The following is a 57671-nucleotide window of genomic DNA, read 5'->3' on the forward strand; positions in this document are numbered from 1 at the left end:
GACATGGAAGGGTAAGTTACCAGAGATAATGCGGACATCCATCGTAGCCATAATTTAACAAAAGAGCATAGTTCTCTTTAGGTCACCTATCTATGCCCATATAAATACAATGCTTCAATATATACCAAGGGGGTTTCTTTTTTAAATAATGAAATTCTGAGAATGAGCGAGATATCGAGAGTAATTTATAATATAGAGAGGAAGGAAAAATAATGAATGTTTTCACTTTTGGAATAAATGATGGGCATACAATTAAAGGTTTTGGAACAGGAGCAGTAGGCATAATTAATGAAAGTGAACAGACTAGGTTAGTTGGTGCAGAAGTAAGGAAGCTTTTAAAAGAAGCTGGCCACAATGCTATAAATTGTACTATAGATTATGCAAACAGTGTAAATGAAAGTTTATCTTTAATAATGGATCAAGCAAATAGACAAGACTTAGATTGGTTTATCTCAATACATTTTAATGCTGGTGGTGGTCAAGGTGTAGAAGCTTACACTTATGCGGGCAGGCAATATAAAGATGCAATAGACGTATGCGCTAATATAGCTAAATTAGGCTTTAAAAACAGGGGTGTAAAAGATGGTAAGGGCCTTTATGTTATTAGACGTACTGTTGCTAAATCTATGCTCATTGAAGTTTGCTTTGTAGATACTTCAGATGCTGAGCAATACTTGAAAGTGGGATATAAGGCTATTGCTAAAGCTATCGTAGCAGGATTGTTAGGGGAAGAAATTAAACCGATAATTAAACCAATAGAAAAGATAAAAGTTAATTACTGCTTAGAGTTTCAGCTCTGGTATAACAAAACAACTCAAACAACTACACCTTTAACACAGGATGGTATTTGGGGACCAGCTACAGATGCTGCATATAAACTTTTAGACAAATTAATAAGGGGTGAATATTAATGTTTGAATTATTAATTAGATATAGATTTGTTATTTTAGTTATCTTGGCCACTATTCTTTATGCGCATTGGAGTGGCAAAAATTTAAAACTCAAGCATATGCTCTTATGCTTCAGGCAAAACGATTGGCCAAAGATGAAGTTTTAAAAAATGGAGAACAACAAGTTGAGTGGATCATAAAACGAAGTTATCAATTCTTACCTAAAAAATTAACTATTTTTATATCTGAAGAACGCATGAGAAATATTATAAGATATTTGTATGAAAAATTAAAAGATGTTATAGATGATGGACAAGTAAATAATAGTTTATAACGGGTACAGCCGACTAATGTATTAGTATTAACTAGGTACGAAAAAATATTATTAGGTTTTTTAAGACAAGTTATATTGATAAATGGAAGGCTACCCTAAACTAAACACCTTAAACAAAATAATGTTAAACAATTAAAACTGATATTATTCCTTTATTATAAAGTTACTTATGAAAAATAAAGCATTGATTTATATGTATTTTTTTATATTTAAAAAGAAAAAACCATTTGGAACCCCAAATGGTTTTATTCTTTTAGTTCACTATAACCTTTTTATATTAAATAGTTATTTTCTATTCTAATAATTCTCCTCACAATAATAGTTAAATTCAATTATAGGATTTAAAGAATAGCTTGTGTATGGAGCAAAAAAACCAGATACGGAATGCTTAAACGACCAATTTTGTTTTAACATTATTGGTTGAGAAGGATTTAATACATTCTTTGTAAAAATTGCAGGTCCTGTTAGATCAAACCATGAATATTGTGAAATTGGCTTGATTGATCGTATTTTGTCATCAACATAATATTTATTAGTTTCAGTTCCCATAATATTTATTTCACGAACTATAGCAGTAGCTGGAATTGAAGTATCAGTACTTAAATCAAAACTTACATTACTTGATACTTTCTTAGTTGGTGTTACAACCATATTGGTATTAAGTGATTTTGTATATGAAGCAAGTCGATACTCTGGTGCTCCTATTAATATTGAATAACTACTTGTTGTGCTGAAACTTTCATTAGAATATACCTTTATATAGTAAGTTCCTGAAGTAGTAATTGTAAATCTTTCTTGCCTTTTAGTTGATGGCCCATGTATGCTTTTAGAAACAAGAGTACCATCTTCTGAAATAACCTCTGCAATTTTGTCATTATCGTATGATTTAAGAGTCAATGTTTGATTTCCAGAATAAAGAAATACTTTATACCAATCAGCGTCATTTGAGTCACTTAAAGTACCCGATAAAGGTATAGCCAGATATGATAATGAGTCTTGGATAGTATTTGCTTTAAGTTGGTATGCTGTGTCTTTAGTATCATTTACAATTGCAGTTGGAGTTCCATAGTTAATATGGGCAAAGACCATGCCAGTCATACCAGTTAAAGTAATACTTAATGTAAATAAAAACACTAAAAGTTTTTTTTGTAAAATTTTCATAATTACCCCCTATAAATTAAAATGATGCAATACTAGTTTATAATATCATTATTTCTATTTAAATACAAGTAATTCTGATTTGTTATAACCTTATTTGTATGTTAATATAAAATAAAGCTAAATTATACTTATGTATTGCCGATACTTATATATCTAAACTAAATATTAGGAGGAATTTAACTTGTATAATAGAGTATCTTCACTTACGTATTATAGAAATAACTATAATTCAAAATCTATAGGTAGTAACATATTAAATACTAATAAAGAAACAAGTAGTATCAATAATATTAATAGAATAACTAAGAAATATATTTCTGGTAATCTTGATGAACTTAAATTTAATAATAACGTTTTGAATGTGAAAAAAGGAACAAATTATAAAATTAAGACTTTAATGCATGGATATGCAGATATAGCTGTAAAAGAAAATAATAATGTAAAGTTACTTTTTTGTGATATGTATCCTGATAAAGATGTTTCAGAAGCATTTTCTGAAGGCGAATTTAACGATATGGCTCAATCAACTAAATTAGTTAACATTATAGGTGGCGATTATCCTTTAGATGAAAAGTTAAATTTATTAAGAATTTTTTTCCCGAATTGTCAAGAAGTAAAGGCTAGACTGGAAAGTTTGGGTGCTGAGACTGGAAAAATGATTCAATTTGATGATAAATCTGAAAAAGTGCTTCTTGAACCAAATGGTTGGTTATATACTCAAGAGGATCTTACAAATCTTAGAAGTGGTTATATGAATAATAATCTTTCACAATTCGGATATACTGAAAATTCTAAAATCATAATTGATGGTAAGGAATTTAAATTAGATAGTAATGGACATTTAAACATTCCTGAAGGTACTATATGTACACCAGATAGAGTTAAACTTATAAAATAGATTTGGGGTAGATGGAGCATGCCTGTAACCAAGGTTAAAGTGACATAGAACTGTTACTTTTGACTGTTTTTAATGTTGGCTCCACCCCATAATGTCATGAGACTGATATTTAACGCCATTACTTAAAAAATTGCTCAAGTGCAGATCTTATTACTTCACTTGCATTCCAGTAGCTCAGAAACTCTCTAAAGATTTATTTATTTACCACAAAAATACTTTTCTTGTGTACATTTATTTTTAATAATAAAAGATACCTTGCTTCCTTGCTGATTTTTGAATTTTAATTGGAATATAGATTTGATATTTTGTTTGTATTGGGAACTATTCTTTCGCTGTACTAGAGTGGCAGAAGTTTAAAACAGAAGCTTATACTTTAATGCTTCAAACAATGTATATGGCTAAAGATAGCATAATTAAGAGTGGGTAATCAAAAAAGCTTATCAATTTTTACCTGCAAAAACAACTATATTTTTAAGCGAACAGCGCATGAGAAGGATAGTACATTATTTATATGAAAAGCTAAAGACAAAGCAGATGATGGAGAAATAAATAACAGGATATAGTAAATATTTAAAAGCCAGAGGTTAGTTTAAATACTAATTCTCAGGCTTTTTTTATTTAAGAATAAAATTGGCAATAAGTGGACATGACTAACATATATATATAAATATGCTTCTAATAAATGCAATTTTATGGAAGTATTAGATATATTGTGTAAAATGTCGTTATTTGAGCTAATTTGTAATAAATCTATCATATTAAAAGCTTGTACCATTTAGTATACAGAACTATAATGTAGTTAAGAAGAGTATTATGGTTCTGTATCACGCTAGGAGGTGTGATTATGGGAGAAGTAATAAACTTATTTAAACGAATGGGGGGAAAACAGATGCCAAGTATATATGATGTAGCGAATTATTTTGTTACTAAAGGGAACTGCGAGGCAGAAGATCCAATTACTCCTTTAAAATTGCAAAAGTTATGCTATTATGCACAAGCGTGGAGTATGGTTTGGGATGGACAAGAATTATTCAAAGAAGATTTTCAAGCATGGGTGCATGGTCCAGCTAATTATAAATTATATAAAAAGTACAATGATGTCTCTATGAATTCTACAATTTGTACGGTTGACGAGGATTTCAATATAAATATATTCCGTGAGATGCAAATAGAAACATTGGATTCAGTTTGGGAGGCGTATGGGAAATTTGTTGGAAGCTATTTAGAACAATTAACTCATCAAGAAAGACCATGGAAACAGACAAGAGGAAACTTGCCACCAGGTATGGGCTGTGACAAAGTTATTCCAAAATCTTTAATGCGTGATTTTTATTCAGAGTTAAATGGGTAAAAAAGTTAACAATAAGGCATTGGAACTAAAAAAGCAGACATCTAGAGATATATCAACAGAATTAAAAGATGTTGATTATAACTTAAGAAAAGGTAAGCTAGCGTTTGAAAATGTTGTTCATAGTGGGTGCTCCATTACAGATTGGCAAGGTAGTGAATTAAAGCTATTAATTGATGCATTTCAGAAGTTAGAAACGTTAACATGGAATCAAATTATGGTAGACACTGGATTGAATTATGAAAGAAATAAATTTATTGCAATAAAACTTCCAAGTGAAGTTCCAACTGATGCCAAACTATGTTCTTTTAGAGTTAATCAAAAAAAACGGGTTTATGGATACAGAGCACAAGAATTCTTTTATATGATATGGTTTGATAAAAATCATATTGTATGTCCTATGAATAAAACAAAGAAATTTCCCGCATAAATAGAAGGTAAACATATGCCTCTGGCTTCGGCCAGGGCTATTTTTTTGCTATTTATTGCTTTATAATAGAACGCATGTTCACTATAATTAAAACAATAAAGGAAGTGGAGTAAATGATTACTAAAAAGCAAAAACAAGTTATTAAAGTAATTAATGACTTTATTATAGATAATAAGTACTCACCAAGCGTAAGAGAATTAGCATCAATTTAAAATTTAAAATCATCATCATCAGTACAAAGGTATTTAGTTAAGTTACAAGAAGAAGGGTATATTGAAAGAAATGAGAAAATGTCACGAACTTTACATATTTTAAACTATCAGGAGGATTAAAGCATGAAAGTTGTAGCAAAGCCCATTCAAGTAGTTTCTTGGACTGATGAAAAGGGTAATATAAATCCAATAAGGTTTAAGATAACAAAGCATTTCTGTAGTTAAAATAGATAGAGTGATTACTATAGTTAAAGAGAAACTAGCAGGTAACCTTATGCTTGTGTTTAAGTGCCAAAGTGTAGTAAATGGAGCTGATAAGTTATATGAGATTAAATATGAGCTAAGCACGTGTAAGTGGGTCTTATTTAAAATTTAAGAACAGTTACTAAGATTAATGAGGAGCGACTTTGAACTTTATTTTTGTTCATTTAGAAAATGGTTAAATCTGTAATTATATGTTGCAAATGGATTTAATATGTATTATTATTGACCTTGTGAGTTTTTAGGAAAAGGGTGAGGATTATGGGTGAAAAAATAGAATTGCTTAGAAATAAATTAGAAAAGTTAATATCAGTTGCTGATAGCCTTGTTGATAGTGAAGTTGTTTCTTTAAGCCAGGAATTAGACAAGCTTATTTTTCAATATTATTTATGCGAAGTTGAAATATAAATAAAGTTAATATTTTCTTCGGTATAATTCCAGAGATTTTTTTATTTTTTGTATGTTTATTTCTCTTTTTTTTATAAAATTTCTCTATTTTTCCCTTTCTTTTTTTATTTTCCAAAGGCAAAAAATATTAAGCCATACTTTTTCGTGGCCATGTTTTGTGAGAGGTAAATTTCTTTAGTCGAGTGCCTAAATGAAAAAGTCCGTATACTTTTATCTTTAGCGCACGCCTTATTTTATTTTGAGTACTTTTCTTGATTGGACAAAGCTGATCCAAGGCTACTAAATATATTGTGTTATTTGGCTTTTCTAGCAAATACAGTGGCTATTCATTTTTAAGTTACCTACATACTTTCATTTTTACGAGTTAGGTCACAAATACAGTGTATTTTTATTTCATTTTACGTATACATTTTAGTACTTTAAAAAATCAAAATACAGAGTCCTTTCATTTATGTCGATACTTGTAACACGAAAAATAGAGGTATATGAGATGTGGTGGGGGAATAGATAAAGTATTACATATTAATGAAGAGGGGGGTAATGGCATGGGATTAAAGGTTAGAAAGAGTTTTGGGCCTAAAGGATTTAAAGTTAATGTAGGGAAGAACGGCTTTTCATCTACAAGCTTAAAAATTGCACCAGGAGTAACGATTAATTCAAAACGCGGGTTAACTGTTGGCATACCAGGAACAGGTATAAGTTACAATGCTGGTGGTAAAAAAAGAAAGAGTAGTTCCCAAAAAATACCAATATTTCGGCGGCTAATGTGGCTGAAAGGAATTTAAAGATTGAAAGACAAAAGGATTACAATCAGAAATTTAAAGAATTTACTGGTGGGTACAATAAAAAAGCAATTATCGCTATTATTGTTTCATTTGCTTTATGTGCAACCCCTTTGGGCCCAGTAGGGCTACTGTTAGTAATTCCTTCATTAGTTTGGTTTATATTTGATACAATTTTAAAAGTAATTAAGTTCAATAAGCATATAAAGAATAATGTACTAGAATAAATAAAAGCAGCTGGAGTTTATACCCTAGCTGCTTTTATTTATTCTTTATTAATTTGCTTGGATGCACCCCCAAGACATTACTTATCTTTATTAGTAGATCTAATTTTATATCCCACTTCCCATTCTCGAGCTCACTTAAATAATTTCTACTTATTCCTATCTTTTCAGCTAGGATCTGTTGTGTCATTTTCTTAGCCTGTCTAATTTCTTTTATCTTTAGTATGTACATGTCCATATTTTAATTATATAAGTCAGCAATATCAATGTACACAGGTAAGTAATGTAAGGTATTGTTACGTAGCAAGTCTTGTTTGCACCTTACGTTCTTTATATAATTTATCTGGGGTGATGATATGCTAATACACAGGGTTAGGTTTGGTAGTTCTTTAATCAAGGAACTTGATGAAAAATTGAGGGAACTATCAAAACAAACAAGAATCCCAATATCAAGGCTAGTAGATGAAGCCATAGAAGACCTTTTAAAGAAACATTCTGCTGAAAAGTAGGGTGTTTTGTTCTTTTTTGTAAGAATTTAGTGCTAAATTGTCGGAAGTGTCGAGGTGCTCGACGTTATTTGGCCTTATAATAGATAAGGAAAGTAAACAAATAAAAATAAAATTATAAAAATAAATTTTAAAACATACTGTTTTTTTAGAGATATTTACTTATTTATATATACATAGGGAATTTCCAAATATAGAAGTCACTCCTATGTGATAGAAAGGAGAAAAGCAAATATTAAAAAATATTGGTTGAGGTATATAAAACTTCAATACCAATTGTACTATTCATGTATAACTTCAAAAATGAGGGATAAATATCAAAATATTAACTGGAGCGAAATACGAACTTATGTTCTTTGCATGAGAAAGGCAAAATGTTATCATTGAAATATTACTAATGCAACGGTGCATAACAAATAATCGACAAAGGGGGAATGTTGAAATGAAAAGCACAGACAAAATCAACATAGAAAAGGCATGGGACTCAAAAGCGGAGGCACATAATAATATATTTGATTTCCTAGAAGCAAAGGGATTGAACAATGGAGAATTGTTAGAGTTTAAAGAGCTACTTAAAGAATGTTCATGCAGAGAAATTGAACTAAATTTATTATATGGAGAAATACAATAAAAGTTTTGTGCACTTTTCGTGCACTTTTCTTGATTTTTGAGCATAAAAAAAGACTTTCAAGAAAACCTTGAAAGTCTTATGGTGCCGGAGGCGGGAATCGAACCCGCACGGTTGTTACACCTTCGGATTTTGAGTCCGACGCGTCTGCCAGTTCCACCACTTCGGCATGTCTGACAAAAACTAGTTTAACATATATTTATAAATAATGCAATAGGTATTGTTTACTTTACTAATGATTTTTTTATAGATAAAGAATTTACACTAAATATTAACCTTTAGGATAAGTTAAATTTAGAAATGCTACATTTGGTATTTATTTTATGTGAACAATAAGAATAGTTAATCTTTCTATAAAGAATTGAAAACACCATACAAAGTATAGTATTATATGAAGTACAAAGAAAAATGTTAATTTTAGAAAATAATATATAGTTACAACAGTGTTAAGTTGCTATAGTGAGGAGAACAACATGAAGATAATATTAGATACTATCATTGATAAAAATAGGTGCTGGACGTCGGAGGGCAAGGTTGCATCTTATATACCAGAACTTTTCAAAGCAGATGCCCAGGCGCTTGGTGTGTGCATAAGCACTCTTGAAGGGGAAGAATTTTTTGCAGGAGATTATGAGATGAAATTCACAATACAAAGCATATCCAAAGTAATCACACTTATGCTGGCTATAATTGACAATGGCGTAGATTATGTATTTTCTAAAATAGGAATGGAGCCAACAGAGGCTGCGTTTAATTCAATAATAAGTTTAGAAAGCAATAATAACCAAAAACCCTTAAATCCAATGATAAATTCAGGAGCGATTGCAACAGTTTCTCTAGTTTTAGGAGATACTGCAGATGAAAAATTTAATAGGATATTAGACTTTACAAGAAAGATTACAGGTAATCCTGGTATTAATATTAATGAAAGTGTTTACGCCTCTGAAAAGGCTACAGGGGATAGAAATAGATCATTAGCATATTTTATGAAGGGTACAGGGATTATAGAGGGTGATGTGGAAGAGGTCCTAGATGTATACTTTAGACAGTGTTCCATGGAGGTTAATTGTAGGGATATCTCAAGAATAGGAGCAATGCTTGCTAATTCGGGTGTTATAGTATCTAACAATGAAAGGGTCATATCAAGGGAAGCAGCTAGAATAATTAAAACTATAATGGTTACTTGTGGTATGTATGACGGTTCAGGTGATTTTGCAGTGCACATAGGAGTACCTGCAAAAAGTGGCGTGGGCGGAGGCATAATGGCAGCGGTTCCTAGAAGAATGGGTATTGGAGTAGTTGGACCGTCCTTAGATGAAAAGGGCAATAGCATTGCTGGAATAAAGGTTTTAGAGGAATTATCTAAGGAGCTAGATTTAAGCATATTTTAAAATAAAACATAGTAGAAAGAAGGGGTCACCATGTCTAAGGAAAGATTATTAATTTTAGATGGGCATAGCCTTATGTATAGAGCGTTTTATGCATTGCCAGCCCTAACAAATTCAGATGGAATATATACTAATGCGGTTTACGGCTTTACAAGTATGCTTTTAAAGATGAAAGAGGAGTTTGCACCAGATTATATTGTTACTACCTTTGACAGGAAGGCACCTACTTTTCGTCATGAAGATTACAAAGATTACAAAGCAGGTAGAAAAAAGATGCCTGATGAACTTATAGGGCAGTTTTCTCTAGTTAGAGAACTGTTAGAGAAGATGGCTATAGATATTTTTGAATTAGATGGCTTTGAAGCAGATGACTTAATAGGGACACTATCTGTATTTGCAGAAAATCAAGGCATAGAAGTTTTTATAGTAACAGGCGATAGAGATGCACTTCAACTTGCCACGGATAATGTTAAAGTTGTAATAAACAAAAAAGGAATGTCAGAAAAGGAAATATATGATAGGAATCGAATAATAGAAGAAATGGGAGTAACGCCTACTGAATTTATAGATGTAAAAGGCTTAATGGGGGACGCCTCAGATAATATCCCCGGTGTGCCAGGTATTGGTGAAAAAACTGCTTATAAGCTTATTAAAGAGTATAAGAGTATAGAAAATCTTCTTATGAATATCGATAAGGTTAGCGGTAAAAAACTTGTTGAGAACTTAATGACTTACAGTGAACAGGCTATTTTTAGTAAAAAATTAGCTACAATTATTACCAGCGTACCTATGGAAATAGATTTAAATTCAATTAAATCAAAAGAAAAGTACGATGTACGTGCTGTAAAGGATTTATTCTATAGATTACAATTTAAATCTTTAATAAGCAAAATACCAGATGAAAAGGAAGCTATTGAGGAAGTGTTTTCTGCTGAGTTTACAGTAATAGATAACCTACTAGCATTACAGGAAATAATTGTTGAAATAAAAGACACTATTTATATTATTTTTGATATTGCAAATGCAAGTATATTTTCTAAAATCACTTTGAATAACATATACCTTAACTATATGGGAAAAAATTATTTAATTAAGGTTGCTGAGTTATTTACTGAAGATAAAGAAAAAACTATAAATTACTTAAAAACACTGCTGGAAAATAACAACATTAAAAAGGTAAGCCACTCTATAAAGAATGCTTATACTGCTCTTAGTAAGTATGGTATTAAGCTACAAGGGGTTAAATTTGACATAGAGCTTGCGGCCTATTTGCTTGATTCAGCTCAAAATGAGTACAGTCTGCAAACACTTATAGAGACTAATCTTAGAACTAGTATCTCTGGTGATGATAATGAAAAGGAAATTAATAAAGTATCGTTATTAAAAGAGCTTTATGAAAACCTAGAAAAGAAGATTGAAGAGTATAACATGGGGGAACTTTTATATAAGGTGGAGCAGCCCTTAACAGAGGCTATATCATATATGGAGGCGGAAGGATTTAACATAGACAAGGATATGTTAACTGAACTTTCTAAGAAATTTGCTCTCGAAATAAGTGAAATGGAAAGTACTATTTATGCTTTATCCGGAGAAGAATTTAATATAAAATCACCAAAGCAATTAGGTAAAATATTATTTGAAAAGTTAGATTTACCTGTTATAAAGAAAACAAAGACAGGATATTCAACTAATGCAGAGGTTTTAGAGGCGCTAAATGATAAACACCCTATTATCACTGAAATTACACGATATAGACAGCTAACAAAGATATTTTCTACCTACATTGAAGGACTTAAGGCAGTTATTGATACTGATGGTAGAATACATTCTAGTTTTACTCAAACAGTTACAACTACAGGAAGATTATCAAGTACAGAGCCTAACTTGCAGAACATTCCCATAAAATATGAAATGGGTAGAGCTATAAGAAAAGTATTTATTCCACACAATGAAGAGTGTGTTATTTTATCTGCGGATTATTCACAAATAGAACTTAGAGTACTCGCTCATATATCACAAGATGAAAATCTAATTGATGCTTTTATTAAACATAGTGATATTCATACAAGAACCGCATCAGAGGTATTTAATGTGCCTATTGAAGAAGTTACGAAGCTTATGAGAAGTAACGCCAAGGCTGTAAATTTTGGTATAGTATATGGTATTGGAGAATTTAGTTTAGCAAAGGATATAAATGTATCTAGAAGTGAAGCTAAAACATATATAGAAGCTTATTTTGCAAGATACCCAAAGGTTAAAAAATACATGGAAGATATAGTGGTGGAAGCTGAAAAAAATAGTAGTGTTACTACAATATTAAATAGAAGAAGATTTATTCACGAAATAAACTCTTCAAATAAAATTGTGCAGTCCTTTGGAAAGCGCTTAGCCATGAATACACCTATCCAAGGAAGTGCGGCTGATATTATTAAACTAGCTATGGTGAACGTGTTTGATAAATTAAAAGAAAAGGGATTAAAAAGTACATTAATACTTCAAGTTCATGATGAACTAATATTAAATGTATATAAAGATGAGATTGATGCAGTTCAGAATTTAGTTAAAGACCAGATGGAAAATGTTATTAAGCTTTTAGTTCCTTTAGAAGTGGAAATAAGCATTGGTGAAACTTGGTATGAGGCTAAGTAATGAAAATGCTAAAGGTTGGTATAACAGGTGGTATAGGTAGTGGAAAGAGCACTGTAACTAATATGCTAAGGGGTAAAAAGTTTCCCATTGTTGATGCAGATATTGTAGCTAGAGAGATATTTGTAATATACCCTGAGGTTCTTCGTCAAATTAAAGAGGAATTCGGAAATGAATTTTTTGACGAACAAGGTAATATAAAAAGGAAAGAACTTGGAAAATATATTTTTAGGAATGATTTGAGCAGAAAGAAGCTTGAAGATATTACAGTGCCTTTTATAATAAAAGAAATAAACAGCAAAATAAAAACATATGAAGAAGCTAATTGCAAGTTATGCTTTGTAGATGCACCTACTTTAATAGAGAATAATCTACATACTAGTATGGATGCAGTTATATTAGTTTGGGTAGACAGTGACACTCAAGTTCAAAGAGTTATGCTTCGTGATTCCATGAATTTAGATGAAACCATGGATAGAATAAGAGCTCAAATGCCTCTTCTGGAAAAGAAAAGATTTGCAGATTTTATTATTGATAATGGAGGAAGCATTGAAGATACTAAGTTGCAGTTAGATTCAATTATTACGGAGCTAGAAAGGTTAAAAGTGGAGAAATGAAAATTAAAAAAATAATAAAATTTATAATTTTTACTTTCTTGATTATCATATTGATTAATTTAAAAAGTATTTTTAAAAGCTTTTATCCAATAAAATATGAAAATCAAATAGTTAAGTATTCGCAGAGATATAACGTAGACCCGTTTTTAGTTGCAGCTGTGATTAGAACAGAAAGTAATTTTAATGAAAGGGCTATTTCCCATAGGGGTGCCTATGGGCTTATGCAGATAATGCCTGATACAGCATTGTGGATTGCTGAAAATATGCAATTACCGAATTTTAAAATGGAAGCATTATATAATACTGAAGTTAATATTGCTATGGGATGTTGGTATATAGATAATTTAAATAGTGAATTTAACGGAGATGTAGATTTGGTACTGGCAGCTTATAATGGTGGTCGTGGAAATGTTCAAAAGTGGCTTAAAAATAAAGAATACTCTAGTGATGGTAAAAGCTTATATGCAATACCCTTTGAAGAAACAGATAAGTATGTAAAAAAGGTAAATACAAATTATAATATTTACTTTAAATTATATGGTGATGAACTAAATAATAGCAAATAAAAATTATTGACAATTTATATTAAGCTAATATATAATAAATCTTGTAGTCATAAGGGATAAACACCTATGTGACTATAAGATTATATCCCTTATAAAACAAAATTTTGCGATAGTGGCGGAATGGCAGACGCGCACGTTTAAGGGGCGTGTGGGAGACCGTACGGGTTCAAGTCCCGTCTGTCGCACCAAGAAAATGAAGAAAGGCAAAATGTCTTTCTTTTTTTTATTAACATTTATGAAAAACCTATATAATATTAATGCTAAATTATAGTTTAACAGGGGGAATAGATATGGAAAATAATAAATTATCAAAAGCAACTTTTGCAGGTGGATGTTTTTGGTGCATGGTTGATTGTTTTTATCTTCTTGAAGGAGTTATAGAAGTAAAGGTAGGCTATGCAGGTGGAAATACCGATAATCCCACTTATGAACAAGTTAAATCACAACTTACGGGCCATTATGAAGTAGCTCAGGTTATATATGATGAGGAAATAACAAAATATGAAGAGCTTCTTGAAATGTATTGGAGGCAGATAAACCCTACAGATGATCAAGGGCAGTTTCAAGACAAGGGAGATTCATATAGGACTGCAATCTTTTATGAAGATGAAAGACAAAGAAATCTTGCAGAAGTGTCTAAGAATGAATTAGAACAATCGGGAAAATATAAAAAGGCTATTGTTACAAAAATATTGCCACTTACAAATTTTTATTTAGCAGAGGAATATCATCAAGACTTTTCAACTAAAAATACTAAGGAGTATAAAGAAGATAGAGCAAAATCGGGAAGAGATGAATTTTTAAAAGAAATATGGAAAAACTAACATCTGAAAGAGGTGTTGTTTATGAAAGATAGAGAAAAAAATTTGGATATAAAACACAAGAAATCTTATGAAAAAGAAAGTAAAGAGAGTAATCCTGTTACTATTAATGGTGATAGTAACATGCGAAAACCTGTAAGAGGACTAAAGTAGATGAAAAATAAAGGGGTGTAATTATACCCCTTTATTTTTTTGCCAGTTATATTATTTTTTTATAACTACTAAAAGTTAGTATCAAAACACCTAGTCTAGCATAAATTGTTAATGTGTTAATAATATGGTAGATAGGAGGATAATTATGAAGCCAGATAATAGGAGCATTGAAGAAATAGACATGATTGAAGAAACAGACGCGCTTGAAGAATATGAAATGATTCCGCTAGATCCTAGGATGTATGGATATGAACAAAGAAATATGACTAAAGATTATGATTTTACCCCCGGCATAGAGAAAACAACAGGGTATATGAATAATGCAAACTTAGGTATGGAGATGTATCCAAGTATGGAGATGTACCCAAATATTAATAGGTGTCCATATATGGGTATAAATCAAAACATGGAAATGAACCGAGATATGCAGGTAAATCCAAGTATAGAAACTAGCCTAAATTTTGGAGCACCACCAAATATGGATACAGATATAGGAGAATTTAAAGATGAATATAATGATCCTAATAGAATTGATGAAACCTGCAATGATGTTGATTCTATTGTAAGAAAAATGGAAAGATATAACCCCTCAGTATTTAGACTTTTAAATAGATGTCGTATGCCTTACACAGAGGCAAATGATGTAGTAAGAAGAATTGTTAGATTAACACTTATGTATAGCGAGGAGTAAAGATAGTCTAAACTTAACATAAAATATAAAATTATTATTTTGCAACACTATAAAAGCTTATAGGGTTGCTTTTTTTATTGAGGATTACTAAACATTATGGAACATATATCTATTTAATATATACTTTTCTTGAAGGAAATTTAATAGTAACGTAGAATTTAATGATTTAGGTTATGAAGAATTAAATAGATATAAAAGAGGCATAGCAAAGGTGATAAGATGTAAAATTAAAGAGGTGTGAATATGTTTAATATAGATATTAAGTTTGATGATATAAACATCATAAATGTAGAAAAAGAAGATGTTATTAATATTGAAAATTGGATTAATGGCCAACAAGATTTTAATGTGAATGCCCTAAATAATTATGGTATCAAGGAATTCTATGAGAGATACTTGGAATATTACATCAGTGAAGGAGAGTACTTTCTTAAGGTATTATTCAGTGGTAAACTTATAGGTATTATAAAGGGGAGAATAGAATTTAAAAATCCCAATGAAGTGTGGATTATGTGTTATTTGATAGAATTTAGATTGTACAGTTGTGAAATTTCTACTAAAATTATTGATGAGTTTTTAAAACATTTATATAAAAATTATGGAATATGTAACTTTTATACTTTTGTTTCAACTAACAATCATGGGATGCTAGAGTTTTGGAAAAGTAATAACTTTGATATAAGTAGAATAACAAGTAATTTTTTAGAACTAAATAGTAAAGAAGAGGATATATTAATTTTAAAAAAAAGAATACAATGTGAATAAAAACAAAGTATGGTTACATATATTAATATAGATACGAGGATAGAAAGTAGTAAAATTTAAAATGTATTGACATTTCTTTGGAAAATCATTTATAATAAAAAAGCTGAGTCCTATTTATTTATAGGTACGGAGGAACCAAGAAAATTGGGGTTAATCTAGAGATAGTAATTATTCACTAGTAGGGAGCCTTCATCCCGAACCCGTCAGCTAACTTCGGAAGCTTTAGGAGGGTATTAAATATGAGTATTTTAAAGTTTAATTTGGTTAAGTTTGTAGTCTTTGTATTAGCAATAGGAGTTTGTACAAGTATAAAAACTCAAGTGGTAAAGGCAGATGTAGCAATTAAAGGTCAAACACAAGTTGTTCTTCGCTCTGCAACTTTTAAAACAGATAATGTTATAAAAGTCCCAGATAGAAGCGCAGAGAAAAAGCAAAAGGAAGCGGAGAAGAGATTGTCTAGAGGTGAAACTTCATCAAGCTCTTCAAATTCAGAAGGCAGAAATGATATAATCTCTTATGCATATGATTTTATTGGAAAACCTTATGTATGGGGAGCAGAGGGTCCAAAGTCTTTTGATTGTTCAGGTTTTACAAAGTATGTTTATAGGGCATTTGGGGTAAGTTTACCACATTATACAGGTTCTCAAATTGGTGAGGGAAGCTCGGTATCAAGAAAGAATTTAAAACAAGGCGATTTAGTTTTTTTCAATACAGATGGATCATCAGTTTCGCATGTTGGAATTTATGTTGGGGACGGGGAGTTTATACACGCATCCTCGGGAAGCCACAAAGTTACAGTTAGTAACTTAGGCCAGAGCTATTACAATGCGGCATATGTTGGTGCAAGAAGAATACTTGAATAAATATAATTATAGGTCTGACATTGATTGTCAGACTTTTTTATTGCGGTAAATATCTAATAACATTATATTTTTTTCTTTTTTTATTCTAAAATCATCTTCTAAGTAATAATATTCTAAATAAGGCAAATGAAAATAAATACACGAATATATTGATTTGTTATTTATTTAAAGGGGCCCAAAGATTTATTAAGTTGGGGGATGTTAATGTGAGGTATACTAGGTATAATTATAAACCACAAAGGAAAAACAATAATTTTATGATTGTCATTGTACTAACCTTAATAGCGGCAATTACCCTAGGTACGATTTTTTCCAGATTATTGCCTAAAAATAGTGAGCCTAATAACAGTAAACAAGGTAAAACTACTAACAGTGATTTAGGAAAAGATGGCGAAATAAATAAAGGGAATGTAGATGTTTCTAAGGTGATTTCTGAAAGCCAAACTAAAGATTATATAGCGATTCAATGCGGTGCATATACTAAGAAAGAAAACGCTTTAGTTTTGAAAAATAAGTTAATTAAGATTGGCACTCCATTTATTATTGAAGAAGATAACCTGAATAAAGTTTTGCTTGGTATTTACCCCATGGACAGTGTAGATGGTGTTATGAAGCAGCTTAATGAAGATAAAATAGATTATGTAAAAGTTAAACTCCAGCTGAATTCTAAGGATAAGGCTGATGCACAAACAAGTGAAATGATAAGTGCAGATATTAAAATATTAAATAAACTCTCGGAAAAAGACACTAAATCAGTTCAAACTATAGAATTTAAAAAATGGTTAAGTTCTTTAGAAACTTTGGTGGAGGATAATGTAGGATATAAGGATATGAATGAGATAAAGTTATATTTAAATGCTCTGCCGGAAGAATTGAAAAGGGAGAAAGCGGAGCAGGAGTATGTGTATGTTTATAAATTCATAAAAAAAATAATAAATGGATAATAATAGAATAAGTCTTTAAAATACAAATAGAGTATTTAAATCTATTTGTATTTTTTTAGTTGGATGTTATTAGAAATCATTGCTAATCAATGAGTTTCAATTATAAACTTTCCTTTAATAATCCTTTATGCACTTGTTTATGAATTTATTAAATGTTAAAATGTATAAGATACATAAGTAAAGTGGGGGATAAAATTTGAAAAATGCAGAAAAAAGAAATCAATATTTTATTTTTTTTATTCTGATAGGTGCTATTTCTGGAAGTTTCATAGGGGAATTATTGGGCAATAATATAAATGCACTTAAATTTTTAAGCAGTACATACACTATTGGCATGAGAAATCCTATGCTTATAGATTTAAAAGTATTAGCTGTAAATTTTGGCATAAATTTTAATATTAATATTATGTCTATGGTAGGCGTTGTTTTGGCAATAATATTATATAGAAAATATTAGGAGTGATCAAGTGAATATTATTTTAGCTTCTGCGTCTTTACGTAGGGCAGAACTTTTAAAAAAGGTAACTGATAATTTCAAGATAGTGGTAAGTAACTTTGAAGAAAGTGACATACCATTCAATGGTAATTGCGGGGACTATGTTATGGCACTGGCAAGAGGAAAGGCTATGGATATTTGTAGTGGTATCAAAAAACCATCTGTCATAATAGGATGTGATACTGTAGTATACCTTAATGGAAAGGTACTTGGCAAACCTAAAGATAGTATGGAGGCTTTCCAAATGCTTAGTGATTTAAGTGGAAATACACATGAGGTATATACAGGAATTGCAGTAATAAACACTGAAACTCAAGATATTATTACTGAATATGTTCGTACAGAAGTAAAATTTTCGAAGCTCACAGAGGAACAAATAAACAAGTACATTGAAACAGGAGAATCATTCGATAAAGCAGGAGCTTATGGAATACAAGGAGGGGCGTCTTTATTTGTGGAGGAAATAAAGGGGTGCTATTATAATGTTGTTGGGCTACCTGTAAATAAGTTATCATTTATGTTAAGGGAGATGGGGGTCAATCTATAAAGGAGTTGTTTTATGGGTATGACTTATAAAATTATGGATTTGCCTCAAAATGAAAGACCAAGGGAAAAATTGTTAAGATACGGTGCTGAAACTTTGTCTAACAATGAACTACTAGCTATTATACTTAGAACCGGATCAAAACAGGAGAATATTATAAATCTTTGTGGTAGAATAATTTCAGAATGTGGTGGACTAAATGGGCTTTTAAATTCCAGTGCAGAAGAATTTACGAAGATAAAGGGAATTGGAAGTGCTAAAGCAACACAACTTCTAGCTATTATAGAGATTTCAAAAAGGCTTAGAAGTTTTAAATCAGGAGAAGATTATAAAATTACTTCGCCAAAAGATATCGCGCAGTATCTTATGGAGGAAATGAGATACTTAAAAAAAGAATATCTTAAACTAATCATGCTAAACACAAAGAACGTCATTATAAGCATAAAAGATATCTCAATTGGAAACTTAAATAGTTCAATAGTTCATCCAAGAGAAGTTTTTTATGAAGCCATTAAAAAGTGTAGTGCTTCTGTAGTTATTTGTCACAATCATCCATCAGGAGATCCTACTCCAAGCAAGGAAGACATAAACATCACTACAAGGCTTAAAGAATGCGGTAAATTATTAGGCATAGAAGTGCTTGATCATGTAATTATTGGTAATGGAACTTATGTGAGTTTAAAAGAAAAGGGAATGCTTTAGATACGAAAGGAGAAATTATAATGGGAATATTTGGAATGTCTCGTGATATGGGAATAGATTTAGGAACAGCAAATACATTAGTTTACTTGAAGGGGAAAGGTATTGTACTGAGGGAGCCTTCTGTTGTAGCAGTAAATAGAAATACAAATAAGGTTTTAGCAGTTGGTAATGAAGCTAAAGAGATGATAGGTAGAACACCAGGTAACATTGTTGCTATTAGACCAATGAAAGATGGAGCAATTGCAGATTTTGATATTACGGAAAAAATGCTTAGGCACTTTATAAATAAAGTTACTTCCAAAGGATTTACAAGTCCAAGAGTTGTAGTTGGATTCCCATCTGGAGTAACTGAAGTTGAAAAGAGAGCAATAGAAGAAGCGACTAAGAGGGCAGGTGCAAGAGAAGCTTATTTAATGGAAGAACCAATGGCAGCAGCTATTGGAGCTGGACTTCCTGTAAATGAACCAACTGGTAGTATGATAGTAGATATTGGTGGAGGAACCACTGAGGTGGCTATAATCTCATTAGGTGGGATTGTAACAAGCAAGTCTTTAAGGGTTGCAGGAGATGAATTAGATCAATCTATAATAGCATTCATTAAGAAGCAGTATAATCTGATGATAGGAGAGAGAACTGCAGAAAACATTAAAATGGAGCTTGGGTCAGCATTTATATTAGAAGATGATGACATGAGCATGGAGATAAGAGGAAGAGATTTAATATCAGGATTACCAAAAATTATAGAAATAACACAAAAGGAAATAAGAGAAGCATTAAGTGAACCAATCCAATCAATAATAGAGGCAATTATAACAACCTTAGAGAAAACACCACCAGAGCTTGCATCCGATATAATGGACAAAGGAATCATGCTAACTGGCGGAGGAGCATTAATAAAAGGAATAGATGCACTTATAAATCGTGAAACACACATGCCTGTACACATAGCTGAAAACCCACTTGATTGTGTTGCTATAGGGGCAGGAAAAGCTCTCGACAATATAGATGTTATGAGTAAAAGAAGATAAAAATGAAATTTGTAAAAAATAAACTGGCAGTAGTTATTATAATACTGTCAGTTACGTTTTTATCTTTAATAGCCTATAGTGCAAATAGGGAAAAGATGTCTATAGTGGAGAATGGTGTGGGTGTAACGATAAATTCAGTACAGGGTGTATTTTATAAGGGGTTTTATAAAATAAGAGATTCTTTTAAATTTATAACAAATTTTTCAAACGTCAAAAAAGAAAATGAAGAACTTAGAAAAACTAACATTGAATTTCAAGGAAAGGCTTTAGAATATAATAATCTAGAGCAAGAAAATGAAAGATTAAGAGGTATGCTTAATTTTTCAAAAGAAAGAAACGAATACAACTATGTAGGTGCTGATATAATTGGAGTAAGCGGAAATAATTTTTTAGATGGCTTTATAATAAATAAGGGTGAAAATAAAGGCATAAAAAAAAGAATGATAGCTATGACTGGAGAAGGATTGGTAGGCCAAGTTACTTCTGTAGGGAATAATTGGGCAATAGTGCAATGCTTATCTAATGAAAATATCGCAGTAGCAGCGCTTGTTCAAAACACAAGTGAAAATAATGGTATTGTTAAGGGATATAAGGATGAGAATAATAAGTTGCTTGCAGAAATACAGAGGCTTTCTTTGGATTCGCTTATAAAAAAAGATAATGTAATAGTAACATCTGGACTTGGTGGAATATACCCTTCAGGAATTAGGATAGGTAAGGTTTTAAGTGTTCATGAGGATAAAGGTGAGGTAATGAAAAGTGCTATAATAGAACCATACGTTAACTTTTCCAAGATTGAAGAAGTATTTATTGTTGTGCCAAAAGAAAATAGAGAAATAAAATATTAGGGGTTGTATTATGAAAAGGATATTAACGGTAGTATTTTTATGTATTCTATTTCTAATATTAGATAACACTTTAATGCCTTTACTTAGTGTAAATGGCGCATGGCCGAGTCTAATATTTACATTTGCACTGTGCTATTCCATTGTTAGTTCTCCTAAAGATGCACTGATAATAGGAGTTTTTACTGGAGCGCTTCAGGATATATATTTTTTGAATGGATTGGGAACTAACATGTTTACAAATATGCTTATGTGTCTTGTAGCTGCAAAGATAGGTAAAAGCATATTCATTGAAAGATCATTCTTGCCAGTAATATCCTCTTTTGTGTTGAGCTTAACAAAAGGATTAATAGTGTTTTCTATATTGTTTTTGATGAAACAATATACACAAATGACTACAATATTATATCAGGCAATATATAATTTTGTAATTTCTATATTTATGTATAAATTTACATATTGGCTTTCTCAAAAGACATATATGATTAAGGAGTGGAAATTTTAGCATGATATATGTTAATATTGCAGCATCGCAGATGATGATTTAATAATTTTTAATAGGTTGGTGAAATAATGAGCAAAAAAAATAAAAACAAACATGAATTTTCTAGGTTTAATGTCTTGGTTATAATTATGTTAATAACTTTTTCTGCTATTATTTCAAGATTGGTGAATATACAGGTAGTCAATGGAGAGATATATAGAGAAACTGCAAATCAAAAAAATCACAAGATGATATCAACAACAGCTCCAAGAGGAGAGATAATTGATAGAAATGGTTCAATACTGGCTACGAGTCTTCAAAGTTATATATTAATATTTACTAAAACACAAGAGAGCGAAGAAAGTTTCTTCCCAACCATGGACAATGTGTTTAAGATTCTTGATAACAACAAGGAAGTTCAAGTAGATGAATTTTTGCTTAAAGTAAAAGATAGTAAAGATAAAAAAACTGCGGAGTATAGTTTTGATTTTAAAACCCAAGATAAGTCAACACAAGACTGGACTGAACTTAGATTTAAAAAAGATAGAGGCTTTGATGATATAGTTATTAGAAAGCTTTATCAAGGTAAAAAGAGGGATGATTTAAATGCTGAGCAACTTAAAAAAGTTGATGAAGAGCTTTTTAAAATTACTCCGGAGCAAGTGTTTAATGAGCTAATAAAGCAGTATGGGATGGAAAAGATTATAGGTTCTAAGAGTAAAGAAGAATTAAGACGGTATATGTTAGTTAAGGACACTTTAAAGATGCAGAGTTTTTCTGGGTATAAGCCGGTAGTTATAGCTAATAATTTAACTAAAGATACTTCATTTATTTTTGAACAAATGCAACCTGAGATTCCAGGTATTAGTGTTATAACTCAGCCTATTAGATACTACCCTAACAATGAGTTAGGTTCAGCTTTTTTAGGCTATATTTCAAAGATAAATCCTTGGGACACAGATAAGTATGAAGAAAAAGGATATGACATAAGTACAGATTATATAGGAGCATCAGGGCTTGAGGCTACGTTTGAGGATGTTTTAAGTGGAACTAAGGGACAAGAAAGTATTGCAGTTAATAAGCAAGGGCGTAAAATTAAAACACTAGGTGAGATTGAAACCTATCCTGGCCAAACTCTGCAACTTAATATTGATAAAAATATGCAATATGCTGCAGAACAGTCTTTAGATGCTGTTATGCTCAAGCTGCAAAAACAAGGAGTAAAAGAAGATGTAGATACCACAAATGCAAATAGAGGCGCAGTCGTGGTACTTGACGTTAATTCTGGTAAAGTATTAGCATTAGCTAGCAGACCTGGTTATGACCCTAACATGTTTGCTGTATCTGGGAGATTAACTAGTCAATTGAATGACTTATATTTGAATCCAGATATAGGGAAGATGGGACTAGAATTTATCCAAAAGAGAGGGCTTGCAGATATTAAAGGCATATTAACTGATAAGGATATGGCAGAAAAATCTAAAGAAGAAAGAACAAATATATTACTTAATTATATGTTCCCCATTGATAAAAGTATAGCAGGTAACTCTAAAACTAGGAAGGATAATAACGATATTTTCCCTAAGGCAACTTTCAATTATGCAACTAAATCATTAATACCTCCGGGTTCTACATTTAAGCCAGTTACGGCTATAGCAGGACTTGAAGAAGGTGTTATAGATGAGTTTACTACAGTAGATGATAATGGACCTTATAATAAGAGGTATTCTACATGGACTGGAGCCTGTTGGAAATATAATACACAAGGTTATGGACATGGGCTCGTAGATCTTAGAATGGCAATGAGAGAATCTTGTAATTATTACTTTTATGATGTAGCTGATAGACTTTTTGCAAATGCCGGTGAGAACAAAAACGGGTTAAATTTACTTGCAAAGTATGCATGGAAATTTGGACTTGGAATAGAACCTAATAGTAATAAAAATCCATCAACAGGTATAGAGATACCAGAAAATTTTGGTCAGGTATATAATTATGAATCTAGTAAGGAAATATTAGCTAATGTTCATATAAGCAATTTAGTAGAACTTTTACAACAAGGAAAAAATGATATAGGAGATAAATACAAACCTATTGATATTGTACTGCAAAAGGAAAATGGAACTAAAAGTGAAATTGAGGAAATTAAAAAAGTAAATGAAAAAAAACGTAAACTTCTTGATGTCATTAAGGCAGAAATAAAAAAAGAAGAGAAAAGTACTGATAGTTCAATTGTGGGAACTATGCAGCTTGTGATAAAGGAAATCATTGAATCATCGCAAGGCTTAAAAAATAATAACTATACAGCTAAAGATATCAGAGCCATGGCTGAAACTATAAATGCAACAATAACAAATGCTAGCACTGAAATTAAATCTGCTGCTAATGAATATAATGCATCTATAGGACAGGGGTTTAATGCTTTTACACCGTTGCAGCTTGCAAATTACGTATCTACCATGGTGAATGGTGGGAATAGATACGAACTCCATTTAGTTGATAAATTTTTGGACTTAGATGGAAATGTAATTAAAGAAACTAAGCCTGTAGTTTTAGAAAAGACTGGAATAAGTGCTAAAACTATTGATTTAATTAAAGAAGGTATGCTAGAAGTTACTAGTGATCCTAAAGGTACAGCATATTCTACTTTTGGAGGATTCCCTATAACAAATGGTGGAAAAACAGGTTCAGCTACTTATAATGACACTGTTCAATCTGCACTGGGAAGAACATCTTTTGGATATTATATTGGATTTGCACCCTATGATAAACCGGAAATAGCTGTTTGTGCAGTGGTTTTCGATGGAGGTCACGGAGGGTGGGTTGCACCAGTTGCAAAATCAGTTTATGAGCAGTATTTTAAAGCAGAATTACTAAAAATAAATCCTAATTATCAATTTATGGTTGATCCAGAAAAGAAAATTAGTAATATTGATTTAAGTAATACTACAAATGTAAGTGGTCACGATTAGTAAAAGGTTTAAGTAAACTCTGACAAATATATTTGTTAGAGTTTATTTTATTATTAGTATACTTTTACAATATAGAGCTACACCCTAAATTATAAAAGTATAAGTATAAAATAAAAAAATATATTTATATTGAAATTAAGCAGGAATTTACTGATAATATGTTGAAATAGTAGTTTAGGCATATTAATGTTTGTTTTTATGTGTCTTAGGTTCAATAATGGAGCAATAAGCAAAAATAACTAATAATTGCTTTTCAACCAGAGGAGAGCTAGGAGGTTAAAATCATGGTTACAGATAAAATAATAATTAAAGGCAACAAAGAAGGATTAAATGCAATTATAAATATGAATCATTTTAGTGATTTTGAAGATATGTTGGAGTCTTTAATTGATAAGCTTTCAAAAGGAAGAAAATTTTATAAAGGGAGTACTTTAAAAATTACTACTGAACTTAAATACATAAATGAAAAGGAAAGTAGAAAACTAAAGGATATATTATTCGATGAATTTTTAATTAGTGATTGTATTTTTCAAGATCAAGATGAAACTTCTGCTAAGGTATTTACTGGAATATATGAGGGGAAAACAAAATTTCTTAGAAAAACAATAAGAAGTGGACAAAGTATAAATTATCCTGGTAATATAGTCATAGTTGGAGATGTAAATCCAGGAGCTGAAATATATGCTGCTGGGAATATAATTGTGATTGGAACTTTAAGGGGGCTTGTACATGCGGGCACTAATGGTAATGAGAAAGCTATAATTGCAGCATTTAAGCTAGAACCTCAAATTTTGCAAATAGGAAGCATTGTCACAAGGTCGCCAGAGGGAGAAAGTAAGCCTCAGTATCCTGAGGTTGCAAAGATTAAAAATGGCAATATTATTGTAGAACCATACTTAGAGAATAAATATATTTAATGGGGGTAATGGACATGGGAGAAGCGATAGTTATAACTTCTGGTAAAGGAGGCGTAGGTAAAACCACAACTACAGCAAATATAGGAACAGCAATTGCAGCTATGGATAAAAAAGTGGTAGTTATTGACGGAGATACAGGTCTTCGAAATCTTGATGTTTTAATGGGGCTTGAGAATAGAGTAGTATTTACAATAATTGATGTTATTGAAAAGAGATGCAGGCTAAAACAGGCTTTAATTAAAGATAAAAGATTCAATAATTTATATCTATTACCAACTGCTCAAACAAGGGATAAAAATGATATTAATATAAAAGATATGCTTTTATTAGTAAATGAGTTAAAAGAAGAATTTGATTATGTTATTATAGATTGTCCAGCTGGAATAGAACAAGGTTTTGAAAATGCAGTAGTAGGAGCTGATAGGGCTATTATTGTGGTTAACCCAGAACTTACTTCCATTAGGGATGCTGATAGGGTAATTGGAAAATTAGATTCTAAAGGTTTAGATAGACACGAGGTTATAATAAATAGAATGAATTATGAGATGACAAGAAATGGAGATATGTTATCTGTGGATGATATTATAGAATGCTTGGCAATTAAATTAATAGGAATTGTGCCTGATGATAAGAAGGTTACTATTTCCACAAATAAAGGTGAACCTATAGTTCTAGATGAAAAGTCCTTGGCAGGAATAGCGTTTAAAGATATTGCTAGAAGAATAATGGGAGAGGAAGTAGCCTATACGTCATTAGATGGATCATCACGCGGCGACACAGGATTCTTTGCTTCTCTAAGAAAAATATTTAAGGGAATATAGGAGGTCACGGTAATGGATTTATTTAAAATGTTTTCTAGCAAGGTTTTTTCGAAAGACATTGCAAGTGATAGATTAAAGTTGATTTTAATACATGATAGATCGGATTTCGAACCTGACTTTTTAGAAATGATTAAAAGTGATATACTAAAGGTAATTTCAAAGTACGCAGAAATAGAAAGCGGTGATGTTGAAGTTAGATTGACAACAAAGGATGAATATGAAGGAAATTCACCAGCTTTAATAGCTAGTATACCTATTAAAAAAATCAGAAGATAAATAAGTGAGGCTATGCGTAATTAACAACTTATGCATGGCTTTTTTTTCTCCATATGATATAATCATATTTGAAATGGAGGTTAAGACATGAGAATTTTGCAGAAATTAAAGCTTAATAAGAAGCTTCTAAGAGAATTAGATTATAGTGCAATTATATTTGCAATTTGTATTGTGATTTTTGGATGCATAAATATTTATAGTGCCACTGGTAAGGAACATGTATTTTACTACCCTAAAAAGCAAATTATATTTATGATAATAGGGCTAATAACGGTGTATGGCATTTTGCTTTTTGATTATATTTTAATTAAAAATTACGCCGTATTAATATATTGGGCAGGAGTTATATTTTTAACCCTTAGTGATTTTGTCTTGGGGTCAACTACAAATGGTGCGACTTCTTGGATAAGAGTGGGTAGTCTGGGGATACAACCTTCAGAATTTGCTAAGATTGGCATGATAATAATGCTGGCTAAGAAATTAGATGATATGGAAGGGAAAATTAATGAGCCTAGAAATCTGTTTCAATTAATGTTTTATGCAGCAATACCAATGATATTAATTGTTATTCAACCTGATATGGGCATGACAATGGTTAGTTTTTTTATAGTCCTTGGAATATTTTATTGCATAGGGCTAAATTCCAAAGTGGTAATTGGAGGAATAACTACAATTGTACTCTTAATTGTGGGTGTCTGGAATTCACCAATTATGAAACCTTATTGGAAGGGAAGACTTACATCGTTCCTAAATCCTGAGCAATATGAACTAACCTATGGACTTCAAGTTATTCAATCAAAGATTGCCATAGGTTCAGGAAAGATTTTTGGGGCGGGTTTCGGAAAAGGAGTTCAGTTCCAGAATGTCCCAGAAAACCATACAGACTTTATTTTTGCGGTTTTAGGAGAGGAATGGGGACTTATTGGTGCATTATTTTTGTTATTATTATATGGTATACTCATATATCGATTAGTAAAAATTACAAAGGGATCTAAAGATATATTTGGAACTGTAATGTGTGTAGGATTTATTTCAAATTTATTATTTTCAATAATGCAAAACATAGGAATGACAATAGGGCTTATGCCTATTACAGGTATAACACTGCAATTTATGAGTTATGGTGGGAGCTCGCTTTTAACAAGTTTCATTGCGCTGGGACTTATATTAAACGTAGGTATGAGGAAAAAGAAAATAAACTTTTAAAGTCGTTAATATTGCAGCACCGCAGGTGATGATTAAATTAATTATACAGGGGGTAAAATATGAGAATAGCATTAGTAGCACATGATAAAAAAAAGGATGATATGATTGATTTTGCAAAACGTTACAAGGATATTTTAAAGAAACATGAGTTATATGGAACGGGAACAACAGGAAAATTAATAAATGAAGTTGTGGGACTTAGTGTTAGTAGATTTCTATCAGGGCCACTAGGAGGAGATCAGCAAATTGGAGCAAAGCTTGCACAAGGTGAGATGGATATGATAATCTTCCTAAGGGATCCACTTACAGCACAAGCTCATGAACCAGATATTTCAGCACTTCTTAGATTGTGTGATGTACATTGTGTTCCTCTTGCTACCAATTTAGGTACGGCAGAAGTTTTGATGAGAAGTTTAAAAGACAGAGATTAGATTAACAAATGGATTTTTAATGAGCATTGCATATTTTGCAGTGCTCATTTTTTTATCCTGGAATATGCAGCTTTTTCTTATAATTAGTACTATAAACGAACAGATTTAAATATATATAAATAGTAAAAGCATTATTAAAAGGGGGAGAAAATGGGGAATTATAATGCGCAGTATCAAAGCTATTATAATAGTTTAGCTAAAAGACAAAGAGGTGGAAAGAATACTGCTTTTGATAATAACAAACAAAGTAGGAGAATGAATTTTTACATGAAGAGGTTAACACTGCAGCTTATTGGTGTTTTAGTTTTGTTTATTTTTGTACTCCTATGTAAAGTAGTAGTAACACCTAAAACTCGATATGTATATAATTACTCTAAAGAAGTAATAAATAAACAATATGATTATGGTGCATTAATAGATAAGGCTAGGGATATTAAATTTAAAGATATTGAAGTAATTACAGTAAATTTTATAGAGAAAATTAGAAACACGATTTCTGATGAAAATATTATAAATAATAATGTTAACTCTGAAAAATTATAGTAATTGCTGTGGGGGACTAATTGATAAAGATAAGTAAGTTATTTCTGCCGTATGTTATTTTCTTAATAATATTAGGATTTAAAGGGGAAATTATAATAGCTTTTGCTTTAGTATTTATTCATGAACTAATGCATTATTTAACTGCTAGAATTTTGGGGTTTTCAGGTTTTGATATAGAAATACTTCCCATAGGTGCTGTGCTTAAGGTTAAGGATTTAGATGAAGCAAGTCCTAAGGAAGACATAATAATTTCTCTGTCAGGTCCTTTACTAAACTTATTATTAGCAGTTATTTTTTATGTTTTATTTATTGCATTTCACAGGGATTACTTAAGTTTGATATGCAATAGCAACTTAGCTATAGGTATTTTCAACCTTATACCAGCATTTCCTTTAGATGGAGGTAGGGTGCTTAGGGATATACTTAGTATTAAAACCATATATAAGAGAGCTAATGAAATTTCTATCAAGGTGAGCATGGTAATCGGAAGCATTCTTATGTTTATATATTTTGTAAGTGTAGCTTCTAATAAAAATAATTTCAACTTGGGCTTAATTTCTATATTTATTCTGATATCTTCAATAAAAGAGAAGGAGGGGATAGTATATTTGATTATGGGCTATATTATTAAAAAGAAATATAAATTTATAAAAAGAGGATATATAGAAAATAAAAGTATATCCGTTTTTTGCGACATGGATTTATTAGAGGCACTGGGCATAATTGACAAGAACAGATACAACTTATTTACAGTATTAGATGAAAATATGAGTGTGCTTGCAACCTTGTATGAAGATGAAATACTTAATGCCATAAAAACTTATGGGAATATAAGTTTGAGCGATTACATTCATGTTAAAAATTCATAAGATTAGGCGCCTTAAAAAGAAAACTGGCGGTATGATGGCCTATATTAGGCTAACATATTATAGCTTGTTATTTTATTTGAGGTGCCTATGATTATTTTTAATTTTGAGATTTAACCTTCCTGTGTTAAAATGAAATAATGTAATAAACGTAGGTGGATAAAAAGAATAATTATTATCTACCCTAGATAAAAAGTGAGGAGGAATTTCCATGAATAAAATTTCCGATGATATCTTATTTAAGGTTGAAAAACCTGCCAGATACGTAGGTGGAGAATTAAATTGTTGCTATAAAGATATAGACAAAGTTGATATAAGATTTGCATTTTGTTTCCCAGATGTGTATGAGGTAGGTATGTCACATTTAGGAAGTAGAATACTTTATCATGTTTTAAATGCTAGAACCGATACTTACTGTGAAAGGGCGTTTGCTCCTTGGCCAGACATGGAAAAGGAAATGAGAGAAAACAATATATCATTATATACATTAGAGAGCAAAGATTCCTTAAAGGAATTTGATTTTTTAGGATTTACGCTACAATATGAGATGAGCTATACAAATATATTAAACATGCTTGATATGTCTGGTATAAAGTTAAGAGCATCTCAAAGGGGTGAAGATGAGCCTATAATAATGGCTGGTGGACCTTGTGCCTATAACCCAGAGCCATTACATGATATTGTGGATTTCTTTGAACTTGGAGAAGGCGAAGAAATAATGAATGATGTGCTAGATGTTTACAAAAAGTACAAAGGAAAAGGTGCTAAAAAGGAATTTTTAAGAGAGATATCTAAAATAAGAGGGGTATATGTACCTTCATTATATGAAGTGTCTTACAATGAAGATAATACCATTAAAGAATTTAAACCAAAATATGATGATGTTCCTAGTAGAGTTGTGAAGAGATTTGTAACAAATCTTGATGAGGTTGCATTCCCAGAGGAAATGGTAGTTCCATATATTGATATAGTTCACGATAGGGTAATATTAGAGACCTTTAGAGGCTGCACAAATGGATGTAGATTTTGTCAAGCTGGAATGATATACAGACCAGTAAGAGAAAAAAGCACCGCCAATCTTTTGGAAGCAGCGGATCAATTATTAAAAAGTACAGGATATAGAGAAATATCTTTAAGTTCTTTGAGTATTTGCGATTATTCAGATATACAAAACCTTATAGCTACACTTATAGAAAAATATAAAGGGGACAAAGTTAGTATATCCCTTCCATCTATTAGAATAGATTCTTTTTCTGTGGATTTGATCAAGGAAATACAAAAGGTAAAGCGAACTGGCTTAACTTTTGCACCAGAAGCAGGAACGCAAAGAATGAGGGATGTTATAAACAAAGGTGTTACAGAAGAGAAAATACTAGAAGCTGCAAGTAGTGCTTTTGCTTCAGGTTGGTCAACTTTAAAGCTTTACTTTATGATAGGACTTCCTTATGAAACTATGGAAGATGTACGCGGTATTGCAGAGTTATCAGATAAGGTTGTAGAAGAATACTTTAAGATTCCTAAGGATGTCCGAAAAAGAGGTCTTAGGGTTAATAGCAGTACAGCTATATTTGTACCAAAACCTTTCACACCTTTCCAATGGGCACCACAAAGCACTATGGAAGAAGCAGTAGAAAAGATAAAAGCAGTTAAATATGCTATAACAAGTAAGGCGGTTTCATACAATTATCATGACTCTATAGTTTCTTATCTGGAGGCAGTTATTGCCAGAGGAGACAGAAGAGTTTGTGATGTTATAATAAAGGCTTTTGAAAAAGGTGCAAAATTCGATGGTTGGTCTGAGTACTTTAATTTTGAACTATGGAAAGAGGCCATGGAGGAATGTGGAGTTTCTGGTGAGTTCTATGCTTACAGAGAGAGAAGTTACGCCGAAGTACTTCCTTGGGATTTCATAGATATTGGAGTGAATAAGGAATACTTAATTTCAGAGAATGAAAAAGCTAAAAAAGTTGAGTTAACTCAAAATTGCAAACTAGGCTGTACAGACTGTGGTGTAAATGTTAACTTTAAAGAAGGGACGTGTTTTAACGGTGCGTTATTTAATTAAATATACTAAAGACAGTGAGATTAAATTTATTGCTCACTTAGATTTAATGAGAACACTGCAAAAGATAATTAAAAGATCAGAACTTCCAATAGAATATTCAAATGGGTTCAATCCTCACATGGCAGTATCCATTGCTCAGCCATTGTCTGTAGGAGTATATTCTAAGGGTGAATATATGGATGTAGTGTTAAGTGAAGAGATCGAAGAAGAATATATCAGAAATAAGATGAATGAAAACACGCCACGAGGCATTAAAATTTTAGATGTAGTAAAAGTCATCCCAGTAGATGGGAAAAAGCAGGCACAGGCCATGGCAATTATTGATGCTGCAAAATATACAATTAAATTGAAATGCACAAGGGAAGACGGGCTTCAAAAAGCCTTGGAAGATGTTTGTAAGTTTCCAGAGTGGAACATTGTTAAAAAAAGCAAAAGTGGAGAAAAAGTAGTTAATATAAAAACTTTAATTCATGAATTTAATTATGAGGTAAGTAGTTGCAAAGTTGGAGAAGCGGAAATTAGTATCACAGCACTTATTGCTTGTGGAAGTAGAGCAAATTTATCAGCAGGATTAATAGCAGACTATATGAAAGAAAATATAGAATCTATTAATAAAGAAGCTTTTGTAAATATTGAGCGGGAAGAAATGTATGCATATAAAGATGATAAATTAGTCACTCTCAGCCAATTTTTCTAAAAAAATAGTAAAATAGGAGTGGGTTACAGTGAAAGAAATATATATCGAAAGACAAGATGAATTTTTAAGAGTGGCTATTAAGGAAAATAACAAACTAAAAGAATGCTTTATAGAAGAGGAATATAATGGACCTGTTCCTGGAGAAATATATAAAGGCGTGGTAAAGAATATCGTTCCAGCCATTAAATGTGCTTTTATAGATATTGGGCATAATAAGGATTGTTATATGTATCTTGATGAAAAGTTTAATAATACTAAGATAAAAAAAGGCGAAGAAATTATAGTTGAAGTTTTAAAAGAAGAAATAGACAAAAAAGGAGCAAAGGTTACTAGTGCTTTTGGTATTCCTGGTACATATTCTGTTATTGTAAATATTAATAAAGACATAAGCTTTTCTAAAAAAATAAACAATAGATATTTTGAAGATATGGTAGCAAGTCAATTAATCAAACCGGAAGATATAGGGGTAATGATTAGAACTAATGCTGTTAATGTGGATATTGATGTTCTTAATGATGAAGTTAAAGATTTATATGAGATATATAAATCTTTAACAAATCGTGCTGAGTATTCAAGAAATCCCATTTTATTGTTTAGTGATGTTGGTGCTTTAAACAGAACCTTGCGTGATATTTTAGATAAGAATACGCTTAAAATAATACTAAATAATGAAGATGATTTCCTGTATGCAAAAAAGAGTACGGAAAAACGAAAAGATATCAAAGTTCAAGTTGAACTTCATAATGAAAGTAGAATGCTTTTTGACTATTATGGAATAGAAAAAGAAATACTTAGTCTTCGCAATCATAGAATTCCTTTAAAGTGTGGAGGGAATATTGTAATTGATAAAACGGAGGCTATGTATGTAATTGACATTAATTCTGGTAAAAATATAAAGAGTCGTTCGCTACAAAAAACTGCTCAAAGCACTAATATTGAAGCAGCAGAAGAAATTGCAAGACAAATAAGGCTCCGAAACTTAAGTGGGATAATTATAATTGATTTTATTGATATTGAGGACACTAAGGTTCGTGGCAATATAGTAGATACGCTAAAAGCAGGCTTTGCAGATGATAAAAATAAGACTGTAATTTATCCTTTTACTGAGCTTAGTTTGGTTCAAATTGCAAGACGTAGAAGAGGAAAATCAATATACGAATTTATTGAAGAGCCTTGTAAACAATGCGGTGGAAAAAGTAGTAGAGTTAAATTATCCTATATTCAGTTTCTAATTAAAAATGAAATTTTAAAGATCCATAAAGAGCAAGGTATAAAGGATATATATATTGAAATTGACCAAATCTATAAAAAAGATATTATGGAAGATGTTTTAGGGTTTGCTAGGCTCATAGGAGCATTAGAAAATAAGATCTATGTGAACTTTATTCCTCACTTAGAAAAGTTCAAAGTAGAATCTCTAATTTTCGCAAATCAAATAAGAAATTTGCAGACATATAAGATATATGGGTAAATATGCTTTACAAACATATAGAAATATGTTAAAATGGCTTTTGTAGACCGCACACACAAGGTTGTAAAACATACTTGCTTATAAAAAAGCAGATTTACATTTTACATAAGAGTATGTACCTGGGATGGCGAGACTGGATTGAGGAGGTGTATTTTATGTACGCAGTTTTAGTTACTGGTGGAAAGCAATACAGAGTTCAAGAAGGAGACGTTTTATTCGTTGAGAAATTGGATGCTGAAGTTGAAACAACTGTTGAATTAAATGAAATACTTGCACTAGGCAAGGAAGATGGATTAATAGTTGGAAAACCTGTAGTTGAGGGAGCAAAAGTTGTTGCTAAGGTTTTAGCACAAGGAAAAGCTAAAAAGATTATAGTTTTCAAGTTTAAGAGAAAGAAAGATTACAGAAAGAAACAAGGACACAGACAAGCATATACTAAGATTCAAATCGAGAAGATTGAAGCTTAATTATGGTAAAAGTTGAATTTGTCCGAAGTGCTGGTAATATAGTTTCTTTTAAAATGAAAGGTCATGCTATGCCAAAGGAAGCAAAGTTAGATGTAGATTTAATTTGTGCTGCTATTTCAGCAATTTCTCAAACTATAGTAATTGGTATTGAGGAAGTTTTGAAGATTAAGGCAAAGTACGATATAGAGGATGGATTTCTGAATTTAAATTTAGAAAATCAAACTTTAGAAGATATCGAAAGATGTCAAGTTTTACTTGAAACAATGATATTTGGACTTAAAAGTATAGAAATTAGTAATAGTTATAATATAAAAGTAGAAACGAAGGAGGTGTAATACCATGCTAGTTATGAACCTTCAGTTATTTGCTCACAAAAAAGGAGTAGGTAGCTCAAGAAACGGTAGAGATAGTGAATCTAAGAGACTTGGAACTAAGCGTGCAGACGGTCAATTCGTTCTTGCAGGTAATATTTTAGTAAGACAAAGAGGAACAAAAATCCATCCAGGAACTAATGTTGGGATTGGTGGAGATGATACTCTTTTTGCTAAAGTTGATGGAGTTGTTAAATTCGAAAGAATGGGAAAAACTAAGAAAAAAGCAAGCGTTTATCCTGTTGACTTAGAAGTAGAAGCAATTGCAATGGCTGAATAGTTTAAGGCACCCTTAAAGGGTGCTTTTTTAAAATTCTCTTTCGGAGGATGATTATGAGTGAATTAGAAAATTATATAAGCTTACTTAGAAAACAAAGACATGATTTTATGAATGATCTGCAAGTTGTATATGGATATTTGCAAATGATGAGACCTCAAAGTGCTTTAGAATACATAGATAGATTATCTAAGGAAAATGAAATCATTAGTGAAGTTTATAGGTTACAAGATAATGGTTTTTCACTATGCCTTGAGAATAATATTAAGAGATTATGGGCAAATGAAATAAAAGTAGAAGTAGATATTGAAATTGCTGAATTTAAAAATAAAATATTTAAAAATGAGTACAATAAAAAAAGTGATTTGGTTAATACTATATTTATGGAAATAGAAGATACTAATCAGAAATTTGTTTATATTTATATATTTGAAGATGAGTTAGGTGAGAGCTTACTTGTTACTAATAATGAAGCCATGGCAGATGAAATAAGCTGGATGGATGAGTGGCAAAAGATAGATATAGAAATAGATGATTTTAAAGTTTATAGATGTGATTTTGATAACAATATAGCTTATAGGTTGATATTCTAAGTCATTAATATTGCAGCACTGCAAACGATGATTTAATTAATAGATTTTAAATTTTTAAAAATAGAAAATGCGTTAAGGTAAGGTGAAATATATGTTTATTGATACAGCCAAAATTTTTGTTAAATCAGGAGACGGTGGAAGTGGAGCCGTTTCATTTAGAAGAGAAAAATATATGCCACTTGGTGGACCAGATGGTGGAGACGGTGGAGATGGTGGAAATGTAATATTGGTAGTTGATCCTAGCATGACTACTCTCTTAGACTTTTCATATGCAAGAAAGTTCATAGCAAAGGGTGGAGTTCAAGGTTCAGGCTCTAAATGTTATGGAAAAGCTGGAGAAGATCTGTATGTTAAAGTTCCAATGGGTACAATTGTAAGAGATGTGGAAACAGACAAAATAATGTGTGATTTATCACATGAGGGTCAAACCTATTTAGTTTGTAAAGCAGGAAATGGTGGAAAAGGTAATGTTAAGTTTTGTACACCTACAAGACAGGCACCAACTTTTGCTGAACCTGGAATGCCAGGAGAAGAAAGATGGATTAAGCTTGAACTTAAGCTTTTAGCTGATGTTGGACTACTAGGATTTCCTAATGTAGGTAAGTCAACATTGCTCTCAGTAGTATCAAAAGCAACGCCTAAAATAGCTAACTATCATTTTACTACTTTAAAACCAAGTTTAGGAGTAGTAAGTGTGAAGGGTATACAAAGTTTTGTTATGGCTGATATACCGGGAATAATTGAAGGAGCTGCTGAAGGGGTAGGTCTTGGAATAGATTTCTTAAGACATATCGAAAGAACTAGAATGCTTATTCATGTAGTTGATATTTCAGGAATCGAAGGAAGAGACCCTGTAGATGACTTTATAAAGATAAATGCAGAACTTAAGAAATACGACATTAAATTATGGGATAGACCACAGATAATAGCAGCCAACAAGAGTGATATGCTATTTGATGATGAAGTCTTCGTAAACTTTAAGAAGAAATTAAATGAAATGGGATATGATGATAGTAAGATATTTAAAATATCAGCAGCTACAAATCAAGGTCTTGAAGAACTTATGAAAGAAGCAGCTAGGATGTTATCTACCATTCCAGTTACAGAACTAGTAATAAGTGATGATGAAAAATTCATAGTAGAACAAAAGAGATTTACATACACTATTACTGTGAACGAAGAAGGAACTTTTGTTGTTGAAGGAACATTTGTTGACAGATTACTAAGTGCTGTTAATGTAAACGAACCAGATTCACTTAAATATTTCCACAAAGTATTAAAAAATAAGGGAGTATTTGATGCATTAGTTGAAAAGGGAGTTCAAGACGGTGATTTAGTAAAACTACAAAACTTTGAATTTGAATTCTTATTATAAAAGGTAATGAATGAAAATTATTATCTTATAAGAATGTAGTAAGGAGGATATTATGATTACAAGTAAACAAAGAAGTTATTTAAGAACTATTGCAAATCCATTACAGCCAATATTTCAAGTTGGAAAGGCTGGTATAGAAGAAAACTTTTTAAAACAGGTAGAAGATGCGCTAGAATCTAGAGAGCTTATTAAAATTAAAGTTCTAAATAATAGTGGACTAACTGCTAGGGAAGCTTCAGATATAATTTGCGAGAAAATAGATGCACAGGGAGTTCAAGCTATCGGCAACAAATGTGTATTATATAAAAGATCTTTTAAAAAGCCCAAAATTGAATTACCATAAAAGCATGTAAGTTTACATGCTTTTTCCTCTATAGAAAATTATATTCTGTGTTATTATTTTCCAAGGCTTCTTTAACAACATTTTGGAAGCTTCAAGTCTGCCATCTTCTATAAGTGGCAGTTGCCTAGCCCAGAAAAGTTACTTTGGTGGCAGTCTAAATCTGCTTCCAAAGTTGTTAATATTGCAGCACCGCAGGTGATGATTTAACGATATTTCAGAAGGTAAATCTCCTTCTGAAGTCGTTAATATTACAGCACCACAGGTGATGATTTAAAAGATGACTTAGATTATATGATTTACTTTAGATTATATTATAAAGAAGGTGATACAGTGAAAAAGGCTATTTTTGGAGGGACTTTCGATCCAATTCACATAGGTCACGTTCATATTGCCTATGAAGCATTGTACAATATACATTTGGATAAAGTTATATTTATGCCAGCAGGAAATCCACCCAATAAAACGGGTAAAAAAATTACTGATGCTCAAACTAGATATGAGCTAGTTAAAATGGCAGTTGTGAAAGAGCCATATTTTGAAATAAGTAGTTATGAAATAAATAAAAAAGAAAAAAGCTATACTTATGAAACTGTTGAGTTTTTTAGCAAAATGGAACCGACTACAGAGTGGTATTTTCTAATTGGAGTTGACAGTTTAATGGACCTGTGCAATTGGAAGAACATAGATAGACTATTAAGTAGCTGCAGAATTATTGCTTATAATAGGGCAGGGTTTTCCATAGAAGAAATTTTAAATCAAAAGAGATATATAGAGCAAAAGTTCAATAAAGAAATAATCTTTCTGGATATGCCAATTATTGATGTATCTTCAACAGGCATTAGAGATAGTATAAAAAAAGGTAGGAATATTGATTATCTCCTTCCTAGGGGTACAGAGGAACTTATTCATAAGTTTCATATTTATAAATAGGAAAAAACAATCAACGGTTATTCACTATATTATAGGAATACTAGGAGGGCTTATATGTGGAATGAGAAACAAATGCTTGATTATTTGTATAAAAACTTAAGTGAAAATAAATTAAAGCATAGTCTAAATGTTAGTGAAACAGCAGTTTTACTAGCCGTAAAATATGGAGAGAACATAGAAAAAGCTCGAATTTCAGGTTTAGTACATGATTGTGCTAAGTGTATGAAGGATGAAGAACTTATAAAGGTGGCTAGAACTTCTGGAATGCAAATAGATGAAGTATGCATAAGTAATCCATCTATTTTACATGGTTATGTGGCTAGTATAATAGCTAAAGAAGAAATGGGAATTGAAGATGAGGATATGCTCATGGCCATTAGATATCACACTACAGGCAGAAAAGATATGAGTGTTTTAGAAAAAATAATATACGTTGCTGATTACATAGAGCCATTAAGAACATTTGATGAAGTAGAAAAGTTGAGAAATTTAAGCAATGTAGATTTAGATGAAGCAGTAGTACGGTCACTAGAAAATTCAATAAAATATGTAATAAGTCAAAATGGATTATTGCATACAGATACAATACATGCAAGAAATTATTTATTAAGCAAGCATAGTAGGTGAGAGCATGAAAAAAGAAAGAAAACGAAAAAAAATAGTAAATTATAAAAGATTTGCCACAGTTACTATCACCTTTGTGGTGATATCCTTTGCATTAATTTTTGCTTATTTTTATTTTTACTTGTCTAATTTTAACAATAATGCTGTAGACTTATCATCAAATTTAAGCAGTAAGGATATAGAACAAATAAAAAAGACAGGAAAATCTTGTAACATATTAATTATGGGTGTAGATGTAGGAACTCCAGGCAGTGTAAATGCTAATGATCCTAAGAGGACGGATACACTTATAGTGGCACATTATAATGCGGAAGATGGTAAGATTAATTTAGTTTCTATACCTAGAGATATATTAATTAATATAAATGGTAAAAATCAAAAAATTAATGCTGCCCATGCAATTGGGGGAGTAAAATATGCAGTTGCTGCTGTAGAAAAGTTATTAAGTATCAAAATTGATTACTATGGCAAAGTTGATTATGAGGGATTCAGAAAAGTAATTGATGCTATTGGTGGAATTGATATGGATATAACGAGAAACATGAATTATGATGATCCTACGCAAAACTTGAGTATTCATTTTAAAAAAGACACAACAGTGCATTTAGATGGAAAAAAAGCTGAGGAATTCTTTAGGTGGAGAAAAAATAATGATGGTACTGGTTTCCAAGATGGTGATTTAGGAAGAATAGAAAATCAACATATGTTTATTGGAAAAGTCATGGATAAAGTGAAAAATCCTCTTATAGTACTTAAAATTCCAGGTATTTTATCAGCAATTCAGGACTACGTTGAGGTTAACATGGATGGCAGTGAGATAATGAAGTACGGATACATATTTGCTAGTATAGGAAGGGATAAACTTTCTATGGATACACTCAAAGGAGATGCAAAATATATATCAGGTATATCATATTTAATATATGATGAAGATCAAAATAAAGAGATTGTCTCAAAATTACAAGATAGCAATGTGAAATTTATTGACAAATCAAATCTTAATATAAAAGTAATCAACGGGACTAAAAAACCAGGCCTAGCAAGCGATTTCAAAGAATTCCTTGCAGAAAAGGGTTATAGTAAAGTGACTACGGAGAATGGACCAGCTACTAGTAAGACTAAGATTGAGGTATATAAAGGTGATAAAGAGATTGAAGAAGATCTAAAAAAAGACTTTAAAATAGACAACATTGAGTTTTTATTGCCAACAAAGGATAACTTTGATATGATAGTTATATTAGGCGAAGACCATGAATACATTAAATAGTTTTTTTAATATTTTAAATTTATTAATATTAATTTGAATCTATAAATATTAATAATTATGAGGAGGAGAAGAAAGTGGAAAAACAAATTATAAGCACTACGAATGCACCAGCAGCAATAGGACCATATTCTCAAGCAGTAAAGGTTGGTAACTTATTGTATACTTCAGGACAATTAGCAATAAATTCAGCTACTGGAGAATTTATAAATGACGATATAAAAAAGGCAACAGCGCAATCCTTAGATAATGTAAAGGCAATACTAGCAGAAGCTGGTACTACATTAGATAAGGTAGTAAAAACTTTAGTATTCCTAAAGGATATGAATGATTTTGCAGATATGAATGAAGTATATGCAAAGTATTTCAGCACAAATCCACCAGCTAGATCTTGTGTTCAAGCAGGAAAGCTTCCTAAGGATGCATTAATAGAAATAGAAGTAATAGCTATAGTTGAATAATATATTAGCATATTTGCTAATTGTTTTTTAAAATGCATTATAAGACCTCGGGTAGTAACTCGAGGTTTTTTATAGTTTAGTGCATCCCTAAATGAATTAAGGGGAAAATATAAAAAAATATGAACAGTTGGAAAATGAGGTGCAACATGAATAATAAATTAACCTATGTAGTTGGAGAAAATATTACTGAAGTAAAGCTAAGAGATTACTTGAAGTTTACAGAGAACCTATCTAGCAGATTTATAAAGAGTTCAGGGATTAGTGGAAAGATAAGTGTAAATAATAAAGTCGCTAAACTAAACCATAGAATAAACTCAAATGACAAGATAGAAATCGATATGAAGAAAGAAGAACATCAAAATATTGAACCAGAAAAAATGGATCTTGAAGTGGTATACGAGGATGTAGATATTATTGTAATAAATAAGAGGCCAGGTATGGTGGTTCATCCTACTAGAGGATATCCATTTGGAACCCTTGCAAATGGAGTTTTATATTATTTCAAAGAAAAAGGTGAAAAATGCATTGTTAGGTTAGTAAGTAGGCTTGACATGGATACTTCAGGTCTTATAATAATTGCAAAAAATCAATTTTCTCATATGGCCTTGGCTAGAGACATGCAAGATAAAGACTTGCATGCTAAAACTTTTGAGAAGAGTTATATGGCTATTGTCCATGGTAATATGAAGGAAAAGTTGGGTACTATTGATTTACCAATTGGTAAGCTTGATGAAGAAAGTATAAAGAGGGAAGTCTGTGAAAATGGTCAAAGAAGTGTAACTCATTATGAAGTTATGGAATCTTTTAAAAATGCTGATTTAGTAAAGGTTACCTTAGAGACTGGTAGAACACATCAAATTCGTGTTCATTTAAGTCATATTGGGCATCCGATTTACGGAGATAGTCTTTATGGAACTAGCGAAAGTCAATATATTGATAGGCAGGCACTACATGCATATAAGTTAATTATTCCACATCCAAGAACCGGTGAGGAACTTATACTTATGACAGAACTACCTGAGGATATGAAGGAATTGGAACTCAAACTAAAAGCAGAAAGCAATATATAAAAAACACCAGGTTATAAAATGTATCCTATAGGCTACATTTTATTATTCCTGGTGTTTTCTATATATTAGTATTTGTCATTTAATTTGCTTATAGCTTTCCTAAGTTTTCTTCTTCTTCTTACTTTTTTCACTCTCATAAAAACAATGAATAATGCAAGGATAATAGCAAGATATTTTATTGTGTTTATTAAAAGTGAAGAGTTTTTTGAAGTATTTAAATTATTTCCTGGAAATATATTGCCACGAGACAAGCTGCTTTTATTATAATCTAATCCACTAGAAAGAGGTAAATTATAGGAGTCCTCGCCACAGGTAATTACGGTATTACTTATTATGTCACCCTTATTAATAGCTGAGATATCTAAATTATTTTTCTGTGGATTAATTACTGGAGTTAAAGTTGAGTTTTTAGCTTTAACAACATAAAAATCTTTCGATGCAAGAAGAGGAATCACAGTACCATCTTCTAAAGTTAAATTGGATACTACATCATCTTTATTTAAAAACTTAGATAACTCAAAGTTTTTGAACCCATAATCAAATAGCTTTCTACTGTCTGGGAAAAAGGTTTTTACAGAGTCATGTATAAGTGATACTATAAGTTTCTGACCATTTCTAGAAGCTACTGCAATAAAGGAATGCTGTGATTGGATGGTATAACCTGTTTTTCCACCTTCACAACCCTGATAATAGTAGGAATCTCCAGGTTGTATTAATCTATTACCATTCCATAGGGGACGTTTTTCTAAAGATTTATTTGTTGGTGCCATTATATATGAAGAAGTTGTTGAAATCTCCTTATACTCAGCATGCTTAGTAAGTTCCTGCATAATTAAAGCTAAGTCATAGGCTGAGGTTTTATGATTAACGTCATATAGACCATTGGGATTGACGAAATTAGTGTTTTTGCAACCTAAAGACTTTGCCTTTTCATTCATAAGCTTTGCAAATTCTTCTGTGGAACCACTTATGTGTTCTGCTAAGGCGATGGCACAATCATTAGCAGAAGCAAGGATTAATCCATATAATAATTCTTTAACAGAAATTTGTTCGCCTTCAAAGATATATATTTTTGAACCATCAGCCATTTCTGCATTTTTGCTTACTGTTACCATATCTTCTAATTTATCATTCTCTAAGACTAAAAGTGCAGTCATTATTTTAGTGGTAGAAGCCGGTGGATAAGCAGAATTCTTATTTTTTTCGTAAAGTATTTTACCGGTAGTAGCATCCATTAAAACAACGCTATCAGCTGATACTGTTGGTGGTGATGGTGCCACTGGTGGAGTTACGTTTGCTTTAACTGCTGAGGATATATTAAAAATTAAAAAGATTGACGTAAGTATTATTGAAATTAACTTCTTCATAGATTACCTCCCAGTTTTTCAATATTTATATTATATCAAAAAAATACTTTTTTAGCGACAGTATTTTTAGAAAGTTGTCAATAATTCCATATATGAAGATAAAATAATTAAGAATTAGTTTGTGAGGCATAACTTAATAAGGAGGAAGTATGAAAAAAAGAGAAAAGATAATTGGGTCTATAGCTATTTTATGTTTAAGTGTAGTTTTTATACTTATTGGTTATAAAATTTCAACACCAAAGGAGAATATTAGCGCTATAGATTATAAGGATATATTTGCAGAAGCTGATAAGGCTTCAGGAGAAAAAACCGATGGGAAAGTTATTTCTGTTCAATCAAGTAATAGTAACAAAAACAATAATAATAATAATAACAATAATAATGCAGAGGATAGCTGTATTAAAGTAGATATAAAGGGCGCTGTAAAAAATCCTGGGGTTTATGAAATTAAAATAGGTAGTAGAGTAACTGACCTTATAAAGCTAGCGGGCGGAGCAGCAACAGATGCAGATTTGGATGCTACTAATTTGTCTTTAAAGCTAAATGATGAAAATTGTGTTGTGATTTATAAAAAGGGTGAGAGTGAAAAAATAAAAAACCTTCAAGGTAGCATTACTAGTCCCATAAGTCTAAATTCCACCAGTGAGAATAATATTGTTAACATAAATATGGCAAGCAAAGAAGAATTAAAAACTCTTACAGGTATAGGGGATGCTAAAGCAGATGCTATAATTAAATATAGGGAAGAAAATGGAGGATTTAAGTCTGTAGAAGAATTAACAAAAGTTGACGGTATTGGGGAAAAGACCTTAAGCAAATTCATGGATAAGGTAGACATAAAGTGACTAATAGTATAAAATTATCTTGATGATTTAGTAGTAATTAATAATCATTTTTTTACTTATAAAAAATATAAGGAGGGTGCCATATGGATAAGAGACTTACAGAGTTTTCAAAGACCTCTGGCTGAGCAGCCAAAATAGGGCCGGAGACCCTTTCGAAAATATTAGATAAATTACCTAAAATGGAAAGTGAAAACTTAATTGTTGGATTTGAAACCTCTGATGATGCAGCGGTATACAAATTAAGCGATGAAATAGCAGTTATTCAAACTTTAGACTTTTTCACACCAGTAGTAGATGATCCTTATGTATTTGGACAAATAGCAGCAGCAAATTCATTAAGTGACGTATATGCTATGGGAGGTAAACCTACACTAGCCTTGAATATAGTATGTTTTCCTAATTGTTTAAATATAGACATACTAGGTGAAATATTAAAAGGCGGAGCAGATAAGGTTATAGAATCAGGAGCAATAGTAATAGGTGGACATTCCGTAGAAGATGATGAACCTAAATACGGATTATCAGTAATGGGTATAGTTCATCCAGATAAGGTATTAAAGAACTATGGATGTAAGGTAGGAGAAGTATTAATTTTAACAAAACCCCTAGGAACTGGTATAATTAGTACAGCAATAAAAGCAGAAATGGCTTCAAAGGAAGCCTATAATATTGCAGTTAATGTTATGAGTACTTTAAATAAATATGCTGGAGAAATTATTATGGAGCATGAAATAAGTGCATGTACTGATATAACAGGTTTTGGTATTATGGGCCATTGTTATGAAATGGCTAGTGGGTCTAAAATAAGTTTAAGATTATTTAAAGAGAATATACCATACATAAAAGAAGCTAAGGAATATGCAAAAATGGGATTAGTTCCTGCAGGTTGTTATAATAATAAAGCATACTTAAAAGGGAAATATGAGATAAATGGCGCAGAGGAATGGTTAGAGGATATATTATTTGATCCTCAAACTTCAGGTGGACTTTTAGTATCTTGCACAGTGGAAGAATCAGAAAAACTCATGCTTAGGTTAAATGAGTTAGATTTAAAATCACAAATTATTGGAGAAGTAATCCCTTTGCAAGATAAATACATAATCGTAGAGTAATGATTTAGTTAAGAAAGAATATGAGGAGATTTCAATGAATAGAGAATTATTAAGAAGCTTACCTAAGATAGATGAACTGCTTAAAGAAGAAGCAATAGAACATCAATTAGAAAACAGTATGCGAATTCTTGTATTAGATTCATTAAGAGAGACTATAGAGTCTTATAGAAAAGCAATTTTAAATGATAAAATAGAATCAATAACAAAAGAAGCAGTGATAATTGATGCTATTAAATTAATAAGAAAAAAAAATATCCCTAAACTTAGAAAAATAATAAATGCTACGGGAACTGTTCTGCATACAAATCTAGGCAGAGCACTTTTATCAAAGTCTGCTATAGAAAAGGTAATAAATGTTGCTGAGAACTACAATAACCTTGAATATGACATTGAAAAGGGCAAAAGAGGATCTAGATATTCACATATAGAAGAAATTCTAATGAAAACAACTGGCGCAGAAGCTGCTATGGTGGTAAACAACAATGCAGCGGCGGTAATGCTTGTGCTAGATACTTTGTCTAGAGATAAGGAAGTAATAGTTTCTAGAGGCCAATTAGTAGAGATTGGTGGGTCTTTCAGGATTCCTGAGGTAATGAAATTTAGTGGAGCTAATCTAGTGGAAGTAGGTACAACTAATAGAACCCATCTTTATGATTATGAAGATAATATTACCGAAAATACAGGGGTACTTTTAAAAGTGCATACATCTAATTTTAAAGTAATGGGATTTACAGAGGAAGTTTCTATAGAAGACTTAGTAAAGTTAGGAAATGATAAAGACATACCTGTAGTGGAAGACATCGGAAGTGGTGTGCTAATAGATTATTCTAAGTATGGTTTCGTACATGAGCCAACTGTTCAGGAAAGTATAAAAAAGGGCATAGATGTAGTAACCTTTAGCGGAGATAAGATGTTAGGCGGACCTCAAGCAGGAATAATAGTAGGTAAAAAGAAGTATATTGATAGAATGAAAAAAAATCAGTTAACAAGAGCTCTACGTACAGATAAAATGACCTTGGCAGCTTTAGAAGGAACACTTTTGCACTATTTAGAGGAAACAGAGGCCATTAAAAACATACCAACTTTAAGCATGTTGCTATGTGAAACATCGGAGCTTAAGAAAAGAGCACAAAAACTTAAAAGAAAGCTTCAAACTAAAACTGATAAATTCACCTTTACAATAGAAACTGACTATTCAATGGTTGGTGGGGGATCTATGCCTACAGAAAAAATAGAAACTTACGTTATAAAAGTAAAAAGTGAAATATATACGGCGCCTCAAATAGAGGAGATACTAAGATTAAGTGAAGTATCTATAATTGTAAGAATTAATAATAATGAAGTAATTTTAGATCTTAGGACTTTATTTGAAAAGGATTATGAAATTATTGCAGAGACCTTTAGGAATATTGCAGCACCCCAGGTGATGATTTAACGTTGATTATGAAAGGGAGCCAGTTATATGAAGCATATTATTATAGGAACAGCAGGTCATATAGACCATGGTAAGACAACCTTAATTAAGGTGTTAACAGGTAGAGAGACAGATACTTTAAAAGAGGAGAAGGATAGAGGTATTTCTATAAACTTAGGATTTACCTATTTCGATTTACCATCTGGAAGAAGGGCCGGAATAATTGATGTTCCAGGCCATGAAAAATTTATTAAAAACATGCTAGCAGGGATAAGTAGCATAGACGTGGTTTTATTAGTTATAGCAGCAGATGAAGGGATTATGCCTCAAACCAGGGAGCATTTTGAGATATTGCAGCTACTAAATGTTAAAAAAGGAATTATTGTTCTTACAAAAGCTGATTTAGTAGATAGTGAATGGATTGAAATGATTAAAAGTGATTTAAGAACTGAGTTTAAAGGTACTTTTTTGGAAAAAGCACCTATTCATCAAGTATCCTCAAAAACCAAAATAGGATTTGAAGAGCTAATTGCGCAGATAGATAAAATCACTGAAGAAGTCGATGCAAAAGACACCGAAGGGCACTTTAGGTTACCTGTGGACAGAGCATTTTCTGTAAGCGGCTTTGGAACTGTAATAACTGGAACAATAATAAGCGGAAGGGTAGCAGTTGGAGATACAGTAGAAGTATATCCTTCAAAAGTAGTTACAAAGGTTAGAGGTATTCATATACATGATAAACCTGAAGAATTTGGAGAAGCAGGTCAAAGATGTGCTATAAACTTAGCTAACATAAAATTAAGTGAAATAGGCAGAGGAGACGTGGTTTCTAAAATAAATATAATGGAACCATCACTTTCCATAGATTGTATGCTTTACTATCTAAAAAGTACAGGAAAACCACTAGTTAATAGGCAAAGGGTTAGACTATATCATGGAACAGATGAAATTCTCTGTAGAGTTGTTATACTAGATAGGGAAGAAATAGCTCCAGGAGAAACTGCTTATGTACAACTAAGACTGGAAAAGCCAATAAATGCTCAAAGGAATGATAGATATGTGATTAGAAGTTATTCGCCTATGCATACAATAGCAGGGGGCACTGTCATTGAACCTTCTGCAGAAAAGGCGAAAAGGTTTGATGAGAAGTATATTGAAGAACTTAAGGTTAAAGAAAGCGGAAGTACTGAAAGTATTTTGGAAAACACTCTTATTAAATTAAGTGGAGATTATCCTGATACTACAGTGATTTTAAAGGCTCTAGGAAAAAATGAAGAAGGCATAGAAGATAAATTGAAAGCATTAGTAGATGATAATATAATAATAAAACTAACATCATTAGATAAGGAAATATATATACACAAGAGTTTTTTCAAAGAAAAAATATCGGAGATAGAGAAGATTTTAACAAAGTATCATAAGGAAAATCCACTTAAAGCAGGTATGCCAAAAGAGGAAATAAAAAACAAAGTATTTGGAAAGAATATAAAGCAAAAAATCTATGATGAGATATTGACTCTTATGCAAAGTAGAAATGTTATAAAAATTTATGAAAAGTTTGTATCTTTATATGATTTTAGGATACAATATACAAGTGAACAAGAAAAGTTAAAAACAAGCATTTTCTCCGCTTATGATAAGGGAAGATATAATACCCCAAAATATGGTGATTTAGCCGTAAATGAAAAGGATAAAAAGAACTTTAAAATGGTTTTTGATTCACTTATGGATAATGAAGAATTAATAAAAATTGCTGAAGACTGTATTTTTACAAAAGAAAATTATGAAAATGCAAAAGTGCTTGTGTATAATTACATAAAAGAAAATGGTAGCATAGCAGCATCTACTGCTAGAGATTTATTTGACACCAGTAGAAAGTTTGCAGTAGCTTTATTAGAACATTTTGATGGTATAAAATTAACTAAAAGAGTTGAAAATGATAGAGTGCTCTACAAAGAAAGTTAAGATTATAAATATCATGTCGAAATATTTCGACATGATTGTGCATATTGCTATTGAATCCGTCAACGGAATATGATATAATTAATACTAAGTTATGCTTTAATTAGTATTTTCAATGGGAGTAGATAGGTGCTGGTGTGCCTGCCAGTCTTCAAAACTGTGTTGTCGTGCTAATACCACGATGGGTGTGTTCGATTCACACATATTCCCGCCAAAGTTAAATAGACATATTGCGGCTTAGATACATAATGTAATGTATTCTGGGCCGCTTTTTAATATTAAAAAAGAAGATTACTATGTTAATAATTAAACATAAAAAAAAGAGCCTAGGCTCTTTTTTAGTTTGCTTCAATATGTTCTATTCCACTAAGATCTATTTTATAATTTCCCCTGCTCTCTTGTTTTTTTGCAAATCTTTTTTTAACTAGTGAGTCAAGAGAAGATTTAAATAGTCTAGCATTACCTTTACCATTACCTAAATTAATAGCTAACTTTATTTTTGCTACACTTTGTGGTGATGATTCTTTATTTTCATAAAGATAGTTTAATATGCTATCTTCAATTTCTTTTATGTCATCTTTCATAGCGTCCTCCTTTATCTGTACATTCTGCAATAGTATTTAATTATACTACATCATTTAACCAATAAAAAGAAAAATTATTTATGGAATATAAACCCTTTACATGTGCGCTTACGAGATAAATACAGATAGCCTTAGGTAAGTGCATGATTTGTTGAGGTAACACTCATATTCATCGCAAAACCCATGGATTATGCCTAAAATTGCTTTCGACATTATGATTTAAGTGTAATACAATAGAATATGATTAATATCCAAGATTATTATGAAAGACCAAAATCATGTATTATCTTTTAAATATTGGGGGTGTCGCTTTGGAATTTGTAATTAACAAGATAATGAGCATAGATAAAGATGCACAAAGTTATAGAAGTTCAATTGATGAGCTGTTAAAAGAAAAGCAGGATGAGCTTGAAAGTAAAATACAGGATATGAAGGGTAGCTTTCAAGAAGAATCTAGTAAAATTAAGAGTAGCATAAGTAATGAAAAGATACTAGCGGCGGAGCAAAGAGCTATGAGTATAAGAAAGGAAAAAGAAGAACAATTAAATAATATTAATATAAAATATCAAAGCAATAAATTAGTGATTGTGGAGGAAGTATTTAATGAAATAATAAAGTCACTATAGGAGTTGAAGTAAATGGGAAGTGTTGTTGATTTTAGTGCTGTAAATTCTAAAGTAAAGGCTTTAATGGGAAAGATGATAAGCCAAGAACAATATATGAAACTACTAAAGTGCAAAGGACTTAAAAGCACTATTAAAGTATTAAAAGAGGAAACTAATTATGGTGAACTTTTAGAAGGATACAACTTAGAGAATATTCACAGGAATAATCTAGAAATTATTTTGGATAGACATTATGTAAGTATTTATAGTAAATTTATAAATTACTTTAATGGTGAATATAGGAAGCTTATTAAAGCTTTATTTTTAAGATGGGAGATAGAAGATTTAAAAGTAATAATTAGAGGTAAATACTTGGGGCGCAGTTATGACCAAATACAAGATAAGCTAATTTCAAGGTGTGCCTTAAACACAATAAACTATGATTACTTATTAGCTCTAAAAAATGTTGATGAGGTAGTAGAGGGGCTAAAAGATAGCATATATCATAAGAATTTAAAGAATTTGGCAAGGGATACAAGTGAGCAAGGTCTATTTAGAATTGAAACTGAGCTAGATTTTGTTTATTTTTCTGCAGTGCGCCGTGAACTTAAACATTTAGATAATGAAAACAAAGAAGTGGTAAGTAGAATAATAGGAATGGAAGCTGATCTTTTAAATTTAGGGTGGATATATAGGGGGAAAGCTTTCTACAATATACCTCCTGATGAACTGTTTAATTATTTAATATATAATAGCCATAAGCTTTCAAAAGAAATACTTAGAAAGCTTTGTTATACAAGTAATATGGAAGAGTTTCGTAGTTTAATAGAAAAAACACCTTACGCATCAATATATGAAAAAGATGATTCTAATTTGATTGAAAAGCGAGAACGTGAATTCCAAAAAAAATATTTCAAAAAAATTCTTAGAGAAAATAAAACTAATATAGGCATGGTTATGAGTTACTTTATATATTATAAGATCGAAATGAAAGATATTATATCTATAGTAGAGCAAAAGAGATATGACATTGATATAAGTGAAGGTATAAATTATGTTTCTATCACATTATAAATTATTGCGTACTAAGTCATTATTTGTACTAGATGAAATTAGGGGGTGATACTGTGTCTATAGAAAAAATGCGTATGGTTAATTTAGTTGGAGCTATTGAAGATTTTGATAAGTTAACCAAAATGTTAGCGCTAGAAGGTTGCATGCAGCCTGTAAGTGCATTGCAAGAAATAAATACGTCGGATTTTATACTGAAACCTTCTGCTAGCAATATAGAAGCCCTGATGGACGTAGGCTACATAAGGCCTTACTTATATGAAGAAGATTATAATATAAGTTTAAAACATATTGAAAAGCTTGCAGAGGCTCAAAGAAACTTTGGTATAAATGAAGAATATGTTAAAGCAATGACCTTTGATTTTAATACAATGGAAAAAGAACTATCTTTAGTATATGGGAAGTATAAAACGTTAAATGGTAAACTTGAGGCTTTGGCAGAAAAAGAGCAGTATCTTAAGCATACTTATGAGGCTGTAGGATTTTTAAAGAAGGTGACTCTTCCAATGGAAGAGCTAACTACTATGCATAATTTCCAAGTAGGTCTATATAAGGCACCAGAACAAAACATGCTTAAGCTGAAGGCTAATTATGAAAACATACCTTCAGTAATTCAATCTGTTTATAAAGAAAAAGGTTTTGTTATATTTATAGCATTTACTCCAATTCTTTTAGTATCTGAAACGGAAAGAATTTTTAAATCGGCAAATTGTGAAGAGATTATAGTACCTAATCATTACATCGGTATTCCCAAGGAAGTAGCAGCCATTGTTCAGGAGGAGATAAATACTTTAAAGCAATCTAGAAGTGAAGTTGAAAAGGAGCTCAATGATTTCCTAAAGGAAAATTATAATACTATAAAAAACCTACAAAACAGCTATGAACTAGAGAAAAAGTCTGCAGAAATCAAAAAGAGTGCAGCTTGTACAAATGAATTTTTTTATCTTTCAGGTTGGATACCTAAAAGTTTCATAATAGATCTTAATAGGATATTACTAAACTTTGGTGATAGAGTATTGGTGATTACAAAGGAACCTAAAGAAAGAACTAATAAAGCTATAAATCCACCAACAATGTTAGTAAATAATAAATTATTCAAACCTTTTGAGAGCATGGTTAGAATGTACGGGGTTCCAAGTTACGATGAAATTGATCCAACAATGTTTTTAGCAATAACTTATACTCTGATGTTTGGTGCTATGTTTGGAGACGTAGGACAAGGGTTAGTTTTACTTTTAGGAGGGTTTTTACTAAGGATTAAGATGGGTAGAACTAACCTAGGCGGTGTTTTTGAAAGACTTGGACTAAGTTCTATAGTATTTGGATTTATGTATGGAAGTGTGTTTGGGTCTGAAAATGTTATTGATGCCTTATTAATTAGACCTATGGAGGATATCAATGATATGCTAATTGGTGCTATAGTATTCGGCTGTGGATTCTTAATTTTGGGATACATATTAGGAATTGCAAATAGTATACGGCGAAAAGATTTAAAACGTGGACTTTTTGCAAAGGAAGGCTTAGCAGGGTTTATGTTCTATATGGGAGCGTTAATACTAATAGCATCAATAATCTATAAAATTACCTTGCTACCAACAGTAATTTGGATAATATATTTTATATTATGTCTAGTGCTCATATTACTAAAAGAGCCTTTAGCCAATATTATTTTAAAGAAAAAAGTACTATTTGAAGATGGTCCTAAGGATTACTTTATAGAATCAGGTTTTGAAGTAATAGAAACCTTACTATCTATGTTTTCCAATACTTTATCATTTATAAGAGTAGGAGCTTTTGCATTGAACCACGTAGGTCTTTTTGTTGCATTTTCTGCTATGGCATCTATGACCAAAAGCGGAGTGGCATCGGTATTAATTCTAGTACTTGGAAACGTAATAATTATAGGACTTGAAGGTTTGATTGTTTTTATACAAGGATTAAGACTTCAATATTACGAATTATTTAGTAAGTATTACGAGGGTGGCGGAGTTGATTTTGACCCTGTGAAGGTTAATTTTAAGCAAAACAAATAAGAAAAGTTAGAGGGAGGAATAATTATGACTATATTACTAATGTTAACATTTTGCGTTGTTATAGCTACTATTACTTATGGAGTTGTAGAGCAAAGTAAAGTAGACGTTTTAGGGAAACAAAAGATAAAAAGAGCATTAAAGATAAATTTAGGTGTATTTATACCAGTTGTTATGGGGGCACTAGTTGTGAATATTCCAAGTATAGCTAGCGCTGCAGAAACAGTTGCAGCTAACCCAGCTGCTGGCCTTGGTTATTTGGCAGCAGGACTTTCAACTGGACTTGCAACTATTGGTGCAGGCTATGCTGTAGGTGCTGTTGGATCATCGGCATTAGGCGCTGTATCTGAAGATCCTAAAATACTAGGAAAAACACTCATCTTCGTTGGTCTTGGAGAAGGTATTGCTATATATGGACTTATTATATCTATAATGATACTTTCAAAATTATAATTTAGGAGCTAAGCTTATGAAAAGTTATTTAATAAGTGATAATGTAGATACATTTGTAGGAATGAAGATGGCAGGAATAGAAAGTATTCTGCTTCACAAAAGAGAAGAAATAGTAGAAAAGATTGAAGAATTAAAAAAAGATCAGGCAGTGGGAATTATAATAATAACAGAAAAAGTAGCGCTGTTAATACCAGATGTTGTAAGAGACATAAAATTGTCCAAGGAAAGACCTCTTTTAATAGAAATTCCGGATAGACATGGATCAAGTAAGGGTAGCGATGCTATATTAAGATATGTTAAAGAAGCTATAGGTCTTAAAATATAATGAGTTCCAAAAGATGAATAACAATAATTTTTTAAGAACTAAAGAGATACTATTAGGATAAGAATTTGCAGGAGGTTTGATTATGACCACCATTGAAGATAAGATAAGTTTGTTTTCTAAGATAATTTATGACAAAGTAAATGAAGAAAAAGAAGAGAAGTTGGAAGTTTTCGCTAAAGAAGCACAAAAAAAATTAGATATGGAAAAAGAAAAGATAGAAGAGCTTATGCGGAGCCTTCAAATAGATGTTTTAAAGAAATCTAATATTAGAGCCAATACAATAATTGCAAAAGAAAGAGTTAGTAAACAAAGAGAAGTGTTATTTCTTAAGGATAAGTTAGTTAACGATGCACTAGAAGATGTACGGAAAAAACTTATAGAGTTTGTTTCTTTAGCAGAATATAAATCCTATTTTAATAATGCTCTTAAAAGGACATTTGAGGGAATAAATAAAGGAAGCTACTATCTTATAGTATTAAAAAGAGATTACGCTCGATTTCAAAGGGACATTGATGCTATTGGGGATGAATATCCACAGCGAAAAGTTGAAGTGAGATTTTCAGAAGTGGACTTTATAGGAGGGGTAATGTTAAAAGATTTTGAAGGAAAGTTTAAAATAGATAATAGCATATATTCCAGGTTACAAGAAAGTAAAGAAATAATTGGTGTTAGGGTTATGGAAGTGCTAGCTTAGGAAGCAGATTATAGTTACAAAAGCTGATCTGTCTACTGATTTATCGAGGGAGGGAAAACATGGAAGGGAATATAATCGGAGTAAACGGTCCAGTTATAAAAGCTGAGCACATGACGGGCTTTAAAATGAGAGAAATGGTTATGGTAGGTGAGAAGAAGCTCATCGGTGAAATTATAATACTAGAAGAAGACTTTGCAACTATACAGGTCTATGAAGAAACAAGTGGACTTAAAATAGGTGAAAGTGTAATATCCACTGGTAGCCCTCTTTCTCTTAAACTAGGACCGGGGATACTTGGAAATATTTTTGATGGAATTGAGAGGCCACTAGAAAAGATAAATGAAATATCTTATGGGTTTTTACCAGAAGGCATAGGGCTAATTTCTCTAGACGAGGAAAAACTTTGGAATGTAGATATCACAGTTAAACCTGGAGATGAATTAAAACAAGGTCATATATATGCAACGGTTCAAGAAACTGAAACTATTGTTCATAAGATAATGGTTCCACCAGGAGTATCTGGAAGAGTAACCTGGGCAAGTGAAAGTGGAAATTATAATATAGAAACTGTAGTAGTTAAAATAAGTCAAGACGGAGAAGATCGGGATCTAAAGCTTTATCAATATTGGCCGGTAAGAAATCCAAGACCAGTAGCAGACAAAAAAACCATTTTCAAACCTCTTATTACAGGTCAAAGAATAATCGACATATTCTTTCCACTAGCTAAAGGAGGAACTTGTGCAATTCCAGGAGGATTTGGTACTGGAAAGACTATAACTCAACATCAGCTTGCAAAATGGTCTGATGCAGATATTATAGTGTACATAGGTTGCGGAGAAAGAGGAAATGAAATGACAGAAGTTCTGGAGGATTTCCCGAAACTTATAGACCCTAAAACTGATTTACCTCTTATGAACAGGACCGTACTTATTGCAAATACGTCAAATATGCCAGTAGCTGCAAGGGAAGCGAGTATTTATACAGGGATAACCATGGCAGAATATTTCAGGGATATGGGATATCACGTTGCTATAATGGCGGATTCCACTTCAAGATGGGCAGAGGCATTAAGAGAGATTTCTGGAAGACTAGAAGAGATGCCTGCTGAAGAGGGATATCCAGCATATCTTCCATCAAGAATTGCTGAGTTTTATGAAAGAGCGGGATATGTAGAGAATTTAAATGGCACAGAGGGTTCTGTTACAGTAATTGGAGCAGTGTCACCTGCAGGTGGGGACTTCTCAGAACCTGTTACTCAAAATACTAAAAGATTTGTTTCGGCTTTTCTAGGTCTTGATAAGAAATTAGCTTACGCAAGGCACTATCCAGCAATAAACTGGTTATCTAGCTATAGTGGTTACTTAACACTTTTAAGGGATTGGTATGAGGAAAATGTGGCCGTAGATATAATGGATCTAAGAGCAAAAATGCTTAAACTCTTATATGAAGAGAATAAGCTTTTAGAGATAGTTAAACTAGTTGGAGAAGATGTACTTCCGGATGAACAAAGGCTTATCATAGAGGTAGCAAAGTGCCTTAAAGTTGCATTCTTGCAACAAAACGCTTACAATGCGGTGGATACTTATGTACCTTTAGATAAACAATATAAGATGCTTAAAGCTATAGAGGTTTTTTATGATAATGGAAATTTGGCAGTTAAGGTTGGAATACCAATATCTGTTATAATGAACAAGGAGTTAATGGAAAAACTTTATAAAATGAAATATAATGTACCCAATGATAATCCGTCACTTATAGATGATTTAGTAAAAGAAGTAGCAAGCTATTTTAATGAACTTATAGAAAAATATAAATAAATATTAATAATAGTAAATATATATTTGCAGAAATCAGCAAGGGGGTCCAGCATGAAAAAAGAATATTTAATGTTAAATAAAATTCAAGGACCTTTAATTATACTTTCTAATGTAGAAGATGTAGCCTATGATGAAATTGTTGAAATATTGGTAGACGGAAAGTATAAGAAAAAAGGAAAGGTTGTTCAAATTTATAAAGACAAAGCCATAGTACAAGTATTTGAAACAACAACAGGTATGTCAGTAGACAATACTTCAGTGCATTTTAAGGGCGAATCTTTTAAAATGGCAATTACAAAGGATATATTAGGACGAGAATTTAATGGAATAGGTGATCCAAGAGATAATGGTGGAGAGATTTATTCTTCAAAGAAATATGATGTAAACGGAAGACCTATGAACCCTGTGGCTAGAAGGTATCCTAGAAACTATATACAAACAGGTATATCATCAATAGACTGCCTAGCTACATTAATAAGAGGTCAAAAGTTACCCATATTCTCTGGTAATGGATTAAATCATAATGAACTAGCAGCACAAATTGTAAGGCAAGCAAAAGTTTCTGGTGAAGAAAGTGATAAGTTTTGTATAGTATTTGGGGCTATGGGAATAAAATATGATGATGCAAACTTCTTTAAGAAAAGCTTTGAAGAAGCAGGAGTGCTGGAAAAGGTAGTTATGTTTACAAACTTAGCAGATGATCCTATAGTTGAGAGAATAATAACCCCAAGGTGTGCTCTGACTGCAGCAGAATATTTGGCGTTTGAAGAGGATATGCATGTGCTAGTAATCCTTACGGACATGACTAATTACTGTGAAGCGCTCAGGGAGCTTTCATCGTTAAAGGAAGAGGTTCCAAGTAGAAAGGGTTATCCAGGATACTTGTATTCAGATTTAGCTTCTCTGTATGAAAGAGCTGGTATGATGAAAGGTAGAGAGGGAAGTATAACACAAATACCTATATTAACAATGCCTAATGATGATATAACGCATCCAGTACCAGACCTGACAGGATTTATAACAGAGGGGCAAATTGTTTTAAGTAGGGGTATTGCACAAAGAGATATATATCCACCAGTAAACATTCTTCCTTCACTTTCAAGACTTATGAAAGATGGAATTGGTGAAGGATTCACTAGAGAAGATCATGCAGATGCGCAAAATCAAATATTTGCAGCATACTCTAGGGTACAAGATGTAATTGCGCTGGCTCAAGTTATAGGAGAAGATGAGCTTTCAGAAATAGATAAGATATATATGGACTTTGGTAGAGCTTTTGAAGATAAGTTTTTAAGTCAAAACTATGATGAAAACAGAGAGATGACAGAAACTTTAGATTTGGCTTGGGAGATTCTTGGTAAATTGCCAAGGAATGAGCTAGATAGAGTTTCACCTAACATTCTAGATAAATATTATAAAACAGTGGTGAAGTAGTATGGAAAATTTTGCACCAACTAAATCTACCCTAATGGCCGCTAGGAGCTCTTTAGACTTTTCGAAAAAGGGATTTGAGCTTTTAGATAAAAAAAGAAATGTACTTATAAGAGAAATGATGTCTTATGTTTCTAAAGCTCATGAACTTCAAGATGAGGTAAATGTAACATTTTCAAAGGCATATAAAGCATTAGAATCTGCAAATATAAATTCAGGAATAATAAATGTTGAGGACGTAGCAATGACAGTAGAAGAGGCTATGGACTATGAGATTCTATTTAAA

At 31.5% G+C, this 57671-nt stretch carries 66 protein-coding genes, 3 tRNA genes and 1 riboswitch (1 of these 70 running past the window's edge); of the genes, 64 read left to right on the forward strand and 5 right to left on the reverse strand.

Annotation, left to right across the window (positions count from 1 at the left end; genetic code table 11):
- Positions 1 to 212: 212 nt before the first annotated feature.
- On the forward strand, positions 213 to 911 hold the full coding sequence (locus LGK97_RS02815; RefSeq protein WP_226258227.1) for an N-acetylmuramoyl-L-alanine amidase: 699 nt from the start codon (positions 213 to 215) through the stop codon (positions 909 to 911).
- A 67-nt stretch (positions 912 to 978) separates the two neighbouring features.
- Positions 979 to 1224, forward strand: coding sequence for a hypothetical protein (locus tag LGK97_RS02820; RefSeq protein WP_226258228.1), 246 nt, complete (start codon positions 979 to 981; stop codon positions 1222 to 1224).
- Between the two features lie 297 nt (positions 1225 to 1521).
- Here the strand turns inward: LGK97_RS02820 and LGK97_RS02825 are convergent, their stop codons facing one another.
- On the reverse strand, positions 1522 to 2385 hold the full coding sequence (locus LGK97_RS02825; protein ID WP_226258229.1) for a hypothetical protein: 864 nt from the start codon (positions 2383 to 2385) through the stop codon (positions 1522 to 1524).
- 181 nt (positions 2386 to 2566) lie between these two features.
- Between LGK97_RS02825 and LGK97_RS02830 the strand changes: the two genes are divergently transcribed.
- The 7 genes from LGK97_RS02830 (at position 2567) to LGK97_RS02865 (ending at position 6951) form a co-directional block, all read left to right on the forward strand.
- Complete coding sequence (locus LGK97_RS02830) at positions 2567 to 3283, forward strand: hypothetical protein (RefSeq protein WP_226258230.1); 717 nt, start codon at positions 2567 to 2569, stop codon at positions 3281 to 3283.
- Between the two features lie 844 nt (positions 3284 to 4127).
- A complete protein-coding gene (locus tag LGK97_RS02835) occupies positions 4128 to 4634 on the forward strand; it encodes a Panacea domain-containing protein (protein WP_226258231.1) in 507 nt (168 codons plus the stop codon).
- Positions 4627 to 5061 carry an MAG6450 family protein gene (locus tag LGK97_RS02840; RefSeq protein ID WP_226258232.1) on the forward strand — a complete coding sequence of 145 codons (435 nt, stop codon included), beginning with the start codon at positions 4627 to 4629 and terminating at the stop codon, positions 5059 to 5061. The genes LGK97_RS02835 and LGK97_RS02840 overlap by 8 nt, the downstream gene beginning before the upstream one ends.
- A gap of 113 nt (positions 5062 to 5174) precedes the next feature.
- A complete protein-coding gene (locus LGK97_RS02845) occupies positions 5175 to 5273 on the forward strand; it encodes a hypothetical protein (protein ID WP_226258233.1) in 99 nt (32 codons plus the stop codon).
- A 522-nt stretch (positions 5274 to 5795) separates the two neighbouring features.
- Positions 5796 to 5942 (forward strand): aspartyl-phosphate phosphatase Spo0E family protein, encoded by a 147-nt coding sequence (locus LGK97_RS02855; RefSeq protein ID WP_226258234.1) that lies wholly within the window; start codon positions 5796 to 5798, stop codon positions 5940 to 5942.
- A 545-nt stretch (positions 5943 to 6487) separates the two neighbouring features.
- Entirely contained in the window at positions 6488 to 6727 is a 240-nt protein-coding gene (locus LGK97_RS02860) for a DUF4236 domain-containing protein (RefSeq protein ID WP_226258235.1), read from the forward strand.
- Positions 6709 to 6951: a hypothetical protein gene (locus LGK97_RS02865; protein WP_226258236.1), complete on the forward strand. Its 243-nt coding sequence runs from the start codon at positions 6709 to 6711 to the stop codon at positions 6949 to 6951. The genes LGK97_RS02860 and LGK97_RS02865 overlap by 19 nt, the downstream gene beginning before the upstream one ends.
- A gap of 34 nt (positions 6952 to 6985) precedes the next feature.
- Here the strand turns inward: LGK97_RS02865 and LGK97_RS20020 are convergent, their stop codons facing one another.
- Entirely contained in the window at positions 6986 to 7186 is a 201-nt protein-coding gene (locus LGK97_RS20020) for a helix-turn-helix domain-containing protein (protein WP_413228412.1), read from the reverse strand.
- Between the two features lie 118 nt (positions 7187 to 7304).
- Here LGK97_RS20020 and LGK97_RS02875 point away from each other — a divergent pair, with 118 nt between their 5' ends.
- A complete protein-coding gene (locus tag LGK97_RS02875) occupies positions 7305 to 7457 on the forward strand; it encodes a ribbon-helix-helix domain-containing protein (RefSeq protein ID WP_226258237.1) in 153 nt (50 codons plus the stop codon).
- Positions 7458 to 7896: 439 nt separating this feature from the next.
- Positions 7897 to 8085 carry a hypothetical protein gene (locus tag LGK97_RS02880; protein ID WP_226258238.1) on the forward strand — a complete coding sequence of 63 codons (189 nt, stop codon included), beginning with the start codon at positions 7897 to 7899 and terminating at the stop codon, positions 8083 to 8085.
- A 79-nt stretch (positions 8086 to 8164) separates the two neighbouring features.
- Here the strand turns inward: LGK97_RS02880 and LGK97_RS02885 are convergent.
- Positions 8165 to 8251: transfer RNA gene (locus tag LGK97_RS02885), tRNA-Leu, on the reverse strand.
- 304 nt (positions 8252 to 8555) lie between these two features.
- On the opposite strand from LGK97_RS02885, the gene glsA reads away from it, so the two are divergent.
- The 39 genes from glsA (at position 8556) to LGK97_RS03075 (ending at position 41675) form a co-directional block, all read left to right on the forward strand.
- On the forward strand, positions 8556 to 9473 hold the full coding sequence (gene glsA / locus LGK97_RS02890) for a glutaminase A (RefSeq protein ID WP_226258239.1): 918 nt from the start codon (positions 8556 to 8558) through the stop codon (positions 9471 to 9473).
- A gap of 30 nt (positions 9474 to 9503) precedes the next feature.
- Positions 9504 to 12119, forward strand: a complete 2616-nt coding sequence (gene polA / locus LGK97_RS02895; protein WP_226258240.1) for a DNA polymerase I — start codon at positions 9504 to 9506, stop codon at positions 12117 to 12119.
- 5 nt (positions 12120 to 12124) lie between these two features.
- On the forward strand, positions 12125 to 12733 hold the full coding sequence (coaE, locus tag LGK97_RS02900; protein WP_226258450.1) for a dephospho-CoA kinase: 609 nt from the start codon (positions 12125 to 12127) through the stop codon (positions 12731 to 12733).
- Positions 12730 to 13299 carry a lytic transglycosylase domain-containing protein gene (locus LGK97_RS02905; protein ID WP_226258241.1) on the forward strand — a complete coding sequence of 190 codons (570 nt, stop codon included), beginning with the start codon at positions 12730 to 12732 and terminating at the stop codon, positions 13297 to 13299. Before coaE ends, LGK97_RS02905 begins: the two co-directional genes overlap by 4 nt.
- A 106-nt stretch (positions 13300 to 13405) precedes the next feature.
- Positions 13406 to 13487: transfer RNA gene (locus LGK97_RS02910), tRNA-Leu, on the forward strand.
- 102 nt (positions 13488 to 13589) lie between these two features.
- A complete protein-coding gene (msrA, locus tag LGK97_RS02915; protein WP_226258242.1) occupies positions 13590 to 14123 on the forward strand; it encodes a peptide-methionine (S)-S-oxide reductase MsrA in 534 nt (177 codons plus the stop codon).
- A gap of 21 nt (positions 14124 to 14144) precedes the next feature.
- Positions 14145 to 14273 (forward strand): hypothetical protein, encoded by a 129-nt coding sequence (locus LGK97_RS19745; protein ID WP_264174959.1) that lies wholly within the window; start codon positions 14145 to 14147, stop codon positions 14271 to 14273.
- A gap of 145 nt (positions 14274 to 14418) precedes the next feature.
- A complete protein-coding gene (locus tag LGK97_RS02920; protein ID WP_226258243.1) occupies positions 14419 to 14964 on the forward strand; it encodes a hypothetical protein in 546 nt (181 codons plus the stop codon).
- Positions 14965 to 15207: 243 nt separating this feature from the next.
- Entirely contained in the window at positions 15208 to 15729 is a 522-nt protein-coding gene (locus LGK97_RS02925; RefSeq protein ID WP_226258244.1) for a GNAT family N-acetyltransferase, read from the forward strand.
- 91 nt (positions 15730 to 15820) lie between these two features.
- A riboswitch (cyclic di-AMP (ydaO/yuaA leader) is annotated at positions 15821 to 15965 on the forward strand.
- Positions 15966 to 15968: 3 nt separating this feature from the next.
- Complete coding sequence (locus tag LGK97_RS02930) at positions 15969 to 16592, forward strand: C40 family peptidase (RefSeq protein ID WP_226258245.1); 624 nt, start codon at positions 15969 to 15971, stop codon at positions 16590 to 16592.
- Between the two features lie 206 nt (positions 16593 to 16798).
- A complete protein-coding gene (locus tag LGK97_RS02935) occupies positions 16799 to 17536 on the forward strand; it encodes an SPOR domain-containing protein (RefSeq protein ID WP_226258246.1) in 738 nt (245 codons plus the stop codon).
- A 196-nt stretch (positions 17537 to 17732) separates the two neighbouring features.
- Complete coding sequence (locus LGK97_RS02940) at positions 17733 to 17993, forward strand: DUF4321 domain-containing protein (protein ID WP_226258247.1); 261 nt, start codon at positions 17733 to 17735, stop codon at positions 17991 to 17993.
- A gap of 10 nt (positions 17994 to 18003) precedes the next feature.
- Positions 18004 to 18579 (forward strand): Maf-like protein, encoded by a 576-nt coding sequence (locus tag LGK97_RS02945; RefSeq protein WP_226258248.1) that lies wholly within the window; start codon positions 18004 to 18006, stop codon positions 18577 to 18579.
- Between the two features lie 12 nt (positions 18580 to 18591).
- On the forward strand, positions 18592 to 19278 hold the full coding sequence (gene radC, locus LGK97_RS02950; protein WP_226258249.1) for a RadC family protein: 687 nt from the start codon (positions 18592 to 18594) through the stop codon (positions 19276 to 19278).
- Between the two features lie 20 nt (positions 19279 to 19298).
- Positions 19299 to 20306 (forward strand): rod shape-determining protein, encoded by a 1008-nt coding sequence (locus LGK97_RS02955; RefSeq protein WP_226258250.1) that lies wholly within the window; start codon positions 19299 to 19301, stop codon positions 20304 to 20306.
- A 2-nt stretch (positions 20307 to 20308) separates the two neighbouring features.
- A complete protein-coding gene (mreC, locus tag LGK97_RS02960) occupies positions 20309 to 21154 on the forward strand; it encodes a rod shape-determining protein MreC (protein WP_226258251.1) in 846 nt (281 codons plus the stop codon).
- Between the two features lie 10 nt (positions 21155 to 21164).
- Positions 21165 to 21656: a rod shape-determining protein MreD gene (gene mreD, locus LGK97_RS02965; RefSeq protein WP_226258252.1), complete on the forward strand. Its 492-nt coding sequence runs from the start codon at positions 21165 to 21167 to the stop codon at positions 21654 to 21656.
- Between the two features lie 68 nt (positions 21657 to 21724).
- The gene (locus LGK97_RS02970) at positions 21725 to 24607 is read left to right on the forward strand and encodes a penicillin-binding transpeptidase domain-containing protein (RefSeq protein WP_226258253.1); all 2883 of its coding nucleotides are present in this window, start codon (positions 21725 to 21727) and stop codon (positions 24605 to 24607) included.
- Positions 24608 to 24891: 284 nt separating this feature from the next.
- Positions 24892 to 25524, forward strand: a complete 633-nt coding sequence (minC, locus tag LGK97_RS02975; RefSeq protein WP_226258254.1) for a septum site-determining protein MinC — start codon at positions 24892 to 24894, stop codon at positions 25522 to 25524.
- Positions 25525 to 25538: 14 nt separating this feature from the next.
- A complete protein-coding gene (gene minD, locus LGK97_RS02980) occupies positions 25539 to 26345 on the forward strand; it encodes a septum site-determining protein MinD (RefSeq protein ID WP_226258255.1) in 807 nt (268 codons plus the stop codon).
- Positions 26346 to 26357: 12 nt separating this feature from the next.
- A complete protein-coding gene (gene minE, locus LGK97_RS02985; RefSeq protein ID WP_226258256.1) occupies positions 26358 to 26621 on the forward strand; it encodes a cell division topological specificity factor MinE in 264 nt (87 codons plus the stop codon).
- Between the two features lie 93 nt (positions 26622 to 26714).
- Positions 26715 to 27827, forward strand: coding sequence for a rod shape-determining protein RodA (gene rodA / locus LGK97_RS02990; RefSeq protein WP_413228414.1), 1113 nt, complete (start codon positions 26715 to 26717; stop codon positions 27825 to 27827).
- Between the two features lie 59 nt (positions 27828 to 27886).
- Positions 27887 to 28258, forward strand: a complete 372-nt coding sequence (gene mgsA, locus LGK97_RS02995; RefSeq protein ID WP_226258258.1) for a methylglyoxal synthase — start codon at positions 27887 to 27889, stop codon at positions 28256 to 28258.
- 150 nt (positions 28259 to 28408) lie between these two features.
- A complete protein-coding gene (locus LGK97_RS03000; protein ID WP_226258259.1) occupies positions 28409 to 28801 on the forward strand; it encodes an endopeptidase in 393 nt (130 codons plus the stop codon).
- A gap of 20 nt (positions 28802 to 28821) precedes the next feature.
- Positions 28822 to 29670, forward strand: coding sequence for a M50 family metallopeptidase (locus tag LGK97_RS03005; protein ID WP_226258260.1), 849 nt, complete (start codon positions 28822 to 28824; stop codon positions 29668 to 29670).
- Positions 29671 to 29878: 208 nt separating this feature from the next.
- On the forward strand, positions 29879 to 31732 hold the full coding sequence (locus tag LGK97_RS03010) for a TIGR03960 family B12-binding radical SAM protein (RefSeq protein WP_226258261.1): 1854 nt from the start codon (positions 29879 to 29881) through the stop codon (positions 31730 to 31732).
- Positions 31683 to 32429 (forward strand): TIGR03936 family radical SAM-associated protein, encoded by a 747-nt coding sequence (locus LGK97_RS03015; protein ID WP_226258262.1) that lies wholly within the window; start codon positions 31683 to 31685, stop codon positions 32427 to 32429. The genes LGK97_RS03010 and LGK97_RS03015 overlap by 50 nt, the downstream gene beginning before the upstream one ends.
- 28 nt (positions 32430 to 32457) lie before the next feature.
- A complete protein-coding gene (locus tag LGK97_RS03020; RefSeq protein WP_226258263.1) occupies positions 32458 to 33900 on the forward strand; it encodes a ribonuclease E/G in 1443 nt (480 codons plus the stop codon).
- Positions 33901 to 34055: 155 nt separating this feature from the next.
- A complete protein-coding gene (gene rplU, locus LGK97_RS03025) occupies positions 34056 to 34367 on the forward strand; it encodes a 50S ribosomal protein L21 (RefSeq protein ID WP_226258264.1) in 312 nt (103 codons plus the stop codon).
- 2 nt (positions 34368 to 34369) lie between these two features.
- Entirely contained in the window at positions 34370 to 34702 is a 333-nt protein-coding gene (locus tag LGK97_RS03030) for a ribosomal-processing cysteine protease Prp (RefSeq protein WP_226258265.1), read from the forward strand.
- A 4-nt stretch (positions 34703 to 34706) separates the two neighbouring features.
- Entirely contained in the window at positions 34707 to 35018 is a 312-nt protein-coding gene (gene rpmA / locus LGK97_RS03035; RefSeq protein WP_226258266.1) for a 50S ribosomal protein L27, read from the forward strand.
- A gap of 53 nt (positions 35019 to 35071) precedes the next feature.
- Entirely contained in the window at positions 35072 to 35608 is a 537-nt protein-coding gene (locus LGK97_RS03040) for a Spo0B domain-containing protein (RefSeq protein WP_226258267.1), read from the forward strand.
- Positions 35609 to 35699: 91 nt separating this feature from the next.
- Positions 35700 to 36983, forward strand: coding sequence for a GTPase ObgE (gene obgE, locus LGK97_RS03045; protein ID WP_226258268.1), 1284 nt, complete (start codon positions 35700 to 35702; stop codon positions 36981 to 36983).
- Between the two features lie 52 nt (positions 36984 to 37035).
- Positions 37036 to 37326: a ribosome assembly RNA-binding protein YhbY gene (gene yhbY, locus LGK97_RS03050; RefSeq protein ID WP_226258269.1), complete on the forward strand. Its 291-nt coding sequence runs from the start codon at positions 37036 to 37038 to the stop codon at positions 37324 to 37326.
- Between the two features lie 291 nt (positions 37327 to 37617).
- A complete protein-coding gene (gene nadD, locus LGK97_RS03055; protein ID WP_226258270.1) occupies positions 37618 to 38256 on the forward strand; it encodes a nicotinate-nucleotide adenylyltransferase in 639 nt (212 codons plus the stop codon).
- A 54-nt stretch (positions 38257 to 38310) separates the two neighbouring features.
- Entirely contained in the window at positions 38311 to 38883 is a 573-nt protein-coding gene (yqeK, locus tag LGK97_RS03060; protein ID WP_226258271.1) for a bis(5'-nucleosyl)-tetraphosphatase (symmetrical) YqeK, read from the forward strand.
- Positions 38884 to 38887: 4 nt separating this feature from the next.
- Positions 38888 to 40147, forward strand: coding sequence for an LCP family protein (locus tag LGK97_RS03065; RefSeq protein ID WP_226258272.1), 1260 nt, complete (start codon positions 38888 to 38890; stop codon positions 40145 to 40147).
- 74 nt (positions 40148 to 40221) lie between these two features.
- Positions 40222 to 40605, forward strand: coding sequence for a RidA family protein (locus LGK97_RS03070; protein WP_226258273.1), 384 nt, complete (start codon positions 40222 to 40224; stop codon positions 40603 to 40605).
- 146 nt (positions 40606 to 40751) lie between these two features.
- Positions 40752 to 41675 (forward strand): RluA family pseudouridine synthase, encoded by a 924-nt coding sequence (locus tag LGK97_RS03075; RefSeq protein WP_226258274.1) that lies wholly within the window; start codon positions 40752 to 40754, stop codon positions 41673 to 41675.
- 65 nt (positions 41676 to 41740) lie between these two features.
- On the opposite strand, the gene LGK97_RS03080 is transcribed toward LGK97_RS03075, so the two are convergent.
- A complete protein-coding gene (locus LGK97_RS03080; RefSeq protein ID WP_226258275.1) occupies positions 41741 to 43042 on the reverse strand; it encodes a D-alanyl-D-alanine carboxypeptidase family protein in 1302 nt (433 codons plus the stop codon).
- Positions 43043 to 43191: 149 nt separating this feature from the next.
- Here LGK97_RS03080 and LGK97_RS03085 point away from each other — a divergent pair, with 149 nt between their 5' ends.
- From LGK97_RS03085 to LGK97_RS03105, 5 genes are all read left to right on the forward strand, one after another.
- Entirely contained in the window at positions 43192 to 43887 is a 696-nt protein-coding gene (locus LGK97_RS03085; protein ID WP_226258276.1) for a helix-hairpin-helix domain-containing protein, read from the forward strand.
- Positions 43888 to 43970: 83 nt separating this feature from the next.
- Positions 43971 to 44999: a selenide, water dikinase SelD gene (gene selD, locus LGK97_RS03090; protein WP_226258277.1), complete on the forward strand. Its 1029-nt coding sequence runs from the start codon at positions 43971 to 43973 to the stop codon at positions 44997 to 44999.
- Between the two features lie 34 nt (positions 45000 to 45033).
- On the forward strand, positions 45034 to 46434 hold the full coding sequence (gene selA / locus LGK97_RS03095) for an L-seryl-tRNA(Sec) selenium transferase (RefSeq protein WP_226258278.1): 1401 nt from the start codon (positions 45034 to 45036) through the stop codon (positions 46432 to 46434).
- Positions 46435 to 46461: 27 nt separating this feature from the next.
- Entirely contained in the window at positions 46462 to 48378 is a 1917-nt protein-coding gene (gene selB, locus LGK97_RS03100; protein ID WP_226258279.1) for a selenocysteine-specific translation elongation factor, read from the forward strand.
- 114 nt (positions 48379 to 48492) lie between these two features.
- Positions 48493 to 48589, forward strand: a tRNA-Sec gene (locus LGK97_RS03105).
- A 124-nt stretch (positions 48590 to 48713) separates the two neighbouring features.
- On the opposite strand, the gene LGK97_RS03110 is transcribed toward LGK97_RS03105, so the two are convergent.
- Positions 48714 to 48959: a hypothetical protein gene (locus LGK97_RS03110; RefSeq protein WP_226258280.1), complete on the reverse strand. Its 246-nt coding sequence runs from the start codon at positions 48957 to 48959 to the stop codon at positions 48714 to 48716.
- Between the two features lie 311 nt (positions 48960 to 49270).
- On the opposite strand from LGK97_RS03110, the gene LGK97_RS03115 reads away from it, so the two are divergent.
- From LGK97_RS03115 to LGK97_RS03155, 9 genes are all read left to right on the forward strand, one after another.
- Positions 49271 to 49585: a hypothetical protein gene (locus tag LGK97_RS03115; protein WP_226258281.1), complete on the forward strand. Its 315-nt coding sequence runs from the start codon at positions 49271 to 49273 to the stop codon at positions 49583 to 49585.
- A gap of 12 nt (positions 49586 to 49597) precedes the next feature.
- Positions 49598 to 50638: a V-type ATPase subunit gene (locus LGK97_RS03120; protein ID WP_226258282.1), complete on the forward strand. Its 1041-nt coding sequence runs from the start codon at positions 49598 to 49600 to the stop codon at positions 50636 to 50638.
- A 53-nt stretch (positions 50639 to 50691) separates the two neighbouring features.
- Positions 50692 to 52668, forward strand: coding sequence for a V-type ATP synthase subunit I (locus tag LGK97_RS03125; protein WP_226258283.1), 1977 nt, complete (start codon positions 50692 to 50694; stop codon positions 52666 to 52668).
- Between the two features lie 24 nt (positions 52669 to 52692).
- A complete protein-coding gene (locus LGK97_RS03130; protein WP_226258284.1) occupies positions 52693 to 53118 on the forward strand; it encodes an ATP synthase subunit C in 426 nt (141 codons plus the stop codon).
- Positions 53119 to 53134: 16 nt separating this feature from the next.
- Positions 53135 to 53443, forward strand: a complete 309-nt coding sequence (locus tag LGK97_RS03135; RefSeq protein ID WP_226258285.1) for a V-type ATP synthase subunit F — start codon at positions 53135 to 53137, stop codon at positions 53441 to 53443.
- A gap of 82 nt (positions 53444 to 53525) precedes the next feature.
- Positions 53526 to 54137, forward strand: coding sequence for a V-type ATP synthase subunit E (locus tag LGK97_RS03140; protein ID WP_226258286.1), 612 nt, complete (start codon positions 53526 to 53528; stop codon positions 54135 to 54137).
- 59 nt (positions 54138 to 54196) lie between these two features.
- A complete protein-coding gene (locus tag LGK97_RS03145; protein WP_226258287.1) occupies positions 54197 to 55954 on the forward strand; it encodes a V-type ATP synthase subunit A in 1758 nt (585 codons plus the stop codon).
- A gap of 51 nt (positions 55955 to 56005) precedes the next feature.
- Positions 56006 to 57388 carry a V-type ATP synthase subunit B gene (locus tag LGK97_RS03150; RefSeq protein ID WP_226258288.1) on the forward strand — a complete coding sequence of 461 codons (1383 nt, stop codon included), beginning with the start codon at positions 56006 to 56008 and terminating at the stop codon, positions 57386 to 57388.
- A 1-nt stretch (position 57389) separates the two neighbouring features.
- A protein-coding gene (locus LGK97_RS03155; RefSeq protein ID WP_226258289.1) for a V-type ATP synthase subunit D crosses the window boundary here: on the forward strand, positions 57390 to 57671 show its beginning. The gene runs 339 nt beyond the window's last position; the window shows 282 of its 621 coding nt (coding positions 1-282); it begins with the start codon at positions 57390 to 57392; its stop codon lies off the right edge, out of view.

Origin of the sequence: Clostridium sp. CS001 (genome assembly GCF_020443565.1) — a bacterium.
Classification (GTDB): domain Bacteria; phylum Bacillota; class Clostridia; order Clostridiales; family Clostridiaceae; genus Clostridium_AD.

Bases quoted from the DNA above. Each gene is read 5' to 3' on its own strand.
- LGK97_RS02875 (WP_226258237.1), top strand. From the start codon at position 7,305: ATGCTAATACACAGGGTTAGGTTTGGTAGTTCTTTAATCAAGGAACTT.
- LGK97_RS03065 (WP_226258272.1), top strand. From the start codon at position 38,888: ATGAAAAAAGAAAGAAAACGAAAAAAAATAGTAAATTATAAAAGATTT.
- msrA (WP_226258242.1), top strand. From the start codon at position 13,590: ATGGAAAATAATAAATTATCAAAAGCAACTTTTGCAGGTGGATGTTTT.
- rplU (WP_226258264.1), top strand. From the start codon at position 34,056: ATGTACGCAGTTTTAGTTACTGGTGGAAAGCAATACAGAGTTCAAGAA.
- LGK97_RS02835 (WP_226258231.1), top strand. From the start codon at position 4,128: ATGGGAGAAGTAATAAACTTATTTAAACGAATGGGGGGAAAACAGATG.
- LGK97_RS02845 (WP_226258233.1), top strand. From the start codon at position 5,175: ATGATTACTAAAAAGCAAAAACAAGTTATTAAAGTAATTAATGACTTT.
- LGK97_RS03085 (WP_226258276.1), top strand. From the start codon at position 43,192: ATGAAAAAAAGAGAAAAGATAATTGGGTCTATAGCTATTTTATGTTTA.
- selB (WP_226258279.1), top strand. From the start codon at position 46,462: ATGAAGCATATTATTATAGGAACAGCAGGTCATATAGACCATGGTAAG.
- LGK97_RS02955 (WP_226258250.1), top strand. From the start codon at position 19,299: ATGGGAATATTTGGAATGTCTCGTGATATGGGAATAGATTTAGGAACA.
- minE (WP_226258256.1), top strand. From the start codon at position 26,358: ATGGATTTATTTAAAATGTTTTCTAGCAAGGTTTTTTCGAAAGACATT.
- LGK97_RS03030 (WP_226258265.1), top strand. From the start codon at position 34,370: ATGGTAAAAGTTGAATTTGTCCGAAGTGCTGGTAATATAGTTTCTTTT.
- LGK97_RS03120 (WP_226258282.1), top strand. From the start codon at position 49,598: ATGGGAAGTGTTGTTGATTTTAGTGCTGTAAATTCTAAAGTAAAGGCT.
- LGK97_RS03135 (WP_226258285.1), top strand. From the start codon at position 53,135: ATGAAAAGTTATTTAATAAGTGATAATGTAGATACATTTGTAGGAATG.
- LGK97_RS19745 (WP_264174959.1), top strand. From the start codon at position 14,145: ATGAAAGATAGAGAAAAAAATTTGGATATAAAACACAAGAAATCTTAT.
- mgsA (WP_226258258.1), top strand. From the start codon at position 27,887: ATGAGAATAGCATTAGTAGCACATGATAAAAAAAAGGATGATATGATT.
- yhbY (WP_226258269.1), top strand. From the start codon at position 37,036: ATGATTACAAGTAAACAAAGAAGTTATTTAAGAACTATTGCAAATCCA.
- nadD (WP_226258270.1), top strand. From the start codon at position 37,618: ATGATTTACTTTAGATTATATTATAAAGAAGGTGATACAGTGAAAAAG.
- LGK97_RS03010 (WP_226258261.1), top strand. From the start codon at position 29,879: ATGAATAAAATTTCCGATGATATCTTATTTAAGGTTGAAAAACCTGCC.
- LGK97_RS02825 (WP_226258229.1), bottom strand. From the start codon at position 2,385: ATGAAAATTTTACAAAAAAAACTTTTAGTGTTTTTATTTACATTAAGT.
- obgE (WP_226258268.1), top strand. From the start codon at position 35,700: ATGTTTATTGATACAGCCAAAATTTTTGTTAAATCAGGAGACGGTGGA.
- LGK97_RS03075 (WP_226258274.1), top strand. From the start codon at position 40,752: ATGAATAATAAATTAACCTATGTAGTTGGAGAAAATATTACTGAAGTA.
- LGK97_RS02970 (WP_226258253.1), top strand. From the start codon at position 21,725: ATGAGCAAAAAAAATAAAAACAAACATGAATTTTCTAGGTTTAATGTC.
- LGK97_RS20020 (WP_413228412.1), bottom strand. From the start codon at position 7,186: ATGGACATGTACATACTAAAGATAAAAGAAATTAGACAGGCTAAGAAA.
- glsA (WP_226258239.1), top strand. From the start codon at position 8,556: ATGAAGATAATATTAGATACTATCATTGATAAAAATAGGTGCTGGACG.
- mreC (WP_226258251.1), top strand. From the start codon at position 20,309: ATGAAATTTGTAAAAAATAAACTGGCAGTAGTTATTATAATACTGTCA.
- LGK97_RS03015 (WP_226258262.1), top strand. From the start codon at position 31,683: ATGTTAACTTTAAAGAAGGGACGTGTTTTAACGGTGCGTTATTTAATT.
- LGK97_RS02815 (WP_226258227.1), top strand. From the start codon at position 213: ATGAATGTTTTCACTTTTGGAATAAATGATGGGCATACAATTAAAGGT.
- LGK97_RS02930 (WP_226258245.1), top strand. From the start codon at position 15,969: ATGAGTATTTTAAAGTTTAATTTGGTTAAGTTTGTAGTCTTTGTATTA.
- LGK97_RS03145 (WP_226258287.1), top strand. From the start codon at position 54,197: ATGGAAGGGAATATAATCGGAGTAAACGGTCCAGTTATAAAAGCTGAG.
- LGK97_RS03110 (WP_226258280.1), bottom strand. From the start codon at position 48,959: ATGAAAGATGACATAAAAGAAATTGAAGATAGCATATTAAACTATCTT.
- LGK97_RS02855 (WP_226258234.1), top strand. From the start codon at position 5,796: ATGGGTGAAAAAATAGAATTGCTTAGAAATAAATTAGAAAAGTTAATA.
- LGK97_RS03080 (WP_226258275.1), bottom strand. From the start codon at position 43,042: ATGAAGAAGTTAATTTCAATAATACTTACGTCAATCTTTTTAATTTTT.
- mreD (WP_226258252.1), top strand. From the start codon at position 21,165: ATGAAAAGGATATTAACGGTAGTATTTTTATGTATTCTATTTCTAATA.
- yqeK (WP_226258271.1), top strand. From the start codon at position 38,311: ATGTGGAATGAGAAACAAATGCTTGATTATTTGTATAAAAACTTAAGT.
- polA (WP_226258240.1), top strand. From the start codon at position 9,504: ATGTCTAAGGAAAGATTATTAATTTTAGATGGGCATAGCCTTATGTAT.
- LGK97_RS03000 (WP_226258259.1), top strand. From the start codon at position 28,409: ATGGGGAATTATAATGCGCAGTATCAAAGCTATTATAATAGTTTAGCT.
- LGK97_RS02920 (WP_226258243.1), top strand. From the start codon at position 14,419: ATGAAGCCAGATAATAGGAGCATTGAAGAAATAGACATGATTGAAGAA.
- minD (WP_226258255.1), top strand. From the start codon at position 25,539: ATGGGAGAAGCGATAGTTATAACTTCTGGTAAAGGAGGCGTAGGTAAA.
- LGK97_RS03140 (WP_226258286.1), top strand. From the start codon at position 53,526: ATGACCACCATTGAAGATAAGATAAGTTTGTTTTCTAAGATAATTTAT.
- coaE (WP_226258450.1), top strand. From the start codon at position 12,125: ATGCTAAAGGTTGGTATAACAGGTGGTATAGGTAGTGGAAAGAGCACT.
- LGK97_RS03040 (WP_226258267.1), top strand. From the start codon at position 35,072: ATGAGTGAATTAGAAAATTATATAAGCTTACTTAGAAAACAAAGACAT.
- minC (WP_226258254.1), top strand. From the start codon at position 24,892: ATGGTTACAGATAAAATAATAATTAAAGGCAACAAAGAAGGATTAAAT.
- radC (WP_226258249.1), top strand. From the start codon at position 18,592: ATGGGTATGACTTATAAAATTATGGATTTGCCTCAAAATGAAAGACCA.
- LGK97_RS03150 (WP_226258288.1), top strand. From the start codon at position 56,006: ATGAAAAAAGAATATTTAATGTTAAATAAAATTCAAGGACCTTTAATT.
- selA (WP_226258278.1), top strand. From the start codon at position 45,034: ATGAATAGAGAATTATTAAGAAGCTTACCTAAGATAGATGAACTGCTT.
- LGK97_RS02905 (WP_226258241.1), top strand. From the start codon at position 12,730: ATGAAAATTAAAAAAATAATAAAATTTATAATTTTTACTTTCTTGATT.
- LGK97_RS02860 (WP_226258235.1), top strand. From the start codon at position 6,488: ATGGGATTAAAGGTTAGAAAGAGTTTTGGGCCTAAAGGATTTAAAGTT.
- LGK97_RS02925 (WP_226258244.1), top strand. From the start codon at position 15,208: ATGTTTAATATAGATATTAAGTTTGATGATATAAACATCATAAATGTA.
- LGK97_RS02880 (WP_226258238.1), top strand. From the start codon at position 7,897: ATGAAAAGCACAGACAAAATCAACATAGAAAAGGCATGGGACTCAAAA.
- rpmA (WP_226258266.1), top strand. From the start codon at position 34,707: ATGCTAGTTATGAACCTTCAGTTATTTGCTCACAAAAAAGGAGTAGGT.
- LGK97_RS02840 (WP_226258232.1), top strand. From the start codon at position 4,627: ATGGGTAAAAAAGTTAACAATAAGGCATTGGAACTAAAAAAGCAGACA.
- LGK97_RS03130 (WP_226258284.1), top strand. From the start codon at position 52,693: ATGACTATATTACTAATGTTAACATTTTGCGTTGTTATAGCTACTATT.